The organism is Arthrobacter sp. UYEF21, assembly GCF_040546085.1.
GTDB lineage: Bacteria > Actinomycetota > Actinomycetes > Actinomycetales > Micrococcaceae > Arthrobacter.
Window position 1 is genome coordinate 1 of the sequence record NZ_JBEPNF010000019.1, and the last position, 55,455, is coordinate 55,455.

Annotated in this window: 51 protein-coding genes, 3 tRNA genes and 5 pseudogenes; 34 read left to right on the forward strand and 25 right to left on the reverse strand. The window is 66.2% G+C overall.

Annotated features, from left to right (window positions below):
* Positions 1-290 (reverse strand): annotated as a pseudogene (locus ABIB27_RS16630) (hypothetical protein); the annotation flags it as partial.
* Positions 291-738: 448 nt separating this feature from the next.
* Between ABIB27_RS16630 and ABIB27_RS16635 the strand changes: the two are divergent.
* A complete protein-coding gene (locus ABIB27_RS16635) occupies positions 739-1,023 on the forward strand; it encodes a hypothetical protein (RefSeq protein ID WP_354254301.1) in 285 nt (94 codons plus the stop codon).
* Positions 1,024-1,110: 87 nt separating this feature from the next.
* Here the strand turns inward: ABIB27_RS16635 and ABIB27_RS16640 are convergent, their stop codons facing one another.
* The gene (locus ABIB27_RS16640; RefSeq protein WP_354215789.1) at positions 1,111-1,329 is read right to left on the reverse strand and encodes a hypothetical protein; all 219 of its coding nucleotides are present in this window, start codon (positions 1,327-1,329) and stop codon (positions 1,111-1,113) included.
* 165 nt (positions 1,330-1,494) lie between these two features.
* Positions 1,495-2,130, reverse strand: coding sequence for a TetR/AcrR family transcriptional regulator (locus ABIB27_RS16645; RefSeq protein ID WP_354215788.1), 636 nt, complete (start codon positions 2,128-2,130; stop codon positions 1,495-1,497).
* Between the two features lie 119 nt (positions 2,131-2,249).
* Between ABIB27_RS16645 and ABIB27_RS16650 the strand changes: the two genes are divergently transcribed.
* The 6 genes from ABIB27_RS16650 (at position 2,250) to ABIB27_RS16675 (ending at position 7,247) form a co-directional block, all read left to right on the forward strand.
* Positions 2,250-2,573 carry a thiamine-binding protein gene (locus tag ABIB27_RS16650; RefSeq protein ID WP_354215787.1) on the forward strand — a complete coding sequence of 108 codons (324 nt, stop codon included), beginning with the start codon at positions 2,250-2,252 and terminating at the stop codon, positions 2,571-2,573.
* 32 nt (positions 2,574-2,605) lie between these two features.
* Positions 2,606-3,283, forward strand: coding sequence for an O-methyltransferase (locus tag ABIB27_RS16655; RefSeq protein ID WP_354254303.1), 678 nt, complete (start codon positions 2,606-2,608; stop codon positions 3,281-3,283).
* 121 nt (positions 3,284-3,404) lie between these two features.
* On the forward strand, positions 3,405-3,884 hold the full coding sequence (locus ABIB27_RS16660) for a Dps family protein (RefSeq protein WP_354254305.1): 480 nt from the start codon (positions 3,405-3,407) through the stop codon (positions 3,882-3,884).
* Positions 3,885-4,034: 150 nt separating this feature from the next.
* A complete protein-coding gene (locus tag ABIB27_RS16665; RefSeq protein ID WP_354254364.1) occupies positions 4,035-5,105 on the forward strand; it encodes an acyl-CoA dehydrogenase family protein in 1,071 nt (356 codons plus the stop codon).
* The gene (locus ABIB27_RS16670; RefSeq protein ID WP_354254307.1) at positions 5,099-6,502 is read left to right on the forward strand and encodes a PIG-L family deacetylase; all 1,404 of its coding nucleotides are present in this window, start codon (positions 5,099-5,101) and stop codon (positions 6,500-6,502) included. The genes ABIB27_RS16665 and ABIB27_RS16670 overlap by 7 nt, the downstream gene beginning before the upstream one ends.
* A gap of 1 nt (position 6,503) precedes the next feature.
* On the forward strand, positions 6,504-7,247 hold the full coding sequence (locus ABIB27_RS16675) for a glycosyltransferase family 2 protein (RefSeq protein ID WP_354254309.1): 744 nt from the start codon (positions 6,504-6,506) through the stop codon (positions 7,245-7,247).
* A 264-nt stretch (positions 7,248-7,511) separates the two neighbouring features.
* On the opposite strand, the gene ABIB27_RS16680 is transcribed toward ABIB27_RS16675, so the two are convergent.
* From ABIB27_RS16680 to ABIB27_RS16695, 4 genes are all read right to left on the reverse strand, one after another.
* Complete coding sequence (locus ABIB27_RS16680; protein ID WP_354216707.1) at positions 7,512-8,723, reverse strand: YhjD/YihY/BrkB family envelope integrity protein; 1,212 nt, start codon at positions 8,721-8,723, stop codon at positions 7,512-7,514.
* 93 nt (positions 8,724-8,816) lie between these two features.
* Positions 8,817-9,425, reverse strand: coding sequence for a DUF3618 domain-containing protein (locus ABIB27_RS16685; RefSeq protein ID WP_354254311.1), 609 nt, complete (start codon positions 9,423-9,425; stop codon positions 8,817-8,819).
* Positions 9,422-9,853 carry a phage holin family protein gene (locus ABIB27_RS16690; RefSeq protein ID WP_354216709.1) on the reverse strand — a complete coding sequence of 144 codons (432 nt, stop codon included), beginning with the start codon at positions 9,851-9,853 and terminating at the stop codon, positions 9,422-9,424. The genes ABIB27_RS16685 and ABIB27_RS16690 overlap by 4 nt, the downstream gene beginning before the upstream one ends.
* On the reverse strand, positions 9,853-10,887 hold the full coding sequence (locus ABIB27_RS16695) for a hypothetical protein (RefSeq protein ID WP_354254313.1): 1,035 nt from the start codon (positions 10,885-10,887) through the stop codon (positions 9,853-9,855). The genes ABIB27_RS16690 and ABIB27_RS16695 overlap by 1 nt, the downstream gene beginning before the upstream one ends.
* 201 nt (positions 10,888-11,088) lie before the next feature.
* Here ABIB27_RS16695 and ABIB27_RS16700 point away from each other — a divergent pair, with 201 nt between their 5' ends.
* Positions 11,089-11,769: a hypothetical protein gene (locus ABIB27_RS16700; protein WP_354254315.1), complete on the forward strand. Its 681-nt coding sequence runs from the start codon at positions 11,089-11,091 to the stop codon at positions 11,767-11,769.
* A 130-nt stretch (positions 11,770-11,899) separates the two neighbouring features.
* Positions 11,900-12,853 (forward strand): spermidine synthase, encoded by a 954-nt coding sequence (locus ABIB27_RS16705; RefSeq protein WP_354254317.1) that lies wholly within the window; start codon positions 11,900-11,902, stop codon positions 12,851-12,853.
* 8 nt (positions 12,854-12,861) lie between these two features.
* Here ABIB27_RS16705 and ABIB27_RS16710 read toward each other — a convergent pair whose 3' ends face one another.
* On the reverse strand, positions 12,862-13,773 hold the full coding sequence (locus ABIB27_RS16710) for a LysR family transcriptional regulator (protein WP_354254319.1): 912 nt from the start codon (positions 13,771-13,773) through the stop codon (positions 12,862-12,864).
* Positions 13,774-13,904: 131 nt separating this feature from the next.
* On the opposite strand from ABIB27_RS16710, the gene ABIB27_RS16715 reads away from it, so the two are divergent.
* Both ABIB27_RS16715 and ABIB27_RS16720 read left to right on the forward strand, forming a co-directional pair.
* Positions 13,905-15,287 (forward strand): MFS transporter, encoded by a 1,383-nt coding sequence (locus ABIB27_RS16715; protein ID WP_354254320.1) that lies wholly within the window; start codon positions 13,905-13,907, stop codon positions 15,285-15,287.
* A 70-nt stretch (positions 15,288-15,357) separates the two neighbouring features.
* On the forward strand, positions 15,358-16,107 hold the full coding sequence (locus tag ABIB27_RS16720) for a 3-hydroxybutyrate dehydrogenase (protein ID WP_354216714.1): 750 nt from the start codon (positions 15,358-15,360) through the stop codon (positions 16,105-16,107).
* A gap of 98 nt (positions 16,108-16,205) precedes the next feature.
* On the opposite strand, the gene ABIB27_RS16725 is transcribed toward ABIB27_RS16720, so the two are convergent.
* Positions 16,206-16,469, reverse strand: coding sequence for a hypothetical protein (locus ABIB27_RS16725; protein ID WP_354216715.1), 264 nt, complete (start codon positions 16,467-16,469; stop codon positions 16,206-16,208).
* A 224-nt stretch (positions 16,470-16,693) separates the two neighbouring features.
* A pseudogene (locus tag ABIB27_RS16730) lies at positions 16,694-16,966 on the reverse strand (winged helix-turn-helix transcriptional regulator); the annotation flags it as partial.
* A 2-nt stretch (positions 16,967-16,968) separates the two neighbouring features.
* Between ABIB27_RS16730 and ABIB27_RS16740 the strand changes: the two are divergent.
* A pseudogene (locus ABIB27_RS16740) lies at positions 16,969-17,644 on the forward strand (NAD(P)H-binding protein).
* A 105-nt stretch (positions 17,645-17,749) separates the two neighbouring features.
* Here ABIB27_RS16740 and ABIB27_RS16745 read toward each other — a convergent pair.
* Positions 17,750-19,234: an amino acid permease gene (locus ABIB27_RS16745; protein ID WP_354216717.1), complete on the reverse strand. Its 1,485-nt coding sequence runs from the start codon at positions 19,232-19,234 to the stop codon at positions 17,750-17,752.
* Positions 19,235-19,474: 240 nt separating this feature from the next.
* Between ABIB27_RS16745 and ABIB27_RS16750 the strand changes: the two genes are divergently transcribed.
* The 4 genes and pseudogenes from ABIB27_RS16750 to ABIB27_RS16765 all read left to right on the forward strand — a co-directional run bounded on the left by ABIB27_RS16750 (position 19,475) and on the right by ABIB27_RS16765 (position 22,738).
* Entirely contained in the window at positions 19,475-19,630 is a 156-nt protein-coding gene (locus ABIB27_RS16750) for a hypothetical protein (protein ID WP_354216718.1), read from the forward strand.
* Positions 19,624-19,857: a helix-turn-helix transcriptional regulator gene (locus ABIB27_RS16755; RefSeq protein ID WP_354216719.1), complete on the forward strand. Its 234-nt coding sequence runs from the start codon at positions 19,624-19,626 to the stop codon at positions 19,855-19,857. The genes ABIB27_RS16750 and ABIB27_RS16755 overlap by 7 nt, the downstream gene beginning before the upstream one ends.
* Positions 19,854-20,825: an NAD(P)-dependent alcohol dehydrogenase gene (locus tag ABIB27_RS16760; RefSeq protein ID WP_354254322.1), complete on the forward strand. Its 972-nt coding sequence runs from the start codon at positions 19,854-19,856 to the stop codon at positions 20,823-20,825. The genes ABIB27_RS16755 and ABIB27_RS16760 overlap by 4 nt, the downstream gene beginning before the upstream one ends.
* 359 nt (positions 20,826-21,184) lie before the next feature.
* Positions 21,185-22,738, forward strand: a pseudogene (locus ABIB27_RS16765) (HNH endonuclease signature motif containing protein).
* Positions 22,739-22,759: 21 nt separating this feature from the next.
* Here ABIB27_RS16765 and ABIB27_RS16770 read toward each other — a convergent pair.
* A pseudogene (locus ABIB27_RS16770) lies at positions 22,760-23,205 on the reverse strand (mycothiol transferase).
* 139 nt (positions 23,206-23,344) lie between these two features.
* On the opposite strand from ABIB27_RS16770, the gene ABIB27_RS16775 reads away from it, so the two are divergent.
* The 4 genes from ABIB27_RS16775 (at position 23,345) to ABIB27_RS16790 (ending at position 28,125) form a co-directional block, all read left to right on the forward strand.
* Complete coding sequence (locus tag ABIB27_RS16775) at positions 23,345-24,121, forward strand: IclR family transcriptional regulator (protein WP_354216800.1); 777 nt, start codon at positions 23,345-23,347, stop codon at positions 24,119-24,121.
* A 287-nt stretch (positions 24,122-24,408) separates the two neighbouring features.
* Complete coding sequence (hutU, locus tag ABIB27_RS16780; RefSeq protein ID WP_354216721.1) at positions 24,409-26,127, forward strand: urocanate hydratase; 1,719 nt, start codon at positions 24,409-24,411, stop codon at positions 26,125-26,127.
* 9 nt (positions 26,128-26,136) lie between these two features.
* Positions 26,137-27,729 carry a histidine ammonia-lyase gene (gene hutH, locus ABIB27_RS16785; RefSeq protein ID WP_354254324.1) on the forward strand — a complete coding sequence of 531 codons (1,593 nt, stop codon included), beginning with the start codon at positions 26,137-26,139 and terminating at the stop codon, positions 27,727-27,729.
* Between the two features lie 159 nt (positions 27,730-27,888).
* Positions 27,889-28,125: a hypothetical protein gene (locus tag ABIB27_RS16790; RefSeq protein ID WP_354216722.1), complete on the forward strand. Its 237-nt coding sequence runs from the start codon at positions 27,889-27,891 to the stop codon at positions 28,123-28,125.
* A gap of 74 nt (positions 28,126-28,199) precedes the next feature.
* Here ABIB27_RS16790 and ABIB27_RS16795 read toward each other — a convergent pair whose 3' ends face one another.
* The 5 genes from ABIB27_RS16795 to ABIB27_RS16815 form a co-directional block, all read right to left on the reverse strand.
* A complete protein-coding gene (locus ABIB27_RS16795; protein WP_354216723.1) occupies positions 28,200-28,457 on the reverse strand; it encodes a hypothetical protein in 258 nt (85 codons plus the stop codon).
* Positions 28,458-28,645: 188 nt separating this feature from the next.
* Entirely contained in the window at positions 28,646-29,026 is a 381-nt protein-coding gene (locus ABIB27_RS16800) for a universal stress protein (RefSeq protein WP_354254326.1), read from the reverse strand.
* 69 nt (positions 29,027-29,095) lie between these two features.
* Positions 29,096-30,703, reverse strand: coding sequence for a tripartite tricarboxylate transporter permease (locus tag ABIB27_RS16805; protein ID WP_354216726.1), 1,608 nt, complete (start codon positions 30,701-30,703; stop codon positions 29,096-29,098).
* Positions 30,703-31,215 carry a tripartite tricarboxylate transporter TctB family protein gene (locus tag ABIB27_RS16810; protein ID WP_354216727.1) on the reverse strand — a complete coding sequence of 171 codons (513 nt, stop codon included), beginning with the start codon at positions 31,213-31,215 and terminating at the stop codon, positions 30,703-30,705. The genes ABIB27_RS16805 and ABIB27_RS16810 overlap by 1 nt, the downstream gene beginning before the upstream one ends.
* Positions 31,212-32,222 carry a Bug family tripartite tricarboxylate transporter substrate binding protein gene (locus ABIB27_RS16815; RefSeq protein WP_354254329.1) on the reverse strand — a complete coding sequence of 337 codons (1,011 nt, stop codon included), beginning with the start codon at positions 32,220-32,222 and terminating at the stop codon, positions 31,212-31,214. The genes ABIB27_RS16810 and ABIB27_RS16815 overlap by 4 nt, the downstream gene beginning before the upstream one ends.
* Here ABIB27_RS16815 and ABIB27_RS16820 point away from each other — a divergent pair.
* From ABIB27_RS16820 to ABIB27_RS16830, 3 genes are read left to right on the forward strand one after another with little or no spacing between them, the layout of a single operon-like run.
* A complete protein-coding gene (locus ABIB27_RS16820; RefSeq protein WP_354216729.1) occupies positions 32,221-32,409 on the forward strand; it encodes a hypothetical protein in 189 nt (62 codons plus the stop codon). The genes ABIB27_RS16815 and ABIB27_RS16820 overlap by 2 nt on opposite strands.
* A gap of 58 nt (positions 32,410-32,467) precedes the next feature.
* A complete protein-coding gene (locus ABIB27_RS16825; protein ID WP_354254332.1) occupies positions 32,468-34,045 on the forward strand; it encodes a sensor histidine kinase in 1,578 nt (525 codons plus the stop codon).
* Positions 34,042-34,707: a response regulator gene (locus ABIB27_RS16830; protein ID WP_354254334.1), complete on the forward strand. Its 666-nt coding sequence runs from the start codon at positions 34,042-34,044 to the stop codon at positions 34,705-34,707. The genes ABIB27_RS16825 and ABIB27_RS16830 overlap by 4 nt, the downstream gene beginning before the upstream one ends.
* A 34-nt stretch (positions 34,708-34,741) precedes the next feature.
* Here the strand turns inward: ABIB27_RS16830 and hutG are convergent, their stop codons facing one another.
* Positions 34,742-35,701, reverse strand: coding sequence for a formimidoylglutamase (gene hutG / locus ABIB27_RS16835; RefSeq protein WP_354254336.1), 960 nt, complete (start codon positions 35,699-35,701; stop codon positions 34,742-34,744).
* Between the two features lie 97 nt (positions 35,702-35,798).
* A complete protein-coding gene (locus ABIB27_RS16840; RefSeq protein ID WP_354254338.1) occupies positions 35,799-37,241 on the reverse strand; it encodes an NCS2 family permease in 1,443 nt (480 codons plus the stop codon).
* A 171-nt stretch (positions 37,242-37,412) separates the two neighbouring features.
* Between ABIB27_RS16840 and ABIB27_RS16845 the strand changes: the two genes are divergently transcribed.
* Both ABIB27_RS16845 and ABIB27_RS16850 read left to right on the forward strand, forming a co-directional pair.
* Positions 37,413-39,806 carry an ATP-binding cassette domain-containing protein gene (locus tag ABIB27_RS16845; RefSeq protein ID WP_354216733.1) on the forward strand — a complete coding sequence of 798 codons (2,394 nt, stop codon included), beginning with the start codon at positions 37,413-37,415 and terminating at the stop codon, positions 39,804-39,806.
* Positions 39,807-39,868: 62 nt separating this feature from the next.
* Positions 39,869-40,525, forward strand: coding sequence for a copper resistance CopC family protein (locus ABIB27_RS16850; protein WP_354216734.1), 657 nt, complete (start codon positions 39,869-39,871; stop codon positions 40,523-40,525).
* On the opposite strand, the gene ABIB27_RS16855 is transcribed toward ABIB27_RS16850, so the two are convergent.
* Positions 40,522-41,154 (reverse strand): NAD(P)/FAD-dependent oxidoreductase, encoded by a 633-nt coding sequence (locus ABIB27_RS16855; protein ID WP_354216802.1) that lies wholly within the window; start codon positions 41,152-41,154, stop codon positions 40,522-40,524. The two genes, ABIB27_RS16850 and ABIB27_RS16855, sit on opposite strands and share 4 nt — an antisense overlap.
* A 431-nt stretch (positions 41,155-41,585) precedes the next feature.
* Between ABIB27_RS16855 and ABIB27_RS16860 the strand changes: the two genes are divergently transcribed.
* From ABIB27_RS16860 to ABIB27_RS16880, 5 genes are all read left to right on the forward strand, one after another.
* Positions 41,586-42,623, forward strand: a complete 1,038-nt coding sequence (locus ABIB27_RS16860; RefSeq protein ID WP_354254340.1) for a universal stress protein — start codon at positions 41,586-41,588, stop codon at positions 42,621-42,623.
* A gap of 87 nt (positions 42,624-42,710) precedes the next feature.
* A complete protein-coding gene (locus ABIB27_RS16865; RefSeq protein WP_354254366.1) occupies positions 42,711-45,479 on the forward strand; it encodes a PEP/pyruvate-binding domain-containing protein in 2,769 nt (922 codons plus the stop codon).
* An 87-nt stretch (positions 45,480-45,566) separates the two neighbouring features.
* Positions 45,567-46,865: a hypothetical protein gene (locus ABIB27_RS16870; RefSeq protein WP_354216736.1), complete on the forward strand. Its 1,299-nt coding sequence runs from the start codon at positions 45,567-45,569 to the stop codon at positions 46,863-46,865.
* Positions 46,862-47,926 carry an ABC transporter ATP-binding protein gene (locus ABIB27_RS16875; protein ID WP_354254342.1) on the forward strand — a complete coding sequence of 355 codons (1,065 nt, stop codon included), beginning with the start codon at positions 46,862-46,864 and terminating at the stop codon, positions 47,924-47,926. The genes ABIB27_RS16870 and ABIB27_RS16875 overlap by 4 nt, the downstream gene beginning before the upstream one ends.
* A 106-nt stretch (positions 47,927-48,032) precedes the next feature.
* Complete coding sequence (locus ABIB27_RS16880; RefSeq protein WP_354216804.1) at positions 48,033-48,839, forward strand: ABC transporter permease; 807 nt, start codon at positions 48,033-48,035, stop codon at positions 48,837-48,839.
* 99 nt (positions 48,840-48,938) lie between these two features.
* On the opposite strand, the gene ABIB27_RS16885 is transcribed toward ABIB27_RS16880, so the two are convergent.
* From ABIB27_RS16885 to ABIB27_RS16900, 4 genes are all read right to left on the reverse strand, one after another.
* Positions 48,939-50,378 carry a C40 family peptidase gene (locus ABIB27_RS16885; protein ID WP_354254344.1) on the reverse strand — a complete coding sequence of 480 codons (1,440 nt, stop codon included), beginning with the start codon at positions 50,376-50,378 and terminating at the stop codon, positions 48,939-48,941.
* Positions 50,379-50,599: 221 nt separating this feature from the next.
* Positions 50,600-51,520, reverse strand: coding sequence for a cation diffusion facilitator family transporter (locus tag ABIB27_RS16890; RefSeq protein WP_354216739.1), 921 nt, complete (start codon positions 51,518-51,520; stop codon positions 50,600-50,602).
* Between the two features lie 10 nt (positions 51,521-51,530).
* A complete protein-coding gene (locus tag ABIB27_RS16895; RefSeq protein ID WP_354216740.1) occupies positions 51,531-51,959 on the reverse strand; it encodes a metallopeptidase family protein in 429 nt (142 codons plus the stop codon).
* 40 nt (positions 51,960-51,999) lie between these two features.
* Positions 52,000-52,959: a DMT family transporter gene (locus ABIB27_RS16900; protein ID WP_354254346.1), complete on the reverse strand. Its 960-nt coding sequence runs from the start codon at positions 52,957-52,959 to the stop codon at positions 52,000-52,002.
* A gap of 129 nt (positions 52,960-53,088) precedes the next feature.
* Here ABIB27_RS16900 and ABIB27_RS16905 point away from each other — a divergent pair, with 129 nt between their 5' ends.
* On the forward strand, positions 53,089-53,784 hold the full coding sequence (locus ABIB27_RS16905) for a DsbA family protein (protein ID WP_354216742.1): 696 nt from the start codon (positions 53,089-53,091) through the stop codon (positions 53,782-53,784).
* 9 nt (positions 53,785-53,793) lie between these two features.
* On the opposite strand, the gene ABIB27_RS16910 is transcribed toward ABIB27_RS16905, so the two are convergent.
* A complete protein-coding gene (locus tag ABIB27_RS16910; RefSeq protein ID WP_354254348.1) occupies positions 53,794-54,813 on the reverse strand; it encodes a PHP domain-containing protein in 1,020 nt (339 codons plus the stop codon).
* A 167-nt stretch (positions 54,814-54,980) separates the two neighbouring features.
* On the opposite strand from ABIB27_RS16910, the gene ABIB27_RS16915 reads away from it, so the two are divergent.
* The 3 genes from ABIB27_RS16915 to ABIB27_RS16925 all read left to right on the forward strand — a co-directional run bounded on the left by ABIB27_RS16915 (position 54,981) and on the right by ABIB27_RS16925 (position 55,342).
* Positions 54,981-55,053 (forward strand) — tRNA-Glu (locus tag ABIB27_RS16915).
* A 91-nt stretch (positions 55,054-55,144) separates the two neighbouring features.
* Positions 55,145-55,218, forward strand: a tRNA-Asp gene (locus ABIB27_RS16920).
* Positions 55,219-55,266: 48 nt separating this feature from the next.
* Positions 55,267-55,342 (forward strand) — tRNA-Phe (locus ABIB27_RS16925).
* Positions 55,343-55,455 lie beyond the last annotated feature (113 nt).

The window sequence follows — 55,455 nt, forward strand, 5'->3', positions numbered from 1 at the left end:
AAGGCCTGAAGCTTGGGCAACCAGATGCGCATGGTCGCGGCCAGATACTTCCCCGAGGGCATCCCCGCGAGCCGCCACACACTGATCAGGACCTTCACGGTCTCATAGCCATAGGTCCGCCCCCGCGGCTTAAGTACGACCGATTTCGCCGGGCCTCTACGCTTCCGGGCCATGGACAGGGCCCGGCGGGCGTCGGCCCTGGACGACCCGGTAACCGCCACGAGCTCGTCCAGAATCAGGCCCTTGGCGTTCTGCCCGTAGCGGCCCGTAATTTCGCGAGCGTTTCTCAAATGAGGTATGCACCCCGTTTCGCGAGCACTATAGGTGAGTCTCGTCGGACCCTAGTGGTGCGGGACCCGGGCGCTGTAGCATGAGGCTGGCTATGCAGTTGGCCCTGGACTCCCGTGAGAGTGATGACCATGGAACTAAGACTGCACGCAAGCCGTGCCAGACCCGACAAAACCCGCCGACCCGCACCCCATGGATGGCGCGCCGGCCTGCCAGTCAGGCGCTTCTTCACCCGATTCGGATCCCTCTCCGACGTGCCGCCCGAGGACCTTGACATCCTCTCTGAACGGATAAGACTGGCCTTGGACGTCAGCCAGGAAACGGGCATGGCAGCACTTCACGCGGCGGTTCGGGCTGAGCTCCGTAAGCGCGAACAGGAGCTGGATCAATAGAAGCCGGGCAGCATATCGGCGTGAGCCGGCCAGGGCGGCCGAAGAGGAGCCAGTAGAAATGAACGAACCAGCACAGCACTACGCACAGGATGGCGCCGGCGGTACGGACAACAAGGGGCCGGAACCGAAGTCGCGGCCTACCTACAACGCGAGTGCCTCCGAAGCGACGAGGGAGTTGCGGGACACGTCCCGGCGCCGCCGCGATGCCGAGGAGAAGCTGCAGCAGCATCTAATAAAGGCCAAGGAGCACGTGCCCCATCACCACGAGCCTGAGGTGCCTGCAGTGCCCGATGCCGAGGAAGCCCAAGACACAGACCCAGAGGGTGACGCCGGCCCAACGTGATCCGCTATGTCACCCTTGACTTAGCGAGGCGCGCCCGTCCGGGTCCCCATCAACGCGGTATGCTTCACGGGCCCGCGTTAGATCCCCTTAGGCGGACTGCTCATCAGTGGGAGCGATAGTGCGGCGGGCGCTTTCTTCAACGGCGAATTCGTACCATGCCTGCGCGCCGAGGTCCGGGGCCGGGGTGTCGAGGTTCTGGTACAAAGCGTCCAGCAGATTGGCGAGGTCTTCCGCGGCAAGCGAGGGAAGGACTTCTTCGGGGCCGCGGGGGTCGCTGATTATCCGGGAAAGCGTGGAGTGGTTCATACGGGAAGCACGCGCCTGTCGGTTGAGCTTCGGGGGACGTGGTGCACTGTAACTCCTCTGATAGTTCAGAGGCTGACTGCGTAACCCTACCTGAGTCTATTCCAACGTCTGGACACTAAACAATGCTGCACCATAGGCCCGGTTAGGTGCCTCAGGCGGGTCCCCTCAGGCGAACTGCCGGCCCTGCAGCTCTGAGGCGGGCAGCGGGACGTGTGGGGGGAGGGGCCGGCCGGACCGTTCAGTGCGGATGGCATCCTCGATGAGGGCAACGGGACGGCGCCAGGCGTCGGAACCGGGCTCCATGGTATCCACCACGCCGATCAGCATGGCCAGAAGCCGGAACATGTCAGTCATGGAAATATCGGAACGCAGGGTGCCTTGGCCTTGGCCCCGCACCAGCAGTACGCCGAGGGAGTCCATCAACGAGCCCGTGACCCCGGTGAGGAGTTCGCGGCGCGCCGCTACCGCGCCCAACAGGTTGGCATCGGCGCTGGCGGCGGCCATGATGGCCTCGATGACGCGCAGCAGTCCTACGGCGGCGTCCATGCCCGTCAGCGCGTCGACAATAATCGGGTCCACGGTCTCCCTGAGCTGCCGGTTGAGGGCGGCCAGCACCAGCTCATCTTTGTCGGCGAAGTTCCGGAAGAGAGTGGCCGGGCCTACGCCCGCCGTCGCTGCGATGGTCTGCAGGGAAACCTCGGGACCGTGCTCACGGAAACACTGGCGGGCAGCCAGAATGATCTTGTCCACGTTCCGGGCAGCGTCTGCGCGTAGTGGCTTGCGGACGACAGCAATGCTCATTTGGTCAGGTTAGCAACGCGGCAGGCAATGGACGTGGTTACCGGAGGGTAGCCGGTTATGTGACGTTTCACCTGCCTTCCAGCCCATCCGGTGCCCCGCTCGCGTGGCAGACTTGCCCTATGTTGCTTGCCTTTTCAGTCGCCCCGTCCGGCACGCCCGCCGGGGGTGCCCGCCCCTCCGATGCTTCTGTCCATGACGCCGTTGCAGCCGCCGTGAAGATCGTCCGGGAGTCGGGCCTGCCCAACCAGACGGACTCGATGTTCACCACCATCGAGGGCGAATGGGACGAAGTGTTCGACGTCGTCAAGCGCGCCACCGAGGCCGTGGGCCAGTTCGGAAGCCGCGTCTCGCTGGTCATCAAGGCAGACATCCGGCCCGGTTACGAGGGCGAGCTCAACGCCAAGGTGGACCGCCTGGACAAGGCCCTCGAAGAAGGTTCCTAGACCCCGATGTGGCCGCGTGTCAGACTGTGGCCATGTTTGAGCACAGGACGCAGGCCGGCTGGCTGGAAGTGGAAGAATTCCTGACGGCAACTGTGGTGCATCCCGACGACGCACTGCAGCGGGCGGTGAGCACCGCCGTCGACGCCGGGATGCCGCCCATCGAAGTGACCCCCAACGCCGGCAAGCTGCTTAAGCTCCTGGTCCAGATTTCGGGTGCCCGGCGGGTGCTGGAAATCGGCACGCTGGCCGGGTTCAGCAGCATCTGGATGGCGCAGGGGCTTCCCGACGGCGGCCGGCTGGTGACGTGCGAATACCTCACCAAACATGCGGACATCGCCAGGGCCAACGTGGCGGCAGCCGGGCTGGCTGACAAGGTTGAGGTGCGCGTCGGGGCAGCCCTCGACACCTTGGCCGCGCTGCAGGCGGAAGGTCAGGAGCCCTTCGATTTTGTGTTCATCGATGCGGACAAGGAACACGACGCCGACTACCTTGAGTGGGCTGTCCGCCTGGGCCGGCCGGGAACCGCCATCGTGCTGGACAACGCCGTGTGGGAGGGGGCAGTCCTGGAGCCATCCATCGACGACGTTAACGCGCCGGGGATCATCAGCGCCCTGGAACTGCTGGGAAAACACCCGCAGCTTGATGGCACCGTAATCCAGACCGTCGGGTCCAAAGGCTGGGATGGGTTCGCTCTGGCTCGGGTCCGCTGAGTGGCAGTCTTCGGTTGGTCTGCCGACCGTCCCGTTCATCCGGAATACTGCTAAGTATGCTTAGAATAACGTTCCGGCCGATGCCCCGTCCGGAACGGACCGCCCGCAGTGGAGGAATTCGATGAAAGCGTCACCCACCCTCGCCAGCAACCTACAGATGGTCCTCACGGACCTGATTGAGCTCCACATGCAAGGCAAGCAGGCCCACTGGAACATTGTGGGCACCAACTTCCGTGACCTCCATTTGCAGCTCGACGAGATCACCGCCAGCGCCCGACTGTTCGCGGACCAGGCGGCCGAACGGATGCGCGCGTTGCATGCCCTGCCTGACGGCCGGAGCAAGACCGTAGCTTCGGACACCCGCCTTGAGGAGTTTCCCGGCGGGCTGGTTTCCACCAAGGATGCCGTCAAGCTGGTCACCGCCAGGCTGGAACGCACTGCCAAGACCATGCGGGATGTCCATGACGAGGTGGACGACGAGGACCCCACCAGCGCCGACCTGCTGCATGCCGCGATCGAACGGCTGGAACAGCTGGCCTGGATGGTCAACGCAGAGGCCATGGCAGCCTCGGCACCCGTTACCCAAGCGGCAGAGAAGTAGGCCGGGACTGACAGGTAACAGCGCGTGACTGAAAATAGAACGCAGACAGAACGGGTGCCGGCAGCGCCAGCAGCACTGACTGCCACGACAACGTCGGCAGGCTTGCGGGCCGCTGCCGCCGGCAAGCGCCGGTGTCCCAAGCCTGTCCGCCTGGTGTCAGCTGAAACGGAGCTGGCCGAGTACGGACCCCTGCTCAACGCCATCCAGTCGGCGGTGGGCGATGTCCCCGTGCTGCTGGCCCTGGCCAGGGAGGTCGGAAGTAATTGGCCCAAGCCGGGGGATGGACAGACTGGCCTTCTCTGGGAGCTGCTTGCCTCGGTCGCCAGCGTGGATGTGGCCGCAGGCCGCGTTTTCGAACCCCATCTGGATGCGCAGGCCATCCTGGCCCAGGCGGGCATCCACCCGGCCGAACGTGCCGGCGTGTGGGGAGTGTTCGCCGCCGAGGGTCCGGGGGCGCGCCTCCAGGCTAAATCCGATGGTGACGACGTCCTGCTCAGCGGCGCAAAACCGTGGTGTTCATTGGCGCCTCTTCTGGACCGGGCCGTCATCACCGCCCACGCAGAAACCGGTGGCCGGGCCGCCTATGCCGTGGACCTCCGGCACCCGGGTGTGTCGTGCGAGGAACCCGCTTGGGTGGCGCGTGGCCTCCGGGAGATTCCCAGCGGGACCGTCCACTTCAGCCAGGTACCGGCAGTTCCTTTGGGCGGGGATGGCTGGTACTTCAGCCGGCCCGGTTTCGCGTGGGGCGGGATGGGAGTGGCCGCCTGCTGGCTGGGTGGAGCGGTGGCTGTGGCGAGGGAATACAAGGTATCGCTTAGTGCGGCTGCCGGGACGGGCCGGGAACCTGACCAGATCGCGCTGGCGGCGTTGGGAGAAACGGACCGGATCCTGACCTCCACCGTCCAGTACTTGGCGCGCACGGCGCAGCTGATCGACGGCGGTGCACTGTCTGACGACGGCGGCCAACCCGGCGGGGACGGAACCCCTGGGGCAGGCCCCAGCGCCTGGAGCGAAGCGTTGCGGGCGCGCGGAACGGTCGCCGCCGCCGTCGAGCGTGTCCTGTCCTTGGTCAGCCAGAACCGCGGACCTGCGCCGCTGGCGTTCGACGAACTGTACGCCAAGCGCATGGCGGACCTGGCCCTGTACGTGCGCCAGCACCACGCCATGCGGGACGACGCCCAGTTGGGGAAACTGACTCTCGGGGGGCAGCACCTGTGGTGACGTTCGCGCACACGGACCGGGGCACGGACGAAACGGACTGGGCGGCAAGCGGGCTGGCCACGTTGGCTGAGATGGCCCTTGATCCGCAGGAATTGAGTGCCATGCGGTTTGTGGTGCTGGCCGCCCACCCGGATGACGAATCCCTCGGCGCGGGGGGCTTGCTGGCGCTCCTGCACGCGTTGGGAGCCAACGTCGAAGTGCTGCTTTGTACAGCGGGGGAGGCCTCGCACCCGGCGTCCGCCACGATGACGCCTGGGCAGCTCGCAGCCATCCGTCTTGACGAATTCGCGGCCGCGATGGAGGTCCTGGGGCTGACCGGGTGCTGGCGTTTCCTGGGGCTGCCGGATGGCGGCCTGAACGACCGGACGCTGGAAATTTCCGCCCGGCTCCGGGAAGCCATCACCAGGCACCCCGGAAACCCTGAGCAGTTGGCCATAGTGGCTCCCTACCGTGCGGACGGGCACGCGGACCACGACGTCCTGGGCGCTACGGCGGCCGATGTGGCCCGCGAGGGCGGCCACGCCCTGCTGGAATATCCCATCTGGTACTGGCTATGGGCCTCGCCGGAGGACGCGGCCTGGCAGTCGTGGGCGCGGCTTCCCTTGGGCCTTGAACAACAGGCTGCCAAGAAAGCCGCCATGGCCGTCCATGCCAGCCAGGTACTTCCGTTGTCCGAACTGGCAGGGGATGAGGCGCTGCTCAGCGTGGGGTTCCTGGCCCATTTCCAGCGCGCCTTTGAGACGTTTGCCTGGACCCGGCCGGGCGCGGCTGCCGCCGGATCGGCGGCTCAGTCGGCTCCCCATACCAGCGCGGACGCGCAACGGATTTTCGATGCGGTGCACTCGACGTCCGATGACCCATGGCAGTACACCACCCGCTGGTACGAGCGCCGGAAACGCACCCTGACGCTCGCCGCGCTGCCCCAGGAAAAGTACCAGTCGGGCCTGGAAATCGGCTGCTCAATCGGCACCCTGACTGCCGAGCTGGCCGGCAGGTGCGTCAGCCTCCTGGCAGTTGACGCCAGCAGCACAGCCCTGGAGCTTGCCGCCCAGCGGCTTGCACCCTATCCCGGCGTCTCCATCCGGCAGCTGACCTTGCCGGCTGAGTGGCCCAAGGGCCGCTACGACCTGGTGGTGGTATCCGAGGTGGGCTACTACCTCGCGCCGGTCGAACTTGAGCGCCTGCTTACGCGGGTTGAAGCGGCCATGGCGCCGGGCGGCACGCTGCTGCTGTGCCATTGGCGGCACCCGGTTTCCGGCTGGGAGCTCGACGGCGACTCGGTGCACACTCTGGCCCGGAACCGGCTGCGGTGGCGCACCGCAGCACTGTATCAGGAACGCGACTTCGTGCTGGAAGCGCTGGAAGCGCCTACCGATCCCGGAACTTTGGAGGCCTGACGTGGACCGCATTGGGCAGGTGGCAGTGGTGATTCCGGTCCACAATGAGGAACAGCTCCTCCCAGGAGCGCTTGCGGCGGTGCGGGCTGCCGCCGATGTCCTGCAGGGGCAGCGGCCGGCCATCGCGGTAACGATCCTGGTGGTCCTGGATAGCTGTACAGACAACTCCGGCCAAGTGGCCGCAAAGTTCGCGCGCATGGACAGCCGCAATTCACTTCTACGGGTGGCCTTCCGCAGCGTGGGAGGAAGCCGCCGTGCAGGCATTCGCACGGCGCTCTTGGCAAGCCTCGAAAAGGGTCTTCCGGACGCTTCCCCGCAACTCTGGCTGGCCAATACCGACGCCGATTCCTGCGTTCCGGAAAACTGGCTGCTGCGCCAGGTGGAACTGGCCGACCGGGGGGCCGATGCCGTCTTGGGGACAGTGGAGCCAGACCCGGAAAGCACGGACGGCGAGGTGCTGAGACGCTGGCACGCCCGCCACCCGTTAGGGGAGGACCATCCGCACGTGCATGGAGCGAACCTGGGCGTTCGTGCTTCGGCTTATGTGCTGGCCGGTGGTTTTCCCCGCCTTCGCTCGCATGAGGACCGGGCATTGGTGGAGCGGCTTCACAAATACGGGTGCAGTGTCTGGTCCACGGACACCATTAGGGTCCGCACCTCGGGCCGGACCAATGCCCGCGCACCGCAGGGATTTGGCGCCTATCTGCTGGCGCTCACACTTGAACCGGCGGCGTTGAAGGGCTAACGAGTGCAGCTGGCGCATGTGGGAGCACTTGGGCAAGCGCCACTACCTCCACGGCACATCGCTAAAAGCACAGCGCCCGCAAAATATCCAGGGGGCCGACGACGACTGGGGGGACTGGCCTCGGTCTCAGAAGAGGCCACCTCGCCGCCGGCCCCGTCTGACACCCGGGGCCGCAACTGCCCCGGGAAAGAGACGGTATTTCCTGTTACTGATCTTCCTCCAAGTTACTGGTCCTGCCTAGTCCCGCCGCCGCCTGGTTACGCCCTAGCGGTCCTCCCGCCCAGGGTCCCTCCTGGAGACGCGATCCCGAACCTTATCCCGGACCCTGTCCCGGTGCCGTTCCCGGCCTTCGCCCTCGGACCGGTCCTGGTGGTCGTCCCGGCCTGAGGTGGAATCTTCCGTGTCCCCACCATCCTGTGGATTGTGCTTTTCGCGCAGTTCGCGGCCGTGCTTGATGTCTTCTTCTTCCTGCTTCTGCAGCTTCTCGCTCTTTTTGGTGTCCCGCGGCGGCAACTGGATGGTTTCTTCAGCCTCGATGCCGGCCTGGAGTTGCCGGCCGCGCTCCATCTCGGCGTCGAACTCCGCGCCGAAGAGCAGCGACATGTTCAGGATCCAGAGCCAGAGCAGCATAACGATCACCCCGCCCAAGGCCCCGTAGGTCTTGTTGTAATTGCCGAAGTTAGCAACGTAGAAGCCGAACCCGAGTGAAGCCAGCAGGAAGATGACCAGGGCTATTCCGGATCCGAGGCTCATCCATTTGAACTTTGGTTGCTTGACGTTTGGCGTGGCGTAGTAGAGCACCGCGATGACGGCAATCATGAGCGCCACCATCACCGGCCACTTGGCGATTTCCCAGACTGCGAGGAACGCACCGCCCAGGCCGATGAGTCCGCCGACTGCCTCTGCCACGGGCCCGCTGAGCACCAGCATGCCCGCGAGGAGGGCAATGATGACTACTGCCAGCAACGTGACGGCCAGCATGGTCCCACGCAGCTTCACGAACGGGCGGCCCTCATCGACCTCGTAGATGCGGTTCATTGCCCGGCCGAAAGCGCCCACGTACCCCGAGGCGGACCAGAGCGCTGTTGCCATGCCAATGAACAGAGTCAACCCTGCCGCAGGTGCGTTAGCCAGCTCCGCAACCGGGCCGGTGACAGTATTCACCGTCTCAGCAGGGGCGAATCCCCGCACGATCTCCAGCAGGGCCGTGGTAGTTTTCGCCGGATCCCCGAAAAGACCGATGAGGGAAACGAGCGCGAGCATTGCGGGAAACAAGGACAGCACAGCGTAATACGTCAGGGCAGCAGCGAGGTCCGGGCACTGGTCCTTGCTGAACTCCCGCAGAGTTTTTTTGGTGATGTACTTCCAGGACGGCTTGGTGACATCGGTAGGGCTGTCCGGTTTCCGGGAGTCGTCCGGCGCCGGTGCTTGGCCGGCCTTGGCGGTACTGGTTTCGGACGAGTCTTGAGCGGCCATGGGGTGTCCTCTGGGATTGTCATTTGAAAGGCCGGCCCACCCGGGGAGGCGGACCGGCCTGACTGTGATACTGCGGGCGGTTACTGCCGCCGGTCAGGTGTTTTGGACATTGTCCTTGGCATCGGTGGCGCGGTCTTTTACGTCGGCCGCAGCCGCCTGGCCTTCGGCTTTGACGTTCTCGGCGGCGTCTGTGGCGGTGGCCTTAACGTTTTCCATGGCTTCCCGGGCGGGATCCTTCAGCCCTTCGGCCATGTCCTTGGCAGCTTCGGTCAGTTCCGTAGTGAGAGGTTCGGCGGCGGTTTTGAGGGCGTCCGCCGCTTCGCGTTCCTTCTCGCTGGCCGGGATCAGGGACGACAGGAGCAGTCCGGCGCCGAACGCGATAAAACCTGCGGCCATCGGATTCCCCTGGGTCTTGGCCTTCACCTGATGCGGCGCGTCACTGATTGCCTCGCGGGCATCGGTCAGCGCGTTGCCCGCGCTGTCGGTGCGTGCATGAACGCCGCTGTGGACGCGGGTGGTAGCGTCGTCGGCTGCTCCCATGACTTTCTCCTTCACTCCGAACACGGCCTCGCGTACCTTGTCAGTCTGGCGGTGGACGATGTTGGACGGTGACACCTTGTTCGCCACGGCGTCCACGTTGGTGCCCAGCCGGGCGCGGGTTGCTTCAATGTCAGAACGGATGTCGTCCGGGTTGTCGCTCATCGTTTTACCTCACCGGGTTTTAGGGTTGGGGGAATTTCCTGGAGTGTTTCTGCGGTCTGGGGCAGGCCCTTGACAGCTTTGAGTTCCTTCCGGCCGATGGAGGCCAGGACGGCGGCGATGATGCCCCAGATCACGGCTACTACGACGGCGGACCAGCCCAGTCCCATCAGTTCCCCCAGGGCATACCAGAGGGCGATTGAGAGGAACAGCAGGACGAAGTGGCCAGCGACGCCGGCGCCGGCGAGCATGCCGCCGCCTTTGCCTGCTTTGCTGGCCGACTCCTTAAGTTCGGCCTTGGCGAGCTCCACTTCCTGGCGCATCAAGGTGGAAAGGTCACGCGTCACGTCACCGAGCAGATCACCCAGCGACGTATTGTCCGCCTTCACGTGTGCCGCCGAGGGGGGAGATTCCGGAATTTGACTGCTCATCACAGCCTGCCAGTCTGGCCGTCCGCGGAGCGGTCCCGGGTCAAGGCGTCGTTGGCCATTGGATCGTCGGCCAGTTCACGTTCGCCCAACGGATCGTCAGCCAGGCGGTTGCGCGACCACGTCTCGTCCGCGAGCTGGGGGCTGTCCAAGGAACTGGCGGGGCTGTAAGGGTCACTGTAGCTGCTGCCCGGTGCGCCGCCGTCGAACCCTGCCGTGGTGGTGGCCGTACCGGGCAGATCCACCGGCGGAGGCGGGACAGTGCCCCCGGCCGCCGGTGCGTAGGCGCCGCTGGACGGCGTGTAGCCGCCCGGGCCGGCGCCGTACTGACTGCCGGTGCCGTACTGCCCGGTTGCATCGTATTGGCCGCTTGTCCTGCCCGTGGTGGAGTCCGGCGCGCCTGCGCTGAGGCTGCGGGTGAGCCGCCCGGCGAGGACGCCGGCCCCGGCGGCGAGGAGCAGGAAGGTTCCGGGGCGCTGCCTGGCGAAGCTCTTGACTTCGTTCAGGAGCGATCCGGGATCGCGGCCGTCCAGCCACGCAGCGACGGAGGAAGAACGTTCAGCGACCTGGCGGACCAGGTCGGTAGCCACTCCGGGCTGGTCTGAGGCCTGCGCCATGGCGTGGAGCTCGTCCGAAACTGACCGGAGGCCATTTGCTACCTTCTGCTGCTGCGCGCCAGCCTGATCGGTGAGGTCGCTGCGGGCCTGGTAGAGCAGATCCTTGGCATTGGCCTTCGCTTCGGATGCGACGTTGGCCGCCTCGGACTTGGCGGTCTCAGCCACGTTTTGTGCCGAATCCGCTGCGGTCCGCGCAACGTCTGCCGTTTCATCCTTGGCGGTATCTGTGCGGGACCCGCCGAGGCCGCCGCCGGTCTTCGGTACTGAGGTTGTGGGCGGGGTTACGGCTGCACCCGTTGCTGCAGTTGTGGGAAACGTGCTGGCGCGGCGTTCCCCTGTGAAGCTGGATTCTTCTGTGGAGCCCGGAATGCTTGGAGGAGCCGTGAATGTCGAGTCCTCGGGCCTTTGGTTCTCTGTCATCTTCGCTCTCTCTTTCCAAAGAAGGCCGGTTGCTGATCAAGAACCAGCCATGCTAGCCGTAAAATAGTAAGCATGGTTACTAACAGAACGTAAGTACCCTTAGTGGTTGACTTTTAAACGGTTACCGATATCAGCGGATCCAGGCGCCGGTTTTCCGGCGGATCGGAGTCCGGTCGCAGCAAAAAGAAAGTGGTGGGTAGCTTGGACATTGCACCGTGGCTTTGGGTGATTGTTGGCCTTGTTGTTGTGGTCTTGCTGGTCGTGTTCCTGGTGACGGGCCGTCGCCGCCGCGCACTTGAGCAGAAAAGGGACGAATCGAACCGCGAAAAGGCCGCCGAAATGCGCCGGAAGGCGGAGCAGGTGGAGCTCGATGCACGTGAGAACGAAGCCAGGGCCAGCCGCGCCCGCGCCGACGCGGAGCAGGCACAGGTAGACGCCGCACGGCTGAAGCATGAAGCCGAGCAGAAGGCGGGCGACGCTCGATCCCTCCGTGACGATGCGGCCAGGCAGGCCGAGAAGGCCAACGCGATAGACCCGGATGTCCGCCAGGATGAGGACCAGAATCTGAGTCGGGACCGCGACCGGGGCCGCGGCCATTCGAGCCAGGATGTCGGCCAGGATTCAGTTACTGGTATGCGCCGCGCCGAATCCAGCGTCAATTCCCATGACGTTCACGCCGCCGACGCCCGCGGCGACGACCTTCGCCCCCGGGACGCCCGGTCCGGTGAAATGCCGCCCGTTGATGCGCAGTCCCGCGGCGATATCAGTGGCGACAGCGACCCCTACGAGAATGCCGGTGACGGCGCAGAATCTGCCCAGGCCGAGGATCTCCGGAGGCGCCGCGAGCGTGCCGAACGCGACACGCCGCGCTCCGGAATTTGAGCAGGACTGTGTTTCCCGGGCCGCCGACCGGCTGGTGCGCTGGCGGGCCGGTCGGTCAGCCGGTTGCACCGGCCAGCCGATTTGGGCTGAACAACTAGGCTTGGACCATGACTGAAGCGGCAAACGGGTAATGGCGAAACGCGGCAAGTCAGGCGGCAGGAGCAGCCAGCGTCCGACGGCGGGCGTCGTCGAAGTGCCCAAGGGCACCCGCCCGGACGGCCCCGTGGAAGGCGTCTACTACATCGATACCGGTGACTGCGAGCTGATCGCCGACCAGGACAACTCCAATGGCTGGCTGCTCAAGATCAACGGCGTGATGAGCTCCCACATCGACCTCGCCGATCCGCTGTTCCTCGACTTCGAGTACATGCGCTGGATGGCGGCGCTGATCGAATCCCGCTGGCCTGCCAAGGCCACGTCAGGCGGTTCCAAAGCAGGGGCACCCGAAAAGCTGCGCGGGCTGCACCTGGGCGGCGGTGCCTGTTCCCTGGCCCGTTACTTCCACGCTGCCTACCCGGACGCGCGCCAAGTGGTGGTGGAGCTGGACGGCAAGCTGACCGAGTATGTTCGCGGCTGGTTCGCCCTTCCCAAGGCTCCGCTGCTTCGCCTTCGCGTAGGGGAGGCCCGCGAGGTCACCGAGACGCTCACGCCGGACACCCGCGACTTCATCATCCGCGACGTTTTCGCCGGTTCACTGACCCCGCGGGCGCTCACCACCGCCGAGTTCACCGGGCACATCAGACGCGTCCTCGCGCCCGGCGGCATCTATGTGGTCAACTCCGGCGACGCCCCGGATCTCAAAAACGCCCGCGAAGACGCCGCCACCATCGCGGCCGCCTTCGAGTACGCCGTCATCATCGCCGATCCCGCCATGCTCAAGGGCCGCCGCTACGGAAACATGGTGATGGCAGGCAGCGACACCCCGCTCGACGGCGACCCCCAGCTGGCCCGCCGGCTCCTGGGCGGCGCGGTTCCCGCCCACATCTGGAACGACGCTCAGGTCCGCGCCTTCGCTACCGGGTCCCCGGTGCGCCACGACCCGATCCCGGTGGTTGAGCTTGTCGGAACCCCGCCCGGTGGTTGAGCCGGGGCTCACCCACCGGATTTCCTTCCCCTTCCCAGCAGGTACTCCCGGTGCGCCACCGTCTGCTCCCTGAGCACCTGCACTACGGCGGCCACTGCGGGGCGGCGCATCGAATCCGGCCGCAGCACCATCCAGTAGGCGAGCAGCTCGGCGAATTCGTCGGGGAGAAGACGGACCAGGTCCTCATGCAGGTCGCCCATAAAGCAGGGCAGGAATCCGATGCCAGCGCCCGCACGGGTGGCTTCCACGTGGACGAACACGTTGGTGGAGGTGAGTCCGTCCCGCATGGCCGGCACCAGCCGCCGCGGGGCGTCGAGGTCGTCCACCTGCAGCATTGAATCCACGAAGTACACGAGCGGGTGCTCCGTCAGTTCCGCCACGCTGGCGGGGGTTCCATGCTCGGCAAGGTAGGCACGCGAGGCGTACATCCCCAGCATGTACTCGCCCAGCCGGATGGCTTCGGCCCGGTGGACCTGCGGTTCGCCCACCACCACCTCGATGTCCAGGCCCGAGCGCTGCTGCAGCGCCCGCCGGGTCATGGTCACCACCTCGACGCTAAGCCCGGGGTGGTCCCGGTGCAGCCGCGCCACGGCCGGTGCCGCGATGTAGGCGCTGAAGCCGTCAGTCGCCGTCATGCGTACGACGCCGGCAATCGGGTCGGGTGCCCTGCCTGCCGGTCCCAGCGCACTCACCGCCGCCTCCACCTGTTCCGCCACCCGCACGGCCTGCGTGCCAAGCTCCGTAAGTTCCCAGCCGCCGGCCGCCCGGGCCAGGACCCGTCCGCCCAGCGTCTTCTCCAGCGCCGCTATCCGGCGTGACACGGTGGTGTGGTTCAGGCCCAAAGCTTGGGCCGCCGTCGTAAATCTGGCGGAGCGGGACACCGCGAGGAGGACCAACAGGTCATCTGGATTGGCATACATATCTGCAATTGTGCACATGGAGGGGTGCTGGATTGGTTATTGTACGCCCATGTTTGTGCAGTAATACTCAGTAGACCCATCAGTGCTGTGGACCACAGCGCGTGTCAAAGTGGACACTAAGGAGAAACCTCATGAGCGTAGAGCAGCGCTCGGCAGACAATGCCTCCGGACCCGCAGCCAAGGGATCCGGCCTCAAAAAGATCGTGGCCGCCTCAATGGTGGGCACCGTGGTGGAATGGTACGAATTCTTCCTCTACGCCACCGCCGCAACACTCGTCTTCGGGAAGTACTTCTTCCCCGCCACCGGCAACGAGCTGGACGGCATCATTCAGGCGTTCATCACCTATGCCGTGGGCTTTGTGGCCCGCCCGCTCGGCGGAATCGTGTTCGGCCAGATCGGCGACAAACTGGGCCGCAAGCCCACCCTGCAGCTGACCATCGTGATCGTTGGCGTCGCCACGTTCCTGATGGGCTGCCTCCCGGGTTTCGCTGACATCGGCTACTTGGCCCCGGCGCTGCTCGTAACCCTCCGCTTCATACAGGGCTTTGCGCTCGGCGGTGAGTGGGGCGGAGCGGTTCTGCTGGTGGCTGAGCACAGCCCCAACAATGCCCGCGGCTTCTGGTCCAGCTGGCCCCAGGCCGCGGTGCCGGTGGGCAACCTCCTCGCCACGCTGGTGCTGTTCGTCATGTCCACCACCCTGAGCCCCGAGGCGTTCCTCGGGTGGGGCTGGCGCGTCGCGTTCTGGCTCTCTGCCGTAATCGTCTTCGTTGGCTACTACATCCGCACCCATGTCACCGAGGCGCCCATCTTCCTCGAGGCCAAAGCCCTCGTGGAGAAGGAACAGGCCGTCAGCTACGGCGTCTTCGAAGTAGTCCGCAAATACCCCAAGGGCATCCTGCAAGCCATGGGCCTCCGCTTCGCCGAGAACATCATGTACTACCTGGTGGTCAGCTTCGCGATCGTCTACCTCAAGAGCGTGCACAAGTACGACACGTCCTCACTCCTGCTGGCGCTGCTGATCGCCCACGTCATCCACTTCCTGATCATTCCGCAGATCGGACGCCTGGTGGACAGCTGGGGACGCAAGCCCGTCTACCTCATCGGTGCCATCACCGGTGCGGCATGGCCGTTCTTCGCCTTCCCCATGTTCGATACCCGCAATGCTGTGGTGATCGTCCTGGCCGTGACCATCGGCCTCTGCCTGCACGCGTTTATGTACGCCGGCCAGCCCGCCATCATGGCCGAGCTCTTCCCCACCCGGATGCGCTACTCGGGCGTTTCGCTGGGCTCGCAGGTTACATCCATCTTCGCCGGTTCGCTGGCTCCGCTGCTGGCCACCCAGTGGCTCAAGGACACCGGTTCCTGGGTCCCCACGGCTATCTACCTGGTGGTGGCCTGCGCCATCACCACGGTTGCGGTGCTGAGCCTGAAGGAGACCAAGGGCATCGCCCTGGAGGATGTGGACAAGGCCGACGCCGCCCGCGAGGGTCTGGTCCCGGCCAGCGGCCGCTGAGCGGCTTGAACAGCTAAGGCTTGAGCAGCTAAGCGGTTAGGACAGGTACACGAACGGAATGGGAACTGCAATGGAGAACAGTTTAAACGGCCGCAAGGCGCTGGTCACGGGCGGCGCCAGCGGAATCGGCGCCGCGTGTGTGCGGGAGCTCGCCGCCCGGGGCGCGAAGGTGGTGGTTGCCGACGTCGACGCCGCCGGCGCTGCCGCACTCGCTGACGCGGTGGGTGGCACTTCCTGGGCCGTTGACCTGCTGGACGTGGACAAACTCGGCACCCTGAGACTGGACTGCGACATCCTGGTGAACAACGCCGGAATCCAGCGCATCAGCCCCCTCGAGGAGTTCGATCCCGCGGATTTCCGCCGGATCATCGCACTCATGCTGGAAGCGCCGTTCCTCCTGATCCGGGCCGCCCTGCCGCACATGTACGCCAATGGGTTCGGCCGCATCATCAACCTGTCCTCGGTGCACGGAATCCGTGCTTCCCCGTTCAAGGGCGCGTACGTATCAGCCAAGCACGGCCTGGAAGGGCTGAGCAAGGTGACGGCGCTTGAGGGCGGGGAACACGGTGTCACCTCCAACTGCGTCAACCCCGGCTATGTCCGCACGCCGCTGGTGGAGAAGCAGATCGCCGACCAGGCCATGGTCCACGGGATCCCTGAATCCGAGGTGCTGGCCAAGGTCATGCTCACCGAATCAGCCATCAAACGCCTGGTGGAACCGGCCGAGGTGGCGTCCCTGGTGGCCTGGCTGGCGTCCGATCACGCCGGCATGGTCACCGGGGCCAGCTACACCATGGACGGCGGCTGGTCAGCGCGCTGACCCCGCCCCCGCTGCCCCCGCCCCCGCTGCCCCCCAAAGGTTTTTGTCCAGATATCGCGCGCAAAACACCCTTTAATCCGCGGTATCTGGACAAAAACTCAATCCTGCGGCCTCAGGTGGCGGTGGTCGTAAAAGAAGACTCCCGCCGCAGCGCCGACTTCCACAGACGGACCACGGTGGGACACAACGATCCCCTCGTTCCGGCCGTTGAACGGATCGTCTCCCACCACGGCATCGCCCACCCGGTAGGGGGACCTCGGGCCGAACGCCGCGAGTACCCGGCTCCAGGCACGGGCGACGAGCGTGGAAAGTTTTACCGGCCGGCCCATGCTGGCCAAGTCCTGTACATGTGCTTTCACCATAAGAACCACTCCTTGAAGCAGCGTGAAGCCGCTCACTGGCGGTGCGGTTGCCGGAACGCTCCCAGCAGAGGATGGTCCTCCAATTCCTGGCTGGCACCTTACAGATACGGTAGACGCTATTCCCACCAGTCACACCAGTAACATGTACTCGCTTTTCCGGCCGCCTCTACTTAGTCATTGTGTGGCGTTCTACGGACCGCGGGCCTCCCGCCTTGCGGGCTGAGTCAGCGCTTTCCGCCCAGGATTTCGTGGGCGTTGTTGTAAGTCCAGGCGACCAGCGGCACCAGCAGGGCGGTCAGTTCAGTGCCTCGGGCCGTCAGGCTGTAGTCCACCCGCGGCGGAATGACCGGCTGCGCCTTCCGCAGCACCAGGCCGACACTCTCCACTGTTTTCAGGGTCTGCGCCAGCATTTTCTCGCTGATGCCTTCCGCCCGGCGCCGGAGTTCGCTCCACCGCTGCTCACCCTCCGAGAGAGCCAGCAGGATGAGAACTCCCCACTATCACCGGGGCGACCGGACAGCTTGGCCGCCACGTCGTTGAGGCGCTGCTGCAGCGCAACGTCCCTGCCGCTGAGATCGTCGCCGCGGGCCGCTCCATCGAGAAGCTGGCCAACTTCGCAGCGCGCGGTGTGCAGGTCAGGGCGATGGACTACACGGACGCCGCATGAGCACCAGGCAACCGAAGCCATCCTGGCGGACTCCGGAGTTCCGTTCGCCATCCTCCGCAACGGCTGGTACCTCGAAAACTACACCGAGCAACTGCAGGGAACGCTGGCCCAGGGCGCCCTCGCCGGCAGTGCCGGTGAAGGCAAAGTCAGCGCAGCATCCCGCCAGGACTACGCCGAGGCTGCTGCGGCCGTGCTGATTGCCGAGGACCAGGCCGGCAAGGTCTACGAGCTTGGCGGGGACCATGCCTTTACGCTCACCGAACTGGCCCACGAAATCAGCACCGCGGCGAACAGGCCCGTGGCTTACCAGGATCTGCCGGCCAGCGACCATGCCGGACTGCTGGCCGGATTCGGCGTTCCGCAGCCCTTCGCCGACATCCTGGCTGACTGCGACCTGGGCATCGCCCGTGGCGACCTGCACGTCACCGGCTCCTCCCTCCGCGAGCTGATCGGCCGGCCCACCACGCCAATGTCCGACTCGGTCCGGTCGGCCCTCGCCACCGTCTGACCCTCAACGCTCTATCACTCTCCTCACGAGAGTGATACAGCGTTCGGATTTAACCAGCATCAAGTGATAGAGCGTCGGGAGTCGCTATGACCTGGACGCCGTTTGTTACCGGGCGGACTCAACCACCGGCATCGGTGAGGTCTCGTCCACCAGTTCGGTCCGGCGTCGTCCGTTCCCCTTGACCCACAGCCGGTAGGCGAGCACCAGGAGCCCCAGCCACACGGCGCCCACATAGAGGGCCACTCGGGTGTCCTCGAAGGCGCCCAGGATGGCGATGACCAGTGCCATGAACGCGATGGTCAAGATGGAGGCCGCCGGCCACCACGGCGACGGGAAGTCCGACGCCGGCAGGCCGTTCCGCGCGATCTCTCGCTTCATGGCCACGTGGGACGCCAGGATCATGACCCATACCCAGACCGTGGCGAAGGTGGCGATCGAGGCGATCAGGATAAAGACGTCCTCGGGAATGACCGCGTTCAGGACCACCCCCACCAGCAGGATGCCGGCCATCATCACCACGGTCATCCAGGGGACACCATGGCGGGAAACCCTGCCGAACACTGCCGGCGCGTGACCCTGGCCGGAGAGGCCGAACAGTATGCGGCCGGCGCCGAAGATGTCGCTGTTGATGGCAGAGAGGGCTGCGGTGATCACCACGGCGTTGAGGATGTGCGGTGCCGCCGGGATGCCCAGGCCGCTGAAGATCTGCACGAAGGGGCTGCCGTTGGTGCCGATCTCGTTCCACGGGAAGAGGCTCATCAGGACGCCGAGGGTCAGGACGTAGAACAGCAGGACCCGGACGGGCACCGTGTTGACGGCCTTGGGGATGACCTTTTTGGGATCCGTGGCTTCGCCCGCGGTGATGCCGAGCGTTTCGATCCCGCCAAAGGCGAACATCACCACGGCGAAGGAAGCCAGCAGCCCCTCGAAGCCGTGCGGGAACATCCCGCCGTGCTCTACGAGGTTGCCCAGCCCCGGCGCCACGCTGGAACCGCCGGCCTGGAAGCCAAATGCAATGATGGCCGCGCCGCCGACGATCATGGCGATGATGGCCGCCACCTTGATCAGCGAAAACCAGAACTCCAGCTCGCCAAACACCTTCACGCTCAGCAGGTTCAATGCGGCCAGGAAGAAAATGATGGCCAGGATCCAGATCCAGCGGTCCACCTGGGGAAACCAGAAGCCCATATAGATACTGAAGGCTGTGACGTCGGCGATGGCCACAATTGCCATTTCGAAAACGTAGGTCCAGCCGGTCACGAATCCTGCCAGCGGCCCGAGGTAACGGCTGGCGTACTGGCCGAAGGAGCCGGAAACGGGGTGCCGGACGGCCAGCTCGCCGAGTGCCCGCATCACCATAAATACGGCCGCCCCACCGATGATGTAGGCGAGCAGGACAGCCGGGCCGGCCTTCTGGATGGCGGAGGCCGAGCCGTAGAACAGCCCGGTGCCAATGGCCGAGCCGAGTGCCATAAAGCGGATGTGCCGGACATTCAGTCCCCGGTTCAGGACGCGTCCGACGGCGGCGCCCGGTGTGGTCGTTTCGGCTGGGCTTGCGTCCTGGCTGGCGGCGCTTGGTGCTTGCTGCATACAAATACCTTCTCGTCATTGGGAGGGGGATCGCTAACCAGCAGACCATTTTGGCGCCCGACGTGATGAGCCTCATGGGAGCTTGGTGTCTTCGATCTCAGACTGGCCCGGATGGTGCGTGCTTTTCGTACTGGCATCGTCCAAACCCTTGACACCATGTCAGCTATTCTTTACTTTTGAGATGTTAGCTTTGTTTTACATTTGGTGCTGTTTGCGATGTCAGTTACGACAGGAGCAGAAATGTCCTTCGAAGAGAAGAGTGCGTGGATCATGGGACTAGCCGAATGGCAACACTTTTGGATCGCAAACGTCATCTATCTGGCTTTTGCGCCGTCCGCGATCCTGGGTTCCGCGGCCAAGATCGTCGCCTATCGCCAGGGTTTCCGGCCGTGGTGAAGTCAACGCGCGTCACCAATTCCATCCGCCGGCTGCGGTTCGAACGCGGGGAAATGACCCAGGCCGAACTTGCCGAGCGCGTGGGGGTCACCCGCCAGACCGTCATCGCCATCGAGCAAGGCCGGTATTCCCCATCGCTGGAGAGGGCCTTCCAGATCGCCCAGGTCCTCAGCGTGCCGCTCGAGGACGTCTTCCAGTACCCGCACCATGAAGGAGAAGCATCATGAAAGCTATCGTGCAGGACGTTTACGGGGACGCTGACGTGCTCAAGCTGCGGGACATTCCGCAGCCGGTACCCGGCAACGGCGAGGTGCTCATCAACGTCCGGGCGGCGGGCGTCGACCAGGGCGTATGGCACCTGATGGCCGGGCAACCGTACCTGATCCGGCTCTTCGGTTTCGGGCTGAGGAAGCCCAAGGTGCCGGTCCGGGGCAGGGAGGTGGCAGGCGTCGTCGTCGAAGTTGGCGCCGGCGTAACCCGCTTCCAGCCCGGCGACGAGGTGTTCGGCACCTGCGAGGGGTCCTTTGCCGAATACGTCTGCGCGAAGGAGGCACTGCTGGCCTGTAAGCCCGCCAACCTGACGTTCGAGGAAACCGCGGCCGCCCCTGTCTCCGCTGTCACTGCGCTGCAGGCCGTTCGCGACGCCGGCCAGGTGACGGCAGGCCAGAAGGTGCTGGTCATCGGCGCGGGTGGGGGAGTGGGGTCCTTCGCCGTGCAGGTCGCCAAGTCCTTCCGAGCGAACGTTACGGGCGTCTGCAGCACGGGCAAAGTCGACCTGGTTCGGTCGCTGGGCGCCGATCAGGTCATCGATTACACCAGGGAACATTTCGACGGCGCAGGCGTTCTGTACGACGTCATCATCGATACCGCCGGCAATCGGTCCCTCTCGGTTCTCCGGCGCGCGCTTGGACCAGACGGGACGCTGGTGATCGTCGGGGGCGAAGGCGGCGGGAAAGTGACCGGCGGTTTTGAGCGCTCGATGGCCGCGCCGCTGGCATCCCTGTTTTCCGGCCAGAAATTCAAAGGGCTCGTCTCGAAGGAGAACCACAAGGACCTTGAAACGCTGACAAGGCTCTTTGAAGACGGCGCCGTGAAACCTGCCGTGGACAAGGTGTACCCGCTGTCGGAAGCCCCTGGCGCCGTTGCCTACCTGCGGGAGGGGCTGGCGCGCGGCAAGGTGGTTGTCAGGATCTGAGCGTGGCCAGGTTATCCACATAGGCACGAGTGCACGGTGCTTTGGCCTGAGCCGCGCAGGATGCTGGAGGTATGGAAAGCCGAGCAGTGTGGGAAGCCGAAAAAGCGAAAAGCCATGGAGGCAATCTCCTGGACGCTCTACGCTCTAGGGCGGAGAATCGCCGCCGAGACCTGCCCGGCGACTTCGTATGGGTCCCATGTTGATGCGGTCGCACGGAGAGGCGTGGTCTTGGCGCTTCTTGCCGAAGTCGCCCGGGTGAAAGCAAAGCTCGCTGCCTTGACGGCCAAAGCCGCCGCAGGATATCCAGAGCCGCCATCCTCTGCCCGGTCATTGTCAGTGCCTCGCAGGCTGATATGACCATGGACAACACGGCAGCTGCAGAGGTTCTGGAGGCCATCGCGGCCTCCGCCGCCGGGTTGGCCGGTGTGCTCCGCGGGACTGCCGTTGTCTCGGCGGCCCAGCCGTCCGTGGGGGACGGGGACCTGCTGCGCCAGCAGGCAGAAGCGTGCCTGACCGTCCTGTCCGGAACTGCCGGGATGGAGGCCATGATGGCTGCCGTGAAGGTCCATGCCGCCATCGGTTATGACCATGCCGCGCAGGCGGTTTCAGGCCCTGTGGCGTCCCCGGGAGAGCAGACCGCCCAGGACAGGGGCATCCTGGCCGAAGTCGCCTGCGCCCTGACCGTGAGCGAACGCACGGCGAACGCGCTGCTGGCCGAAGCACATGAATTAACCACCGCGCTGCCGCTGACGCTGGCCGCCCTGGAAGCAGGGTCGATTTCGTGGCAGCACGCCCGGATCGTTGTTGACGAAACGGCCAATCTGGATCCCGCCGGCACGGCGGCGTTGGAAGCACACTTCCTGGATCCGGACGCACCCAACCCGGCGCGGGGCGGCCCGGCCGGAGAGATGGTCCCGTCCAGGTTCCGGGCCAAGGCCCGGACCTGGCGGGAACGGCACCACCCGGACAGCATCGAAAAACGCCACCTCCGCAGCGCCGCGGACCGGCGGCTGGAGTATTCCCCGGACCGGGACGGCATGGCCTGGCTCTCCGCCTAGCTCCCAGCCGGTCAGGCAGCCGGAATCCGGACCCGAACCACCGCCGCGGCCCGCGCCCTGCAGGGCCCAACGGAGTCCAGGACCCTCACCCGGCTCCGGGCGGACATCGCCGCGGCCTGGCTGCTGGGCGGGGAAGCTGATGCCATCCCGTCTCCGAAGGCACAAGTCCTGGTGACCGTTCCGGTGTTCGCGCTCATGAGCCTGACCGACGAGCCCGCCATGCTTGATGGGTACGGGCCCATCCCCCCGTCCATGGCCCGCGCCCTCGTCGCCGGCGGGGCCGATTCATTCCATCGCGTCCTGACCGACCCGCGGGACGGCGCACCTCTGGAAATTGGCCGGGACAGCTACCGGATCCCCACAGCAATGCGCCGGTGGCTCCGGCTCCGGGACGGCAAATGCCCCTTCCCTGGCTGCCACAACCAATCCCTGGACAACGAAGCGGACCACCTCCTCGCCTGGCATCAGGGCGGCACTACCGGCATAGCAAATCTGGGACAGCCATGCCCCCGGCACCACCGGCTCAAACACACCACAACTTGGAGACCCACACCGGCGAGTCCCACCGAACCACCCGGCTGGATATCGCCCGCCGACCGCCACTACGCCAGCGAGCACCCTGACTGGGAACCAACCATCTGGCCGCAGCAACTGGAAGATCCGGGATTCGGGGCGGCCCTGGAATTGGCGGACCAGGAGAGGACAGGCCAGGAACGGACGGACGAAGAACGCTGCGATGCTCAAGCTGGAGGCGCCCGGACCGAACGTCCGGTGGATTCCCAACCTCCGGTGGGTGACAAGTCCCCACTGGACTGGGTGTCGCCTCTGACCACAGGGATGCACTCAGTCACCTAAGCGATGTCCTGGGCCCCACCCCTACCGCGGACGAGCCGCATGTGTCCGCGGTACTCGGCCGCCGCCAAGCCGCCGCCAAGCCGCCGCCAAGCCGCCGCCAAGCCGCGCCAGGTGGTGCGCCCGCTCGGCAACCATATGGACCAGGATCTGATGCAGGGTGACATGCCGCCGGTCCTCGGGCCACCACGGCACCATACCGGCGGCATCAACCGGGAGTGCCCCGATGGTGGCATCGCTGTGTGCCGGGCGAACCGGTGCAGCTCAACGATGTCTTCCCGGCTCTCGTCGGCCGTTACCCAAAGGTTGGCGTCCGGGGCCGCGCCGTCGTCGTACCACGGGAGATGCCGGCCGCTGGGGCGGCCGAAGACCTCGCCGAAGTAGCCCAGCTCCACACTGGTTACGTGCTCCCCAACCAGCCGCCGTAACGTGCAGAATAGTCTCGTATACCGGACACCGGGACAGACCACTTGGTGCCGTGGAGCATAGTTCGGGGCGCAAGCTTAAGTACGGCATCCCGGACTTCCGGGGGCGACGGGACAACCCCCGGCGTAACCCCTGACAACCGGCGACACATCGGAGGACACAGTGGCAGGCCCTGTAGCAAAGATGGCGTCCAAGGTCCCCGCTGCCGAGAACACCCTTCGTATCCTCAAACTGTTGGCCTCGAAGCGCGGGCCGATGGCGGCGTCGAGCATTGCCACGTCCCTGGGTCTGCCCCGTTCCAGCGTCTACCACCTTCTGGGTGTGATGGAGGCAAACGGCTTTGTCCTCCACCTGCACGAGGAACAGCGGTACGGGCTCGGCATCAGCGCCTTCGAACTGAGCTCGGCCTATTCGCGCCAGGAGCCGCTGTCCCGCTTGGGCCGGCCGCTGCTTGCCTCGCTGGTGGACGTGATCGGCGAGAGCGCGCACCTGGCCGTCCTCCACGGCCGGGACGTGCTGTACATCGTCGAGGAGCGGGCCAAGAACCGCCCATCCCTGGTGACCGACGTCGGCGTCCGGCTCCCCAGCCACCTCACCGCCAGCGGCCGGGCCATCCTCGCTGCGCTGCCGAAGTCGCAGGTCAGGGCGCTGTACCCCAACGCCGCAGCCTTCAGTGCCCGGCATGAGGTGGAAGGCGCAATCATGAAGTACTCGGCGCTGTCCTCCCACCTCGACCAGGTCCGGCAGCGCGGCTATGCCACCGAACATGGTGAAGTGACGCCCGGTTTTGGGTCCATCGCGGCGGCCGTCACCGATCACGTCGGATGGCCTACCGCGGCCGTCGCCGTCACGTTCCTGGAGGACAAACTGCCGGCAGACCAGTGGCCCGCGTTCGCCGCCCGGGTGCAAAAGGTGGCCGACGAGCTCTCCGTCCGCATCCACGGCCGTCCTTCGACTTAGAGCCATTCGGCCCGGTGGCAAGCCGGCTGTCGGGTTTTGCCCAATCAATCCGTCGAGCGGCTGCGGTAGGCCCGGCAACTCGGGGCCCGCACGGTGGCCTCGGCGAATGGTGACGCAGAATCCGACACGTCCGCGCAGGGCCGGTCCCATGGTCCGTGAAACGCTCGGCCGACGGGTCTGGAATCCCGGACAGTGCTGTCCCGAAGGCCCTGTCTGCCCGGTCCCGGAGGGGCTTTAGTTGATACAGAACCACTTCCGCTCAGCACGAACACACGAAGGAGCCCCCCATGGCACCCGCCGATTTCACCACCGGTGCCCGCCCGGTCAAAGCTGCCCGCGGCATCGAGCTCACCGCCAAGAGCTGGCAGACGGAAGCCCCGTTGCGCATGCTCATGAACAACCTGGACCCCGAGGTGGCCGAGCGGCCCGATGACCTGGTGGTCTACGGCGGCACCGGCCGCGCGGTCCGGTCCTGGGCCGCGTTCGACGCCATCACCCGCACCCTGGAAACCATGGAAAAGGACGAGACCCTGCTGGTCCAGTCCGGCAAGCCCGTGGGTGTTTTCCGCACCAACGAGTGGGCGCCGCGGGTCCTGCTGGCCAACTCGAACCTCGTGGGCGACTGGGCGAACTGGCCCGAATTCCGCCGGCTCGAGGCCGAGGGCCTGATGATGTACGGCCAGATGACAGCGGGGTCGTGGATCTACATCGGCACCCAGGGCATCCTGCAGGGCACCTTCGAGACCTTCGCCGCGGTCGCCCGCAAACTCACCGGCGACGAGAACGGCACCCTCGCCGGGACCCTGACCCTCACCGGCGGCTGCGGCGGTATGGGCGGCGCCCAGCCGCTCGCCGTCACCCTGAACGATGGCGCCTGCCTGATTGTCGACGTCGACGAAAGTCACCTGCGCCGCCGCGCAGGCAAGCGCTACCTCGACGAGGTGGAAACAGACCTCGACACCGCCATCGCCAAAGTGCAGCAGGCCAAGCAAGAGCGCCGCGGCTGGTCCGTGGGCTACGTGGGCAACGCCGCCGAAGTGGTCCCGGAGCTCCTGCGCCGCCACAAGGCCGGCGCGCTCACCGTGGACATCGTCACGGACCAGACCTCCGCCCACGATCCGCTGAGCTACCTGCCCGAGGGCATCTCCGTGGCCGAATGGCACCGCGAGGCCGCCGCGGACCCGGAAGGCTTCACCAAGAAGTCCCAGGCCTCGATGGCCAGGCACGTCCAGGCCATGGTCGAGTTCCAGGACGCCGGCGCCGAAGTGTTCGACTACGGCAACTCCATCCGCGACGAAGCCCGCAAGGGCGGCTACGACCGCGCCTTCGAGTTCCCCGGCTTCGTCCCGGCCTACATCCGCCCGCTGTTCTGCGAAGGACTAGGCCCCTTCCGCTGGGTTGCCCTCTCCGGCGACCCCGAGGACATCGCCGTCACGGACAAAGCCATCAAGGAACTCTTCCCCGAGAACAAGCACCTGCACAAGTGGATCGACGCCGCGCAGGAACGGGTCGAGTTCGAAGGGCTCCCGGCCCGCATCTGCTGGCTGGGCTACGGCGAACGCGCCAAGGCCGGCCTGCTGTTCAACCAGCTGGTCAAGGAGGGCAAGGTCAAAGCGCCCATCGTGATCGGCCGTGACCACCTGGACTCCGGCTCCGTCGCATCCCCGTACCGCGAAACCGAGGCCATGGCCGACGGGTCCGACGCCATCGCCGACTGGCCGCTGCTCAACGCCCTGCTCAACACCGCCTCCGGTGCCACCTGGGTCTCCATCCACCACGGCGGCGGCGTGGGCATCGGCCGCTCCATCCACGCCGGCCAGGTCTCCGTCGCCGACGGCACCGACCTCGCCGCCCGGAAACTCGAACGCCTCCTCACCAACGACCCCGGCATGGGCGTCATCCGCCACGCCGACGCCGGCTACGACCGCGCCGTCGAGGTCGCTAAAGAGCGCGGCGTCCGCATCCCGATGCAGGAGTCGGCAGACTCCCCAGAAGCAAAGAAGTAGGAACACCCAATGACACTTACAACCCACGAACCGCTCACCGTCACCCTCGGCTCCAGCGGCGTCACGCCCGAGGACGTCGTCGCCGTCGCCCGCCACACCGCCAGGGTGACCATCGCCCCGGACGCGCTGGACAACGTGGCCAAGATCCGCGCGCATATCGACAGACTGGCGCACAGCGAGACGCCGGCCTACGGCATCTCCACGGGCTTCGGCGCGCTGGCCAACCGCCACATACCCAACGAGCTGCGCACCCAGCTGCAGAAGTCCCTCATCCGCAGCCACGCCGCCGGCATGGGACCCGCCGTGGAGCGCGAGGTGGTGCGCGGCATCATGTTCCTGCGCGCCAAGACCCTCGCCTCCGGCCGCACGGGCGTCCGGCCGGTGGTCCTGCAGACCATGGTGGAGGTCCTCAACGCCGGCATCACTCCGGTGGTCCGCGAGTTCGGTTCGCTCGGCTGCTCCGGCGACCTCGCCCCGCTGTCGCACTGCGCCCTGGTGCTCATGGGTGAGGGTGAAGCGGAAGGGCCCGACGGCGTGACTTACGGCGCGCGCGGTGAACAGCCCGTCGCCGTACTGCTCGCCGAACACGGCATCGCGCCGGTCACCCTCGCCGAAAAGGAGGGCCTGGCGCTGGTCAATGGCACCGAGGGCATGCTGGGCATGCTCCTGATGGCCATCGCAGACATCCGCCGGCTGCTCACGACGGCGGACATCACCGCTGCGATGAGCGTCGAGGCGCTGCTCGGTACAGACCAGGTCTTCCTGCCGGAGCTGCACGCGGCCCTGCGTCCGCACCCGGGGCAGGCCGCGTCCGCGGACAACATGCTGCGCGTGCTCTCCGACTCGCCCATCGTGGCCTCGCACCGGGTGGGAGATTCGAAAGTCCAGGACGCCTACTCGCTGCGCTGCGCACCCCAGGTTTCAGGCGCTGTCCGGGACACCGTGGACTACGCCGCGCTGGTGGCTTCCCGCGAACTGGCCGCAGCCATCGACAACCCGGTGGTCCTGCCCGACGGGCGCGTCAGCTCCAACGGCAACTTCCATGGCGCCCCCGTAGCCTACGTGCTCGACTTCCTGGCCATCGCCGTGGCCGACCTGAGTTCCATCGCCGAGCGCCGCACGGACCGGATGCTCGACCCGGCCCGGTCCCACGGCCTGCCTGCCTTCCTCGCCTCAGATCCGGGGGTTGATTCGGGCCTCATGATCGCGCAGTACACGCAGGCGGGCCTGGTCTCGGACAACAAGCGGCTGGCCGTCCCGGCGTCGGTGGACTCGATCCCGAGCTCAGCCATGCAGGAGGACCACGTGTCCATGGGCTGGCACGCCGCACGGAAGCTGTGCAAGGCCGTGGAGAACCTCCGCCGCGTCCTGGCAATCGAACTGGTGACGAGCGCCAGGGCGATTGATATCCGCACCCAACTGTCCGGGGGAAAGCTGCTCCCCGGGCCGGCGGGTACTGCCGTTATCGGTGTACTCCGGGGCGTCGTGGACGGCCCCGGCGCCGACCGGTTCCTGTCGCCCGAACTGGAAGCGGCTGACCGCCTGGTTGCCTCGGGAGAGGTGATCGCGGCCGCCGAATCCGCCGTCGGAATTCTTGCTTGAACAGGAATATTCTTCGGTTCTGCCGGCTTTTCGGGCTAATGGTGAAATATGGTGCAACACGCACATTTCTGGATCCGGAAGTGTAGTAGAACTGAAGGTGTAGTGAAAGTCACATCAAAGAGGCTGTGACGGGACGTATACAAAGGGGTAGAAGTTCAAATGAAAGCACGTGGGGCTGTCCTGTCGAGGCGCAACGCTCATTCCGCCACCGTTTCTGACTGGGGAACATTCCAGGCGGGGGACCAGGTGGAAATCATCAAGCACGCCCATGTCATTGCGGCGGGTGAGGTGGAAGAAGTATCGAAGAGCGGGAATGTGTTGTGGCTTGTACCGGCGGGGCCGTCGGAAGAGCAACTCATCCTGAAATCTGACGGTGTGGAGGTTCGCCGGAGCTGACCTTGACCGCAAAAAAGTCCCTGCCACCCGGACTGACCGGGCCGCGGGGACTTTTTGCGTCTAAGAGGGTTGGATCAGGCGGCGATGGCTTCGTAAGTCTCGCCGAAGGGAACTGACTCGTCCAGGGCAACCGTAAAGCGTCCGGGGTGCAGCCGGGTCACCAGGATGCCGCAGGCTGCATCTTTGGCAGTCTCGATCAGGGTGGCAACAGCGTTGTCCAGCCCTTTGTGCATCTCGTGCGGCGTCGAAAACTGCAGGTCGAGGGACCGGGCATCTGAGGCCTCATGGGCCGCAGCGGCGGCCAGGGGGCGTTCCAATGTAGCTGTAGTCATACCTTCAACTATACCGGCGATGCGCCAATATGTCAGATGACTGCTCTTTTTTGCGATTAGATGCCAAAAGTCGAAGCTTGTTCGCAGGACGCCGCCTTGAGGGCGGGCTTAGCGAACAAGCTTCGGCTTGGCGCAGGTGGCGCAGGAAGCCGCGGCCCCAGCCCCCGGTTAGCTGCCTGTTCCAGCTTTCACGCCAACACTGGACAATCAGCCTCGAGCAGGATCCGCTGCGACGTGCTGCCCATAATCAGTTTGCCCACCGGGGTGCGGCGGCGCAGGCCGATCACAATCAGCTCCGCATTGTGCTTCTCGGCAGCGTCCAGGACCTCAGCGGCGGCGTCGTGGCCGCGGACCGGCTGCTTGATGGCATGGTCAATGCCGTGGGAGGCGAGGCGCTCGTCGATGCTTTGCATCTCGTCTTCCTGCGCGTACCGGTTATCCACCAGGGCGTCGCCCTTGGAGGAGTTGATGACCAGCAGTTTGGTGTTGGCTTTCCGGGCCTCCTCGATGGCCTGGGTCAGCGCCGCTTCGCCCTCGGGGGTAGGGACATATCCCACCACGATCGTCATGGTTGCTCCTTCTTGTCTGTGGGCTCGGTGGTGCCGGAGTGGTGCGTGTCCCGGCGGGACGCGATCGAACTAACCATCGCGGTCACCGGCGCTGTCCCCTGCATGCCGGGGCCCGTGGGGGACGCTGCAACGTGCGGCATCGGCCGGCGCGGCGGCGCCGGAGTTCACCGGCAGACCTGCTGGCACTGCCACCGGCCGGTTGCGGCGGATCAGCTTGAACAGCAGCGGCCACAGCAGGATGAGCGCCACCAGGACGTAGATTCCGACGGCGATCGGCTCGCTCCAGAGTCCGGCGGGGTCGCCGGCGCTCAGCTGCAGCGTCTGGCGAAGCTGCTTTTCGAGGCGCGGTCCGAGGATAACGCCCAGGATCAGCGGAAGGACGGGGAGCCCGAAGCGCCGCATCATGAAGCCCAGTGCGCCCAGCACCATTAGGAGCACCAGGTCGAAGGCCTGCAGGTTCACCGAGTACGCGCCCAATGTAGCGAAGAACAGGATGCCCGCGTAAAGGTAGGGCCGAGGCAGCTGCAGGAGCTTCGCCCACATCGGTGCCAGCGGCAGGTTGATGATCAGGAGCAGGAAGTTGCCGATGAAAAGGCTGGCGATGAGCGCCCACACCAGGGGTCCCTGGCTTTCGAACAACTGCGGCCCGGGCTGTATGCCGTACTGCGTGAAGGCAGCCAGCATGACTGCTGCTGTGGCGTTGGTGGGCAGGCCCAGGGCCAGCATGGGGGTCAGCGTGCCGGCAGCCGCAGCGTTGTTGGCTGCTTCCGGACCGGCCACGCCCTCGATGGCGCCATGGCCGAACTCTTCGGGGTGCTTGCTCAGGCGCTTTTCTGTGACGTAGGAAAGGAACGTGGGGATCTCGGCGCCACCGGCCGGAAGTGCGCCGAAGGGGAAACCGAACGCTGTGCCGCGGAGCCATGGCTTCCAGGACCGCTTCCAGTCGGACTTGCCCATCCACGGCTGTCCCACGGGTATGGCATGCAGGGGAGTGCGGCGCAGGTGCGCGGCAACCCAGAGTGCCTCGCCGACGGCAAAGACGGCCACCGCCACCACCACAATGTCCAGGCCATCGGACAGCAGCGGCACGCCGAACGTGAGCCGCGCCTGGCCCGTGACCACGTCAAGGCCCACCAGGCCGATCGCGAGGCCAAGGCCCAGGGAGGCAAAGCCGCGAAGCCGGGAGGAACCGAGGACGGCGGTGACTGCCAGCAGCGAAAGAACCATGATGGCAAAGTAGCTTGGCGCACCCAGGCTGACGGCGAAGTCCACCACGATAGGTGCGCAGACAGCCAGGAGGGCGGTGCCGATGGTGCCGGCCACGAAGGAGCCAATGGCCGCCGTCGCCAGTGCCTGGGCGGCCCTGCCGGCCTTCGCCATCTTGTTGCCTTCGATGGCGGTGACCACGGACGATGACTCACCGGGCGTATTAAGCAGGATGGAGGTGGTGGAGCCGCCGTACATGCCGCCGTAGTAGATGCCGGCGAACATAATGAAGGCGCTGGTGGGTTCCAGGGCGTAGGTGACCGGAAGCAGCAGTGCCACGGTCATGGCCGGGCCGAGGCCGGGGAGGACGCCGACGGCGGTACCCAGGACTACGCCGATTACGGCGTAGAGGAAATTCATGGGGGTCAGGGCGGTGGCAAAGCCGTCCATCAGGGAGGAAAAGACATCCATCAGAGAATCCCTTCCAGGAGACCGGCGGGCAGTGCAATGCCAAGCCCAAGGTAGAAGCCATAAAAGGTCAGGAGGGACATGGCCACAGAGATGAGGCCGTCACGGACGTAGTGACGGCTGCCGAGCGCCCACACGCTGCCCCAGAACAGGACAGTCCCGGAGATCACCCACCCGGCCCAGTCGATCAACAGGATGTTGGCGACGAAGGCCCCCACAAGCGGAAGCACGGTCTTCCAGTCCGCCGGGTGGCTGAGGTCCACGTCCTCACCGCCCTCAACTTCGCCCTGGCCGCCGCGGAAGACGTTGATGGCCAGCAGCAAAGCGCAGACCAGCAGGAGTCCGCCCACGATGAACGGCAGGGTTTTTGGTCCTACGGGATCAGTCCGGGAGTAAGGGGTGACGATCCGGGCCGCGTCCGCGATGACCACGGCCCCGGCCGCTCCGAGCAAGAGGGCTACCCCCAGCTCGGAGCGGCCTTTGAGCTTTGCAGCCAATGTGGTTGAGGAACTCACGCCAAGCCAAGCTTCGTGAGGACGTCCGCCACCCGCTTGTCCTGCTCGGCCAGGAAGGTTTCAAACTTGGCGCCGGTGATGAAGGCGTCGGTCCAGCTGTTCGTCTTCAGGGCCTGCTTCCAGGCGTCAGTGCCGTGCATCTTTTCAAGTGCGCCGATCAGCTTGGCCTTGTCAGCGTCGCTGATGCCCGGAGGCGCCACGATGCCGCGCCAGTTGGTGAACACGAGGTCGATGTTGGATTCCTTGAGCGTGGGGGCGTCAACGCCGTCGAGCCGCTTCTCGCCGCTGGTGGCCAGGACGCGGACCTCGCCGGATTCGATCTGCTTGAGGTACTCGCCGGCGCCGGAGGCGGCGAAACCCACCTTGTTGCCCAGGATGGCCGGGAGAAGGTCTCCGCCGCCGTCGTAGGATACGAAGTTCACCTTGGTGGCGTCGATGCCCATGGCGCCGGCCAGTTGCATCGGCAGCAGGTGGTCCGGGCCGCCCGGGGAGGAGCCGCCGCCAACGCTGATGGAGCCGGGATCAGCCTTCCACGCGGTAACCAGGTCATCGATGGTCTTGTATGGCGAATCCTTGTTGACCATGATGGCGCCGGGCTCTTCGATGAGCCGGGCCAGCGGGGTGGTGGCCGTCAGCTTGGACTCGGACTTGTTGGTGTAGCTCGCGCCCACCACGCCCAGGCCCATCAGCATGGTGAGGTCGCCGTTGCCCTTTTCGTTCACGATGCGGGCCAGGCCCACGGTACCGCCGGCGCCGGCGAGGTTGAAGACTTCGGTGTTGGTGGCAACCTTCTGGTCGTCGAGGACCTTCGCTGCCACGCGGGCTGTGGTGTCATAACCGCCGCCCGGAGTGTTGGGGACCATGATCTGGAGCCCAGTCACCGGGCCGGCGGCGGCACTGGAGCTGGCTCCGTCGGTTGAGCTCTTTCCGGTGGCACCGCAGCCGGTGGCCATCAGGGCGATGCCGGCGGCGACGGCGGCAATTCGCAATGCGCGGATCTGGCGCATGGTGTTCCTCTTCTCTGAAAAACTTCTGGGAAAACGATCAGCAAAACTGACTGGTGATCCGATGCTAGGTGCAGTGGTGACGGGCATCATTCTTGTGTACGCAGAGAAAGTTAAGTTCATTGCGTTCACGGTTCCGGCAGTCATCCGTTCTCCCTCCGGGGCCCAGGAGGGGACAGAGTTCAGGTAGCCTGACCTCCAGAGGGCCCCATCAGAAGAAAGAACCACAGTGACTCGACGACGAAAGAATGTCCCTTGCGGGGCAGTATCTGGTTCTGCAGTTGCTGATTGTCTTCGCAGTCCTGGTGGCCGTGGTGGCCATCTCCCTGGCCCAGTCTGCCAGCGCATTCGAACGGACCGAGGGCCGCCGCGCCCTGTCAGCCGCCGAGGCGCTCGCCGCCAACCCCACCGTGCGCGAACTCCTCCCGGCCGCCGAGCCGCGGGGAGGATCGGCTCTGCCGGCCGTCGCCGAGTCGGTGCGGACAGTGTCCGGATCCTCGCACGTGGCGCTTGCCAAACTGGACCGCACGGTAATTGCATCCTCGGATCCGAGCCTGCTGGACCGGCCGCTGGAACTGGGCGGCAGCCGGGTGCTGGAAGGCCGGGCGTGGACCGGCGTGGTGGAAGGCTCCGGGACCGAGGAACTTTCTGCCCACGTTCCGGTGCTGGACGATTCCGGAAAACTGATCGGCATTGCAGCCATCAGCCGGAACTACCCCTCAACGCTTGACCGGCTCGGCGACGCCGTGCCCAACCTGCTCACGTATCTCGGCGTGGCCAGCGTGCTGGGCGTGGCCGGCTCCCTGCTGCTCTCCCGCCGGGTGAAGCGGCAGACGCTCGGCATGGAACCTAGCGAAATCACCGGCCTGGTGGAGAACCGCGAGGCCATGCTCCACGGCCTCAAGGAAGGAGTGGTTGCCTTGGATCCGCATGAGCGGATCACCGTTGCCAACGACTCCGCCCGCGCCCTCCTGGGCCTTCCCGCGGACTGCGTGGGCAAGAGGCTGCACAGCCTCTCCGTCGAGCCCGCACTCAAGGATGTCCTCACCCGCGAGCAGCCGGGCCCGGACCGGCTGGTGCTGGTCGGTAATCGCCTGGTGGTGCTTAACCGCGTGCCCATCCAGTCCCGTGGACGCGATATCGGCTCGGTCACCACACTGCGTGACCGGACGGAACTCTCCGCCCTCGAGCGGGAACTTGGCACCACCCGGACGGCCACCGACACCCTCCGCGCCCAGGCCCACGAATTCGCCAACCAGCTCCACGTGATCTCGGGCCTGATCCAGATCGGCGAATATGATTCCGTGGTCCAGTTCGTCAATGGGGCCACGCTGGACAGGACCAGGCTGAACGACGAAGTCACCAGCCGCATCGAGGACCCGGCGCTCGCGGCCCTGCTGATCGCCAAGTCCAGCCTCGCCACCGAACGCGGCGTCGCGCTGAAGCTGGACCCGGAATCCGGCCTGGAGCGTGTTGATGATGAGCTGTCGCGCGATCTCACCACCGTGGTGGGGAACCTGGTGGACAACGCGTTCGACGCCGTCGCCGGGCTTCCGGAGCCTGCGGTGCGGGTGCTGGTAGAGGACTCGGCCGACGGCGTCACGGTCACCGTCCGCGATACGGGCCCGGGCGTCGCCGGCGATACGGCGGAGATCTTCCGGCAGGGTTTCACCACCAAGGACCCGGGCCCCGCCGGCAGCCGGGGCTTCGGCCTGGCGCTCTCCCGGGTGGTCTGCCGGCGCAGCGGCGGCGAACTGACGGTGTCTAACGATAACGGGGCGGTCTTCACGGCGCGGTTTGAAAGAACGAGGAAGCTGGAGCCATGATCAATGTCCTGATTGTTGACGACGACTTTATGGTGGCCAAGGTCCATGCGGGGTTCATCCAGCGCACTCCCGGTTTCGCCGTCGTCGGAGTGGCCCATACGGGCGCGCAGGCTGTGACCGAATCTGCCCGGTTGCTGCCCGACCTGGTGCTGCTCGACATCCACCTGCCGGACGTCAACGGGCTGGACCTGATGCAGAAACTGCGGGAAGTGGCTCCCGAACTGGATGTGCTGGTGATCAGCGCCGCCCGTGAAGTGGACACGGTGCGCAGGGCCCTCCGCGGCGGGATTGTGCACTACCTCATTAAGCCCTTTTCGCAGACTGACCTGCAGGAACGGCTGGAGCACTACCGCAATGCTTACCAGGGCCTGGACTCGACCAAGGACGTGGCGGAGCAGTCGGACGTGAACCGGGTGTTCGGACTGGACCGGACCGAGCGGCCGCTGCCGAAGGGCTGCAGCATCGAGACCCTGAAGCTGGTGGAAGGCGCCCTGAAAGAGGCCGACGGCGACCTGTCCGCCTACGAAGTTGCCGTCCGGTTGGGCACGTCCCGGGTCAGCGCCCGCAGGTATCTGGAGTACCTCAACGATGAGGGGGCGCTGGAGGTCCGGCTCAAGTATGGTGTGGGCCGACCGGAGCGGCGCTACGTGCTGAAGGTTTAGCCGTACGGCAGAACGTGCTGGACGGAAATCTTGGCTAGCGAAGGAGCGTGTTCACCAGCCGGGCGGCCACCCGGGCGGTCCGGCCGTCGATGTCGAATTCGGGGTTCAGTTCTGCCACGTCGAGGTGCAGGAGCCTCCCGCTTTGGGCCACCTGGCGGCAGACCGCACTAATCACCGGCAGGGGCACGCCGTAGGCTGCGGGTGCGCTCACGCCGGGTGCCACGGACGCCGGCAGGACGTCCAGGTCGATGGTCAGGTACAGCACGTCCACATTGTTAAGAAACTGCGCCACGAACTCCTCCACGCGATCCGCCGTGCAGTTCTCGTCGAGCAGGTACTGCACGCCCAGCCGGTCTGCCGTGCTGAAGAGCGCCCGGGTGTTGTTCGGCTCAGAAATGCCGACGACGGCGTACCGGAATTCGCGGCCCGCAGCGGCTTCCGCCTGGGCCATCTGGAAAAACGGCGTGCCCGAACTGGGCACAGGCTCCTCCCTGAGGTCAAAGTGGGCATCAAGGTTGAGGACGCCCAGCAGCCGGCCGGTGCGCACTGCTTCGGAGCCTGCCACTCCCAAATAGCTGGCGTAGGCGGTTTCGTGCCCGCCGCCGAGCACCACTGTGAGGCTGCCGGCGTCGAGCATGGCGGCGATCGACTGACCTGCGCGGACCTGCCCGGCTTCCAAGGCGCCGTCCGCGACCACCACGTCGCCGGCGTCGGACACTGCGCGGTCCAGATGGAAGGCCAAGGGCCCCAGGGCTGCGCGGAGGGCCGCCGGTGCCAGTGCGGCACCGGTCCGGCCCTTGTTGCGGCGCACGCCTTCATCGCTGGCAAAGCCGACGATGACGGCCGGGCGGGCGGCTGGAGGCTCGGCCCCGGCAGTGCCGTGGACGTAGGGTGTGACCGCCTGCCACCAGCGCCGGTGGTCGCCGCCGTCGCCGTCAAACCGCCCGGTCCAGGGCTGCGGCGGGACATCAACGGCGGGTGCAGGGAGGGTCATGCTCCAAGCTCACCGCATGCCCGCCGCGAAAGCGAGCCGGACCGCAGTCGTCCTGTCTGGAATTCCGGACCTTCCCCATTAGCGCAGGGAATAGGTCTTAGATTATGCCCAGGGCGGCCTCGATGGGTCCCACGGCGAAGAAGAGCAGGAACGCGGCGGCCACGGCCCACATCAGCGGATGGACTTCGCGTCCACGGCCCTGGAAGGTGCGGATGATGACGAAAGCGATGAAGCCGGCACCCAGGCCGTTGGCGATCGAATACGTGAACGGCATCAGGGCGAACGTCAGGAAGGCCGGGATGGCAATCCCCCAGTCCTGCCAGTCGATTTTGCCCACCTGGGAGACCATCATGAACCCGACCACCACGAGGGCCGGTGCCACCGCTTCGAACGGGACAAGGTTGATCAGCGGGGTGAAGAACATGGCCACCAGGAACAGCAGGCCGGTGACGATCGAGGCCAGGCCAGTGCGGGCCCCCTCGCCGATGCCGGCACCTGACTCGACGAAAAGCTGGTTGGATGACACGGACGCGCCGCCGCCCACGATCGCACCGAGTGCGTCGACCTGGAGCACCCGGTCCACGTTGGGGATGTTTCCGTCCTTGTCCACGGTGCCGGCCTCGTTGGCCAGGCCCACCATGGTGCCCATGGCATCGAAGAAGATGCTGAGCAGGATCACGAACGCCAGCAGGGAGGCTCCCACGAAGCCCAGGTGCGCGAACGCGCCGAACGGGTTGGCCTTGCCGATCAGCGACAGGTCCGGAGCCGCCCATTCGGTGAACGTGGGGGCCACAAGGGACCAGCCCTGCGGGTTGAACTTCCCGTCACTGACGCTGGGTCCGATGTGCAGGGTAAATTCCAGGATCACGGACAGGATGGTGGAGGCGATGATGCCGATCAGGATGGCGCCCTTGACCTTGCGGACCAGCAGGCCGATGGTCAGGATGAGGCCGAAGACGAACACCAGCGTGGGCCAGCCCAGGAGCTTGCCGTCGAAACCGAGCCCAACGGGGACAGTGGTGCCCGCGGCGTCGGGGATGCGCCGGACAAAGCCGGCATTGACCAGCCCGATCAGGGCGATGAACAGGCCGATGCCCACCACGATTGCCGTCTTGAGTCCGTCCGGAACGGCTCTAAACACGGCGGTCCGGAAACCCGTGAGGACCAGGATCAGCATGGTCACACCGGAGATCACCACCAGTCCCATCACGTCGGGCCAGGTCAGCCCGGGGTTGGTGGCTACCGTGACGGCGATGAAAGCGTTGACACCGAGCCCCGTGGCCAGCGCGAACGGGTGTTTGGCCCAGGCGCCCATCAGGATGGTGAGGATGCCCGCCACGAAAGCCGTCACCGCTGCAACCGCGGGGAACCCCAGGGTGGTGCCGCTGGAGTCCGGCCCGGAGAGGATCAGGGGGTTCAGCACCACGATGTAGCTCATGGCAAAGAACGTGGCAAAGCCGCCGCGGATCTCGCGGGAGAGATTTGAGCCTCGCTCGGAAATCATGAAATACCGGTCCAGGGCAGAGCCTTGCTTAAGCATTAGTCCTCCGGTGAAAGTGTTATGGGGATACCTGAATACTAAAGGGCGGCGGGCCTCCGCCCGGGACAACATAGCCCCGGTCACAGCCGAACTCCGTCGAAGGTACGCTGTCGCAGGCCAAGCCTAGAATGACTGTCAGGAACTTCACAACGCCCAAACGATGGAGACACCATGCCCACTGCCACCTCGACGGACGAGCAACTCCCGTCGGCCCACGTGGCCGACACTCACGATCTGATCAGTGTGCAGGGTGCCCGGGAGAACAACCTCAAGGACATCAGCATTGAGATCCCCAAGCGCCGGCTGACGGTATTCACCGGGGTGTCCGGCTCAGGCAAGAGCTCACTGGTCTTTGCCACCATCGCCGCGGAGTCGCAGCGGATGATCAACGAGACCTACAGCGCCTTTGTGCAGGGCTTTATGCCGAACCTGTCCCGGCCCGAGGTGGACCGCCTCGAGGGACTGACCACGGCGATCATCGTTGACCAGGAGCGCATGGGCGCGAACCCCCGCTCCACGGTGGGCACAGCCACGGATGCCAACGCCATGCTTCGGATCCTCTTCAGCCGGCTGGGCACCCCGCAGGTGGGCCCGCCCACGGCATTCTCCTTCAACGTCCCCACGCGCAAGGCCAGCGGTGTGCTGAGCACCGAAAAGAGCGGCGGCCGGGTGGACAAAAGCGTGGTGCAGAACGCTGTGTACCTGGGCGGTATGTGCCCGCGCTGCGAGGGCATGGGTGCGGTCTCCGACTTCGACCTCACTGCGCTCTATGACGACAGTAAATCGCTCGCCGACGGTGCCCTGACGGTTCCCGGCTACAGCATGGATGGCTGGTACGGCCGCATCTTCAGCGGCGCCGGCTTCATCATGGACAAGCCCATCGCGAAATACACCAAAAAGGAAATGCACGACCTCCTGTACAAGGAGCCCACCAAGATCAAGGTCGAGGGCATCAACCTCACCTACGAGGGCCTGATCCCGAAAATCCAGAAATCGATGCTCTCCAAGGACGTCGACGCGATGCAGCCCCACATCCGGGCGTTCGTGGAGCGTGCCATCACCTTCCAGGCCTGCCCCGAGTGCGAAGGAACGCGGCTCAGCGCGGTAGCGAGGTCCTCGGAGATCCAGGGGAAAAACATCGCAGACCTCTGCAAACTGCAGATCAGCGACCTCGCCGGCTGGGTCCGCGACCTCAAGGAGCCGTCGGTGGCGCCGCTTCTCAAAGGCCTGCAGCACCTGCTCGACTCGTTCGCCGAAATCGGCCTGGGCTATCTCTCCCTGGACCGGGCCGCCGGCACGCTCTCCGGCGGAGAGGCCCAGCGCACCAAGATGATCCGGCACCTGGGCTCCTCCCTGACGGACGTCACCTATGTGTTCGACGAGCCCACCATCGGCCTGCACCCGCACGACATCGAGAGGATGAACCAGCTCCTGCTGCAGTTGCGCGACAAGGGCAACACCGTGCTGGTGGTTGAGCACAAGCCTGAGACGATCGCCATCGCGGACCACATCGTTGACCTTGGTCCGGGTGCCGGGACCCAGGGCGGCAGCGTCTGCTTCGAAGGCACGGTGGACGGGCTGCGGGCCAGCGACACCATCACCGGACGCCACCTCGACGACCGGGCCGCGGTCAAGGAATCGGTGCGTTCCTCGTCCGGTGCGCTGGAGGTCCGCGGGGCCTCGATGCACAACCTCAAGGACGTCGACGTCGACGTCCCGCTCGGGGTGCTGTGTGTGGTCACGGGCGTCGCCGGTTCGGGCAAGAGCTCGCTGATCCACGGTTCCGTGGCCGGCCGCGACGGTGTGGTGGTGATCGACCAGGGCGCCATCAAGGGGTCGCGCCGCAGCAACCCGGCAACATATACGGGACTGCTGGAGCCAATTCGCAAGGCCTTCGCAAAGGTCAACGGCGTGAAACCGGCGTTGTTCAGCTCCAACTCAGAAGGTGCCTGCCCCACCTGCAACGGCGCGGGCGTGATTTTCACCGAACTCGGCGTGATGGCCACTGTCGAGTCCACCTGCGAGGACTGCGAGGGCCGCCGTTTCCAGGCGTCGGTCCTGGAATACCAGCTGGGCGGGCGCAACATCGCCGAGGTGCTGGCGATGTCGATGACCGAGGCAGCAGTGTTCTTCGCTGAAGGCGAAGCCCGGACCCCGGCCGCCCACAAGATCCTGGACCGGCTCGTGGACGTGGGCCTCGGGTACCTCACTCTCGGCCAGCCCCTCACCACACTGTCCGGCGGTGAGCGGCAGCGCGTCAAACTCGCCACCCAAATGGCGGAGAAGGGCGATGTCTATGTCCTCGACGAGCCGACCACCGGCCTTCACTTGGCCGACGTCCAAAACCTGCTGGGCCTCCTGGACCGTCTGGTTGACTCCGGAAAATCGGTGATCGTTATCGAGCACCACCAGGCGGTCATGGCGCACGCTGACTGGATCATCGACCTCGGCCCCGGCGCAGGGCACGAAGGCGGCAAGGTGGTTTTCGAGGGGACGCCGGCGGAGCTTGTGGCGGCCAAGCCGACGCTCACCGGCAAGCACCTCGCCGTATACGTGGGCGCCTAGGGAGGGCAGTCAGCGCAGCGGCTAGGCTTGGAGGACGCCAACTTTGAGGGAGCAGTCCACCGATGCGATCCATCCGCCGCCAAATGCTGAGCCTTTTGCTTGGGACCTTCGTTGTCGCCGTCGCGCTGCTGGGGTTATCCGCCCCTGCCGTGGCGCACGACGCCGCCGAGTCCAGCAGCCCCGCGCAGGGAGCCACGGTGGCGTCGCCACCGGAGAAGGTTTCGGTCACGTTCAGCAAGAATCCATTGGGCATCGGCGCACAGTTTTCCGTCAAGGATGCCAGCGGCGCCGAGTGGGCCAATGGGGCCGTTGAGATCGTGGACAACGTGGCTTCCCAGCCGCTGAAGGGCGGCGCCCCGGCGGGCGCCTTCACGGTGGCCTGGCGCGTAGTCGGCTCGGACTCCCATCCGATCGAGGGGGCGTTCGGCTTTACGGCGACCGCCGCGGCGGAGGGGGCATCGCCGTCGGGCCTTTCAACGCCCGGAACAACGGTCGGCCCGACGGCGTCCGCGGCCATTCCGGGGATGGGAACCGCCCAGCCGGGAACCATCGTGGCACCGGAACCGGCGGCGGATGCGTCCGAACCGTTTCCCTGGAGCCTGGTGATCTTTGCCGCGGTGGCGTTGGGCCTGCTCGTGACCATCGGAATCCTGGCGAAGCGCCGACTCACGTCCGGCAGTGACGACGAATACGCGGAAGAAGGCACAGCCAGGTCCTAGCCGGCGGAACTCCCCGCCAGGATGGCCGGGCCGGCCTCAGGGTAAACCTTGGACGAGATTGCCTGGCCCACGGTTTTTGCCTGCCGCAGCACTTCCTTGGGCGAGGGCGTAATAAGGTCGCCGACGCCCACCAGGTAGATGCCGATCTTCCGCATGGCGGCCACCAAATTGCGGCCAACGGTGATGCCGAAGTCGCTGAGCATGCGCCGCAGCTGGCTGTGCGCGCAGCGGGTCAGCACAATGTGGTCTGCCAGCAGGATTCCGGTGGGGGTATGAACTTCCCACTGCCGGGCCGGGGACTCTATCTGCGACGCAGCGGCTGTTGGGCCCCCCACCATGGTCAACTGAACGGCGCGGGTGGTGGTGCGTACATCCATGTGGTGGCTGGCTGCATAGTTGCGCAGGTGCCGGAGGATCTCGTTGCGTTCCTTGAGGGAGTCGGAGTCTGCTGCGTCGCAGCGCTGCAGCGAAGTGGTGTTTGCCGGTTGCCCGGCGCCCAGGATGTCCAGCCCGTCCACCACGATGGCACCCACGCCACGCCGGCGCAGTTCTGCGCCGACCGCGAGGCCGGAGAGCCCGGTGCCGATGATCACCGTGGTGGTCCGCTCGGTCCCGCCAGTCACAGACATGGTTGACACTACAGTTCTCCTCCTTGAAGGCATTCGGCTGATGCAGGCGTCGTCGCACTGCATGCGTGCCCTAACCCCCAAAGTCCGGCCGCAACAGCGGCCCGCGATGCCCCCTTGGAGAGGCATCACGGACCGGCAGTGCCTCGAAGACTACAGAAGATTGGTGACGGGGGATAGCCCACCACGAAACATTCGTGTTAACGATGGATACGGTTGCCGTTCCGTTTGCCATGGGCTGTGGATAACTGCCCATCGCTGGCTCTGGCGGCCTTGCTAAGTGTCCGCGGACCGAGAATAGTGATAAGCGGAAGCAGAGTATTCCTGACCAGCCCCGATGTCCATGCGGCGGGTGCAGGCAAGCCCTTAGCTTCTGGCAGAATGGCCCGAAGCTAAGGCCGGAAAACTAGGCAGTACCGCGAGGAGGCGGCCCGATGGGCGCACATGAGATGCAACCGGACCCGGAACGGGAGAACATGGCCAATTCCACCGCTCCCCAGGGAATCGTTGTGGGTGTAGACGGATCCGACCACGGCCAGTGCGCACTGGTTTGGGCAGCCCGGGAAGCCGAACGCCGCCGTCGGCCGTTGCACATTGTCACCGCCTATTCAGTGCCCATCTTTGCTGCGTCGGGGCTGGACGGCGGCTACGCCACAGTGGATGATTCCGTGATCCGCGAGGGTGCCGAAGCGATCATCCAGCAGGCGATGGACAAGGTTTCGGGCTACAACATCGACGTCGATGCCTCCGTGGAGAACGGTGACGCCTCGGGTGTCCTGCTGGAAATGTCGGAAACGGCTGAGCTGCTGGTGTTCGGCACCCGCGGCCGCGGCGGATTTGTGGGCCGCCTGCTGGGCTCGGTGAGCAGTGCGCTTCCGGCCCATGCCAAATGCCCGACGGTAACTGTGCCCCTGATCTGTTCGGACCGGCTGGGCGAAACAACGGACGACAAGCGCATCCGGGCCGAACAGGCCAAAGAGGGACACAAGCAGGTTGAAAACGTGGTAGTGGTAGGCGTGGACGGGTCCGAGCAGGCGCGGGTCGCCGTGCTGGAGGCCGCAGACCAGGCTGAACGGCTGGGGGCAACCCTGCGCGTGATCTGCGCCGTGCCCCAGTTCAGCGGATCCGTGGCCTGGGTCCCCGCCCCGATGGACCGGCAGGGCCTGTTTGAAGACATTCAGAACCAGTTGGATGCCGGGAAGGCCTGGCTGAAGAGCCACTACCCGAACCTCCGTGTGGAGTCGGAAGTGAAGGATGGCTCGGCCGTGGATGTCATGGTGGACGCCAGCAGGCACGCGGAACTCGTGGTGGTGGGCACCAGGGGCCGTGGCGGTTTCACCGGCATGCTGCTGGGTTCCACATCCGGGGGGGTCCTGCACCACACCAAGGGGCCTGTCCTGGTGGTCCCGGATCGCGACGACCCCCGGCTCGCGGACCGGGCGAAGTTCGGACCCATCCTCGGCGCGGCCTGACCGAACGCCTTCGCACCAGGAGCTATCAAAGTGCCAGGCGACGGCGACGGATCTCCCATCCTGGGGTTGGAGACCCTCCGCGCGGCCATGGTGCCCCTCGTCGGTGGAAAAGCCGCCAACCTCGGGGAACTGCTTTCCGCCGGGCTGCCTGTGCCGGACGGCTTTTGCCTCACGACGGCGGCCTACCGCCTGGCCACCGGCGGTGACGCGAACGGCGCCGCCGGCCCGCTCGCCGGGATCCATCAGGCCCTGCAAACGACTGCCGACGGCGACCTGCCCGCCATGGCAGCGCTGGCCGGCCAGGCACGGGACATCATCAGAAGTGCACCGGTCCCGCCCGTGATAGCAGAAGCCCTGCAGGCGGCGTACGCGGCGCTGGGCAACGACGTGCCGGTGGCGGTGCGGTCCTCGGCCACTGCCGAAGACCTTCCTTCCGCGAGCTTCGCCGGGCAGCAGGACACCTACCTCAACGTGGTGGGTGCGGCCGCCGTTGTGGAGGCGGTACGCAGCTGCTGGGCTTCGCTGTGGACCGACCGGGCTGTCAGTTACCGGGCCACGCGGGGGATCGACCCTGCCTCGGTGGCACTCGCCGTAGTAGTCCAGCGGATGGTGGATGCCACGGCCGCCGGTGTGTTATTTACAGCAAACGCGCTGACCGGCCGCAGGCAGCAGGCGGTTATCGATGCCAGCCCGGGGCTGGGGGAGGCCGTGGTGTCCGGAGCGGTAAATCCGGACCGTTTTGTGGTTGATCCGGTGGCCGGGAGGGTCCTGGAACGGCACCTTGGCGATAAACGCATCGCCGTCCGGCCGATCTCCGGCGGCGGAACCCGCACAGTGGCCGTCAGCAACGGCGGGGCCGCGGCCTGCCTGACGGACCAGCAGGCTGGAGACCTTGCGGCCCTTGGACTCCGCGTGGAGCAGCATTGCGGCGCGCCGCAGGACATCGAATGGGCCATCGACGGCGGCGGGCAGCTGTGGCTGACGCAGTCGCGGCCCATCACCACCCTGTTCCCGGTTCCCCAGCGGACCGGCCGCGGCGCGGGGACGCCCGCACCCGGGACAACGGGCGGAGCCGGTAGCGCTGCCAAAAGGGCTGTCGGGGAAGGCGCCCGCGTGTACCTCTGCTTCAGCCTGGCGCAGGGCCTGGTCCGCCCCATCACGCCCATGGGCCTCGCAGCCTTCCGGCTGATCGCCTCGTCGGTGGCCCGCGCGGCCCAAATTGACGTGCCCGAGCCACGCAACGGCCCGCCGCCCTATGCCGAGGCGGCGCAGCGGATCTACTTCGACATGACGGCTGTTGCGCGCAGCACTACAGGCCGGCGGATCGTGCCCAGGGTCTTTGACGTGATGGAGGCGCGCTCGGCTACGGTGCTGCGGAAGGTCTTCGAGGACCCACGGTTTTCCGTGACCCGGCGGACGCCGCTGGCCCTGTTGCGCCACGTGCTGCCCGCGGCAGCGCATGCCCGGATGCCGGAGACGCTGCTCCGGGCCGTATTCCGCCCGAACGTTGCCCTCCGCCGGGCCAACCGGCTGCCACGGGAGTTCGGCGACTCCATCCAGTTGCCTGCCGGCGCCACACCGCTGCGGCGCCTCGACCATGCCGAACATGTCCTGAGCACCCGCATCTTTTCGGTGGTCCCGTCCATCCTGCCGCTTCCGGCGCTCGGGTTCGCCGCACTGGCGCTGGCCGGGAAACTGCTGGGCGGTGGCCGCCGGGATGACCTGGAGGTAGTGCTCCGCGGGCTTCCCAACAACGTCACCACTGAAATGGACCTGGAACTGTGGCGCCTCGCCCGGGTGATTAGAAACGACGGCGGTTCCCGCGCCGCCGTGACCGGCCGGAAACCCGCTGCGCTCGCCGAAGACTATAAGGGGGGCCAGTTGCCCGCGGAGCTGCAGGCCGGGCTGGCGCGCTTCATGGGCCAGTACGGGCACAGGGCTATCGCCGAGATCGACGTCGGCATGCCGCGATGGTCCGACGATCCCACCCACATTCTTGGCGTCCTGGCCAACTATCTGCGGCTGGACGCGGGCGCGACGGCGCCGGACGCCAAGTTCAGCAACGCCGGCGAGGAAGCGGAAGCCCAGGTGCTGCGCCTGGTGGCGGAGGCGCGTGCCCGCGGCCGGCTGAGGGGTGCTGTAGTCCGGGCAGCACTGCGGCGTGCGCGGTTGTTTGCCGGGCTGCGCGAACTCCCCAAGTTCCAGCTGGTGGTGGGTCTTGCCGAAGTACGGAAGCAACTGGCCATGGTGGGCGAGGCGCTCGCCGCGGCCGGTGCCGTGGACGCACCGGATGACGTCTTCTTCCTGAACCTGGACGAAGCCAGGGCCGGCCTCCTGAAGGGCAAAGCAGCGGGAGCAGCAGAGGGCGCGGACGGTGAACCGGGAGCAGGACCCGCTGACATGCGCGGCCTGGTGGCCGGCCGGCGCGAGGCGTATGCCCTGGAACTGAAGCGGCGCCACGTGCCGCGGGTGCTGCTCTCGGACGGCACCGAACCGGAGGCCCTGCAGCCTGCGGGCACCTCCAAAGAGCCCGCGGTGCCCGGCACCCTGACCGGGAGCCCGGCGTCGGCCGGAACGGTCACCGCCGCCGCCCGCGTCATCCTGGACCCCGTGGGCGCGCACCTGGAGCCGGGGGAAATCCTGGTGGCCCCGTCCACCGACCCCGGATGGACCCCGCTCTTCCTTACCGCGGGCGGATTGGTGATGGAGATGGGCGGCCCCAACTCCCACGGCGCCGTCGTCGCCCGGGAGTACGGTATCCCGGCGGTGGTGGGCGTCCCCGATGCCACCCTGCTGCTTACCAGTGGCCAGCAGATAACCGTCGACGGCGGCGCTGGCACCGTAGTGCCTTCGTAGCGGGTCAGGCCATACCCAGGAGGGGTGTGCACAACCGTCCGCAGGCGTAACCTGAAGTATGGGCTCCAACGATGAACGGGGGCTGGCATGAACCGCGCATGGAAGCGCTGGGTGCCCGCCGCTACTGTACCGGCCGTGATCGCCGCTGGTGTGCTGGTGGGATCCATCCCGGCGCGGGCAGGTGATCCGTTGCCGGAGAAGTCTCCGGCCGAGGTCCTCACTCTCCTGGGCCAGCACAGCACCAGCACGTTCTCCGGCACCATTGAGCAGGTCTCTGACCTTGGACTGCCGGAACTGCCCGCCGCCGGCCCCACCTCGGGGCCCGCCTCGGCAGGCGGGCCGGCGTCGATCGCGGAGCTCCTGACCGGCGAGCACACCGCGCGGATTTTTGTGGACGGCCCGGCCAAAATGAGAGTCCAGGTCATGGACCGGCTGGCTGAACGCGATGTCATCCGGCGCGACCACGACGTCTGGTTCTACAACTCCAAGGACAACTCGGCTGCCCACCTGACCCTGCCGGCCTTCGCCAGCGACCTGCCCCTGCAGGTTCCTGAGGCTTCCGGCCCGCACAATCCCCGCCCGCTGCTGCCCGCCCCCTCGGATCCCGCCGTCCTGCCGGACCCGGGCGTGCCTGCCAAAGACCTGTCTGCCCCCGACCTGCCCGGCCGCGACATGCAGATGCCGGACATGCCCGCACACACTTTCCCCACCCCTGCGGACCTCGCTACGAAGTTCCTCGCCATGGCTGACAGTTCCACCGCAGTAACCGTCGGGCCCGAGGTCCGGGTGGCCGGGCGGTCGGCCTACAGTCTGGTGCTGGCGCCGCGCACAGAAAGGACCTTGCTGGAGAAAGTGGTTATCGCCGTCGACGGGCAGACCGGCCTGCCGCTTCGGGTGACAGTGGCGGCGCGGGGCCAGGCGCAACCCGCTTTTGAGGCCGGCTTCACAAGCCTGTCCCTTGAAACGCCTGATGATGCCGCCTTCAACTTCGTTGCTCCGCCGGGTGCCACGGTCAAAGAGCTGCCTGTGCCTCCAGTGCCGTCCGCGCCCATGATGCCCGCCCTGCCGGGGGAGCCCGGCATGATCACTCCGGACCACAACCCCGGCGATGGGCCCAAGCAGCAGCACGGTGACCAGCCCAAGCCGACAGTGACGGGCAAGGGCTGGGAAACCGTGGTGGGGTTCCCGGCGTCACCTGACGGGCAGGGGGCTCAGTCGGCCGAAGCGTTGCTGAACGTTCCGCTCCTGTCCCAGGCTGCCGTCGTCGTTCCCGGTGGACGCCTCCTGTCCACTGCGTTGGTCAACATCCTGCTGACCGACGACGGCAGGATCTTTGTGGGGATGGTTCCGGCGGACCGGCTGCAGGCCGCCGCCGGCGCAGCGTGACCGCGGCCGGCAGCGCGGCTGCCGGACTGACCATCGAAACCCAGGGTCTCACCAAGCGGTTCGGCCACCAGTTGGCCGTGGACAACGTGGACCTCGCCGTCCCGCACGGCGCCGTATTTGGCTTTTTGGGGCCCAACGGATCCGGCAAGACCACCACCATCCGGATGCTGCTGGGCCTGGCCGCGGCGTCGGCCGGAACCGTCAGCGTCCTGGGTTTGCCGATGCCGCAGCGGCTGCATGAGGTGCTTCCGCGGGTTGGCGCGTTGGTGGAGGGTCCGGCGTTTTATCCCTTCCTGTCCGGCACCGCCAACCTGCACCGGCTGGACGCCGCCAGCCGGCACGGAACGCCCGGTACCCGGAAGGCGCGGGTGGCTGCGGCGCTGGAGCGGGTGGGGCTCTCGCACGCTGCCGGCAAGCGCGTGCACGCCTACTCGCTTGGCATGAAGCAGCGGCTTGGCATCGCCAACGCGTTGGTCTCCCCACGGGACCTGCTGGTGCTGGATGAGCCCACCAACGGCCTCGATCCGCAGGGTACGCGCGAGGTGCGCAGCCTGGTCCGCTCGCTGGCCGCGGACGGTACCACCGTCTTCGTCTCCAGCCACCTGCTCGCCGAGGTGGAGCAGATCTGCACGCACGCGGCGATTATGAGCGCGGGCCGGCTGGTGGCGCAGGGGCCGCTGGCAGAGCTCCGGCAGGACGGCGGCGTGCGGGTGCGCCTGTTAACGCCCGACGCCGGCACCGCCTGTGAGGTACTGCTTCGGTTGGGCATGACTCCGGGGAGGGGGAACGCCGATGCGGGAAGTCCCGGCGTGGACGGGGAAGTGGTGACGGCAGGCGCCGCTGTGCCGGGTGGTGCGGTCAGCCGGGAAGGTGCGGTGGCTGGGGCTCAACCGGGCAACCCCCCGCCCGCCATGACACCTGCCGCCATGCCACCTGCGGAAGACATCGTGTCGGCGCTCGTGGCGGCAGGGGTGCGGGTCCGAGGCTTTTCCGTGGAGCAGGAAAGCCTCGAGGAACGATTCGTTGCCTTGACGGGGGAGGGGTTCGACGTTGCCCAGTGATGCCTCGCCCAATCGAGCTTCGCCCGCGGATGCTTCGCGGGCCGGAAGCCGTTCACCGGCCGTCGCCATCCCCCGTGACCGCGATATCCCGGCGGCCGCGTCCAGCATGTCGCTCCTGGCGTCCGAACTGAAGACTCTTTTCCGGCGTCGCCGGACCGTGGCAATGCTGGTGGCCCTGGCCGCGATACCGGTGCTGATCGCCGTCGCGGTCCGGCTGTCCTCGGCTGTTCCTCCCGGCCGCGGGCCGGCATTTCTGGACCGGATTACCCAGAACGGGTTGTTCGTGGCCGTCACGGCGATGCTGGTGGCCGTGCCGCTGTTCCTGCCGCTCACCATCGGTGTGGTGGCAGGGGACACCATTGCCGGTGAGGCAAGCCTGGGCACCCTGAAGTATTTGCTGGTGGCACCCGCCGGGCGAGTCCGGCTGCTGTTGGTGAAGTATGCCGGGGCGCTGGCCTTTTGCCTGGCCGCGCCCGTGACGGTGGCCCTTGCCGGAGCAGCGATCGGAGCGTCCCTGTTCCCGATCGGGCCAGTGACGCTCCTGTCCGGCGATGTGGTGCAGCCGGCCGAGGCGGCGTGGCGGCTTGTCCTGATTGCGGCTTATCTGGCGGTGTCCCTTGCCGGGTTGTCGGCAATTGGCTTGTTCCTGTCAACGCTGACCGTGGTGCCGGTCGGGGCGATGGCTGCCACGGTGGTGGTCTCCGTGGCGTCGCAGATCGCGGACCAACTGCCTCAGCTGGAGTGGCTGCACCCTTGGTTGTTTACGCATTACTGGTTCGGGTTCGCGGACGTCCTTCGCCAGCCGGTGCTGTGGGATTCCTTCACCAGCAACGCCCTGCTGCAGGGCGGGTACGTGGCCGTCTTCGGGGCGCTGGCGTATGGCCGGTTTGTCACAAAGGACATCCTGTCCTGAGGAGGTCAGGTCTGAGCTGGGAGCCCTGTTTCGACGCGGGCCGCACTTGAGCTGGAGTGCTGTCCCGCGGCTGGGGTACTTGCTGGGTCGCGGGCCGGGTCAGTAGCGGGCAGCGTAGGGGTGTAGCTGCATCCCGGACATCCTGCTCAACTGGGTGACCCCGATTCCTTCATCCGGGTTCAACGCCTGCACCACCTGGCCATTGCCGAGGTAAATGGCTACGTGATAAAAACCCGGGGCCGAACCCCACACCAGCAGGTCGCCGGGGCGGGCCTGTGAGATGGGCACATGCGTGGGAGCTGCCGCGTACTGCTGGGCTGCGGTGCGGGGCAGGTATTTGCCGGCCGCGGCGAAGGCAGTCTGGACCAGCCCGGAGCAGTCGAAACCGTTGGGACCGGTGCCGCCGTATTGGTAGAAATACGGCGCTCCCACTTTGGACAGTGCCACCGAAATGGCTATCTCATTGGAACCGCCCGGTGCCGGCGCGGGCGGGGGTGTGGGTGTAGGGGCCGGTGCTGGCGCTGGGGCAGGCCCGGGAGCCGGTGCGGGACCAGCCTGCGCGGGCGCGGGAGCCGGAACTGGAGCCGGAACAGGCGCCGGAACCGGAACCGGAGCCGGAGCCGGAGCCGGAACAGGTGCCGGTGCCGGTGCCGGGGCGGCCGCCTGCGGTGCAGGCCCGGCCGGTGCAGCGGGGGCCGAGGCAGCCTGACCGGACGCAGGCCGGTCGGCGGCCGCAGAGATGGCCACAAGCCTGGCCTCTTCGCGTTGCCGGTCGAGTTCATCCACCCGCGCCGATTCCAGCGCAACAGTGGTGTTCCTCAACTGCGCCAGCTGGTCCACCAGAATGGTCCGTTGTGCCTTCGCTTCGGCCACGGCCCGGACCTGTGCTGCGTTGGCCGCTTCGGCCTGTGCCTTGCTGGCTTCGGCTGTCTTGGCTGCGTCGTCGGCGGCCGTGTTGGCGTCCTGCGCCGCGGCCGTCAGCGACCGCGCCGCGGCGGCCGCCGTCTCCGCGGATTCAAAGGCCCGGCTGCGGCTGGCCGAAATGGCCTGCAGTGTTGCGGCCTGCTGCAGTGCTTCCCCGTTACCGCTGACGAACGTGGTCAGAGTCGGGTTCAGGCCGCCGTTCCTGTACAGGTCGCCGGCAAGCTGGCCCACCTGCTTTCGGGTCTTCTCTTGTGCCTGCACTGCCAGTTCTGCGCGGGCGCTGGCCACGTCCGCTGAGCTCCGGCGGTCCTGAAGCTCCACCAGGGCTTCGCTGTAGTTGTTGTTTCCCTGCAGCGTCAGGGCAAAGGTGGCCTGCTGGGCGCTGGCCGCGTCCGCCAGGAGGCGTTCGATTGCGGTGACCTGGTCCGCCGTCGCCCGTTCAGTGGACTTCGCGGCCGCGATGTCCTCCGCGGACGGAATCTCCGGCGAAGCCGGACGCTGAATGGTCGGAGCCAGGAGAATGGGCGATGCCTGCGCAGGGAGGGCGAGGCTTCCGGAAAGGACGACGGCGGTACACAGCACGGCGGCCTTCAGGCCGGATCCGGACAAACCCATTCGCAGAACCTCGCAGGACAGTCAGGCTGGGGAGCGAGGTCTGATGGCGGCACAAAGGGCCCCTCTGCTGATCGCCCAGCAGTCCGAGGCTACGTGACGTCCTGCACTTTGGCAACACTGGTCACATGGATAACATAAACAACAAGAGTCTAATTGCGTCACACCCGGCTCGGTGTGTCGGAACGGGTGCTCCGGAGGACGTCAGCCTCACCGCCCGGGCGTCAGGCGTGCTGGTGCGACTCGTGCTCGGAATGGCTGGCAGGCTCCAGCTGGAAAGTGCAGTGCTCGGTGTCGAAGTGGGAGCCGAGGCAGGCGGTGAGCTTGTCGAGGACCTGGTCAGCGCCCCGGGCGTTCAGGACGCCGTCCTCCACCACCACATGTGCGGAAAACACCGGCACGCCGGAAGTGATGGTCCAGATGTGGATGTCATGGACGTCCACCACCCCGTCCACGCTGAGGATGTGTTGGCGGATCATCTGAACCTCCACACCCTTGGGGGTTGCCTCCAGGAGCACGTCCACCACATCGCGCAGCAGGTTCCAGGCCCGCGGCAGGATCATCAGGGCAATGAGGACCGACGCGATGGTATCCGCGGCCTGGTAGCCGGTGAACATGATGACCACGGCGGCAATGATCACGGCGAAGGAACCCAGCAGGTCGCCGAGCACTTCAAGGTAGGCGCCGCGGACATTCAGGCTGTCCTGGTGTGCCCCGTGCAGGATCAGCAGCGACACCAGGTTGGCCACCGCGCCCAGGATGGCGGCGAAGAGCATGATGTCGGTCTGGACTTCGGGCGTGGAACCGATGCGCCGGATAGCCTCCGTGAAGATGACCACGGAGATGACAATCAGGATCAGCGCGTTGGCCAGCGCGGCCAGGACTTCCGCCCGCTGGTAGCCGTAGGTCCGCTGGTCACTCGCCGGCCGCCCCGCGATCCAGGCGGCCAGCAGCGCGATGGTTACGCCGGCCGCATCGGACAGCATATGGCCGGCGTCCGCCAGCAGGGCCAGGGAGCCGGACAGCGCCGCGCCCACTACCTGGACCAGGACCACCGTCAGCGTGATGGCCAGAACGGCGATGAGGCGCTTGCGGTGCCGGCCTGTTGCCGTGATGCCGTGTGTGTGGCTGTGGTCGTGTCCCATGCCTACAAGGCTAGTCCCAGCCGAGTTCGTGCAGCCGGTGGTCATCGATGCCGAAGTGGTGGGCGACTTCGTGCACCACCGTCACGGCCACCTCCTGGATCACCTCGTCGCGGGACGCACAGATGTCCAGGATGGGCTGGCGGAAGATGGTGATCCGGTCCGGCAGCGAGCCGGCGCCCCACCAGGAATCGCGCTCGGTCAGCGGGACGCCCTCGTAGAGGCCCAGCAGGACGGTGTCCGGGTCTTCGCCTGGCTGCGGGACGTAGTCGTCCTCGATGAACACCGCCACGTTGTCCATGGCGGCCGCAAGTTTCGGCGGGATCAGGCCCAGTGCGTCGGCGACAGCGGCTTCGAAGTCGTCAGCGGACATCTCGAAGGGAAGCGGCTCGTGCGGGCCGTCCGGGATGATGGGCAGTCCGGGCGGCAGATTGGCGGGCATGTCCACGACTGTAGCGCGAAACCAACACCACCGGCCGCGGTCAGGAACGGATGACGGCCCGCGACCTGCGCCGGGTCAGGCCAACGCCCACCAGGCAGACCACGCCGCCCACCAGGCCCCAGACGGAGGGGACTTCGCTGAGGAGTAACCAAGAGATCAGGATGGTGGTGCCGGGGACCAGATATGTGGTCGCCGCCAGCTTCCCGGCGTCGATCAGCGACAACGCGTAAGCCCAGGTGGTGAAGGCGATGGCCGTGGGGAAGACCCCGAGGTACACCAGTCCCAGTGTTGCGGACATCGGGGCTGCCTGCAGTTCGGACACCAGCTGGCCGGTGAAAGGCAGGCAGCAGACCGCGCCCACCACGATGCCGAACCACGTGGCCTGGCCGGCAGGGATCTTCCGCAGCACCGGTTTCTGGATGATCACGCTGACAGCGGCGAGCACGGCGGCAAGGAGGCAAAGCAGCACCCCCGCAACATCCGCCGTCGAACGTTCACCGGCCGCCGGAGTGGAGCCGAGCGCGATCAGCGCCACCCCGCCAAAAGCCACCAGGCTCCCGATAATGAGCCAGCTCGGGAAACCTTCCTTGAGGATGAAGCCCGCCATGACGGCCACGAGGATCGGGTTCACGTTGATCAGCAGGGCCGCGGTGCCTGCGTCCAGAAGGTGTTCCGCGGCATTGAGGGCCACGTTGTACCCGCCAAACCACATCACGCCGTATCCGAGGATGGGCCACCACTCACGGCCGCGCGGCACTACTTTGCTTTTGCGCAGTTGTGGCAGTACCAGGGCGCCGAGCACGACGGCGGCAACCGCCAACCTGCCCAGCGCCAGGGAGCCGGGGGAGAAGCTTGGTCCGATCGCCCGGATGCCAACAAACGCCGACGCCCAGAGCACCACGGTGACCAGTACGGCTGCGATGCCCGGGGCGCTGATGCCACCGGGGCGTGTGGGAAGCGCGGCCGATGGTGCGGAGTTGGTGGGGGAAGATGAAGCCATGCTGCCAATCTAGCCCTGCCCCGGCGCCGGCGGCTGGCGGAAATCGGTCACGTCTCATCAACTACTTCCTGCCATCCTGTGGCCCCGGAATGGCCGGTCGATACCGACGCCTCGGTTAGGATACGTTTTATGGCCTCAGCTTCAACTTCGTCCCGAGGGTCCGCCCCTGACCCAGCTAAACGGATCCGCCTGGTCGTTTGGATCCTGCTCGGAGTCATCGTGGCCGCCGGGGGTGCCTGGTACGCGGTGCTGACATTGAACAAACCCGCGGCAGCGCCCGCCCCGGCGGCACCTACGGAACAGTTGGTGCGGGCGGACAGCCACCGGCTCTCCACACCTGCGGTTGAAAAGGCGCAGCTGGTGGAGTTTCTGGACTTTGAATGCGAAGCCTGCCGCTCCATCCATCCTTTTGTGGAGGAGCTGAGGCAGGAGTTTGGCGACAGGATCACCTTTGTCAACCGCTACTTCCCGCTGTCCTCGCACCCGAACTCCGGCACCGCCGCGCTCGCTGTGGAAGCCGCCGCGCAGCAGGGAAAATTTGACGCCATGTCCGCAAAAATGTTTGAAACCCAGGACCAGTGGCATGGAAAGCCTGAATCTCAGTCTGCGCTGTTCCGGGGCTTCGCCGAAAAACTTGGGCTGGACCTCGCCGCGTTCGACGCGGCGGTTGCGGACGACAAAACGAAGGACCGCATCCGCGCTGATATTTCGGACGGCACCGCCCTTGGCGTGACCAGCACGCCGACGTTTTTCCTGAACGGCGAGAAGCTGACCCTGACCACCAGGCAGGATTTCCGGCAGAAGCTCACAAACGCCGTGAAATAGCCCGCTGCGTCAGGCTTTCCCGGCCCACGCCAGAAGCCGGTCCAGAGGCCAGGTTGTAACGATGCGCTCGGCCGGTACGTTGTTCAGGGCCGCACGGGCCGCGCCGTACTGGAGAAAGTCCAGTTGCCCGGGAGCGTGGGCATCGCTGTCGATGGAGAACAGGCACCCGGCGTCCAGGGCCAGTTGGATCAGGTTGTCCGGCGGGTCCTGCCGCTCCGGCCGCGAGTTGATCTCCACAGCCACGTTGTGTTCCGCGCAGGCGGCAAACACTTCCTTGGCATCAAACTCGGACGGGGGCCGGGTGCCCCTCGATCCTTCCACCAGTCGGCCCGTGCAGTGGCCAAACACGTTGGTGTGCGGATCCCGGATGCCCGCGAGCATTCGCTGTGTCATGGTGGTCCCGTCCGCGCGCAGTTTGGAGTGGACGCTGGCCACCACAATGTCCAGCCGGCCCAGCATCTCCGGCGACTGGTCCAGGTCACCGGATTCCAGGATGTCCACTTCGATGCCGGCCAGGAGCCGGAAACCGTTGGTGTTGCCGGCGTTGAGCTCTGCCACGACGTCGAGTTGTTCGGCGAGGCGTTCCACGCTGAGCCCGTTGGCGATGGTCAGGTTGGGAGAGTGGTCCGTCAAAGCCAGGTATTCGCGGCCCAGGAGGCGCGCGGCATCAGCCATCAGGGGGATGGGGGACCCGCCGTCGGACCAATCGCTGTGGCTGTGGAGGTCGCCGCGGAGGGATCCGTGAAGCCCTGCGCCGCCGTCGGCCAGTGGCTCCTGCCCGCGCTCGCGCAGGTCCGCAAGGTAGTCAGGTACCTCGCCGTCCACCGCCTGGCGGACCACCTGGTAGGTCCTGTCGCCGATTCCCTTCATGCTTTTGAGCCGGCCGTCCCGGGCGCGGGTTTCCAGCTCGGCGGGGTCCAGTCCGGCGATGACCCCGGCTGCCTTCCGGAATGCCTGGACTTTGAATGTGGCAGCGCGTCCGCGCTCCAGCCAAAAGGCGATCTCGTTGAGTGCAGCGACGGCATCCATCTGTCCATCTTCGCCTGTTTCGGCGGCTTTTTTGCGGCCTTGCGGGTCGATTTTGGATTATTCCCGCCCAGGCCCTATAGTTTTAGAGTCCAGTTCGGAGAAACACGAAACGGCAAAGACTGACAGCCTTGGCTCGAAGCCTTTTCTTTTGTTCCGAACGGGTTCTGGCCCCCATCGTCTAGCGGCCTAGGACACCGCCCTTTCACGGCGGCGGCACGGGTTCGAATCCCGTTGGGGGTACGCAAGGAACTGGTCAGGCAGGCTGAAAATGTCTGGTAAGCTTGAAGCCTTGAAAAAAAGCGGTAGCGATACTGCGAAGCAAGAAAAGCAAGGCCCTGTAGCGCAGTTGGTTAGCGCGCCGCCCTGTCACGGCGGAGGTCGCGGGTTCAAGTCCCGTCAGGGTCGCTCTGGTTGTCGGAAGAGATTTCGACGGCCATGGTGACATGTCACCTAGGCTCTGTAGCTCAGTTGGTAGAGCGTTCGACTGAAAATCGAAAGGTCACCGGATCGACGCCGGTCGGAGCCACCAGCTAGAACCCCGCAGTTCCCCTCGTTTGCATGGGAACCGCGGGGTTTCTTTTTTGTCCCGTGAAGCGGATGCTTCACCTGGATCACCCGCAATCAGCCGAGTTCTGGGACGGT

Coding starts and splice junctions, on each gene's coding strand:
- ABIB27_RS16855 (WP_354216802.1), bottom strand. CDS start 41,154: ATGTCTGTGACTGGCGGGACCGAGCGGACCACCACGGTGATCATCGGC.
- ABIB27_RS16895 (WP_354216740.1), bottom strand. CDS start 51,959: ATGCCCGCCAATCTGCCGCCCGGACTGCCCATCATCCCGGACGGCCCG.
- ABIB27_RS16815 (WP_354254329.1), bottom strand. CDS start 32,222: ATGCGCCAGATCCGCGCATTGCGAATTGCCGCCGTCGCCGCCGGCATC.
- ABIB27_RS16690 (WP_354216709.1), bottom strand. CDS start 9,853: ATGAGCAGTCAAATTCCGGAATCTCCCCCCTCGGCGGCACACGTGAAG.
- ABIB27_RS16905 (WP_354216742.1), top strand. CDS start 53,089: ATGGCCTCAGCTTCAACTTCGTCCCGAGGGTCCGCCCCTGACCCAGCT.
- ABIB27_RS16650 (WP_354215787.1), top strand. CDS start 2,250: ATGTTGCTTGCCTTTTCAGTCGCCCCGTCCGGCACGCCCGCCGGGGGT.
- ABIB27_RS16680 (WP_354216707.1), bottom strand. CDS start 8,723: ATGGCCGCTCAAGACTCGTCCGAAACCAGTACCGCCAAGGCCGGCCAA.
- hutH (WP_354254324.1), top strand. CDS start 26,137: ATGACACTTACAACCCACGAACCGCTCACCGTCACCCTCGGCTCCAGC.
- ABIB27_RS16660 (WP_354254305.1), top strand. CDS start 3,405: ATGAAAGCGTCACCCACCCTCGCCAGCAACCTACAGATGGTCCTCACG.
- ABIB27_RS16655 (WP_354254303.1), top strand. CDS start 2,606: ATGTTTGAGCACAGGACGCAGGCCGGCTGGCTGGAAGTGGAAGAATTC.
- hutG (WP_354254336.1), bottom strand. CDS start 35,701: ATGACCCTCCCTGCACCCGCCGTTGATGTCCCGCCGCAGCCCTGGACC.
- ABIB27_RS16865 (WP_354254366.1), top strand. CDS start 42,711: ATGGTGCCCCTCGTCGGTGGAAAAGCCGCCAACCTCGGGGAACTGCTT.
- ABIB27_RS16880 (WP_354216804.1), top strand. CDS start 48,033: ATGTCGCTCCTGGCGTCCGAACTGAAGACTCTTTTCCGGCGTCGCCGG.
- ABIB27_RS16910 (WP_354254348.1), bottom strand. CDS start 54,813: ATGGATGCCGTCGCTGCACTCAACGAGATCGCCTTTTGGCTGGAGCGC.
- ABIB27_RS16900 (WP_354254346.1), bottom strand. CDS start 52,959: ATGGCTTCATCTTCCCCCACCAACTCCGCACCATCGGCCGCGCTTCCC.
- ABIB27_RS16710 (WP_354254319.1), bottom strand. CDS start 13,773: ATGTATGCCAATCCAGATGACCTGTTGGTCCTCCTCGCGGTGTCCCGC.
- ABIB27_RS16840 (WP_354254338.1), bottom strand. CDS start 37,241: ATGCTTAAGCAAGGCTCTGCCCTGGACCGGTATTTCATGATTTCCGAG.
- ABIB27_RS16825 (WP_354254332.1), top strand. CDS start 32,468: ATGTCCCTTGCGGGGCAGTATCTGGTTCTGCAGTTGCTGATTGTCTTC.
- ABIB27_RS16795 (WP_354216723.1), bottom strand. CDS start 28,457: ATGACTACAGCTACATTGGAACGCCCCCTGGCCGCCGCTGCGGCCCAT.
- ABIB27_RS16685 (WP_354254311.1), bottom strand. CDS start 9,425: ATGAGCGACAACCCGGACGACATCCGTTCTGACATTGAAGCAACCCGC.
- ABIB27_RS16695 (WP_354254313.1), bottom strand. CDS start 10,887: ATGACAGAGAACCAAAGGCCCGAGGACTCGACATTCACGGCTCCTCCA.
- ABIB27_RS16745 (WP_354216717.1), bottom strand. CDS start 19,234: ATGCAGCAAGCACCAAGCGCCGCCAGCCAGGACGCAAGCCCAGCCGAA.
- ABIB27_RS16870 (WP_354216736.1), top strand. CDS start 45,567: ATGAACCGCGCATGGAAGCGCTGGGTGCCCGCCGCTACTGTACCGGCC.
- ABIB27_RS16800 (WP_354254326.1), bottom strand. CDS start 29,026: ATGACGATCGTGGTGGGATATGTCCCTACCCCCGAGGGCGAAGCGGCG.
- ABIB27_RS16715 (WP_354254320.1), top strand. CDS start 13,905: ATGAGCGTAGAGCAGCGCTCGGCAGACAATGCCTCCGGACCCGCAGCC.
- ABIB27_RS16790 (WP_354216722.1), top strand. CDS start 27,889: ATGAAAGCACGTGGGGCTGTCCTGTCGAGGCGCAACGCTCATTCCGCC.
- ABIB27_RS16850 (WP_354216734.1), top strand. CDS start 39,869: ATGCGATCCATCCGCCGCCAAATGCTGAGCCTTTTGCTTGGGACCTTC.
- ABIB27_RS16760 (WP_354254322.1), top strand. CDS start 19,854: ATGAAAGCTATCGTGCAGGACGTTTACGGGGACGCTGACGTGCTCAAG.
- ABIB27_RS16725 (WP_354216715.1), bottom strand. CDS start 16,469: ATGGTGAAAGCACATGTACAGGACTTGGCCAGCATGGGCCGGCCGGTA.
- ABIB27_RS16645 (WP_354215788.1), bottom strand. CDS start 2,130: ATGAGCATTGCTGTCGTCCGCAAGCCACTACGCGCAGACGCTGCCCGG.
- ABIB27_RS16635 (WP_354254301.1), top strand. CDS start 739: ATGAACGAACCAGCACAGCACTACGCACAGGATGGCGCCGGCGGTACG.
- ABIB27_RS16705 (WP_354254317.1), top strand. CDS start 11,900: ATGGCGAAACGCGGCAAGTCAGGCGGCAGGAGCAGCCAGCGTCCGACG.
- ABIB27_RS16885 (WP_354254344.1), bottom strand. CDS start 50,378: ATGGGTTTGTCCGGATCCGGCCTGAAGGCCGCCGTGCTGTGTACCGCC.
- ABIB27_RS16720 (WP_354216714.1), top strand. CDS start 15,358: ATGGAGAACAGTTTAAACGGCCGCAAGGCGCTGGTCACGGGCGGCGCC.
- ABIB27_RS16845 (WP_354216733.1), top strand. CDS start 37,413: ATGCCCACTGCCACCTCGACGGACGAGCAACTCCCGTCGGCCCACGTG.
- ABIB27_RS16860 (WP_354254340.1), top strand. CDS start 41,586: ATGGGCGCACATGAGATGCAACCGGACCCGGAACGGGAGAACATGGCC.
- ABIB27_RS16830 (WP_354254334.1), top strand. CDS start 34,042: ATGATCAATGTCCTGATTGTTGACGACGACTTTATGGTGGCCAAGGTC.
- ABIB27_RS16890 (WP_354216739.1), bottom strand. CDS start 51,520: ATGGGACACGACCACAGCCACACACACGGCATCACGGCAACAGGCCGG.
- ABIB27_RS16750 (WP_354216718.1), top strand. CDS start 19,475: ATGTCCTTCGAAGAGAAGAGTGCGTGGATCATGGGACTAGCCGAATGG.
- hutU (WP_354216721.1), top strand. CDS start 24,409: ATGGCACCCGCCGATTTCACCACCGGTGCCCGCCCGGTCAAAGCTGCC.
- ABIB27_RS16805 (WP_354216726.1), bottom strand. CDS start 30,703: ATGGATGTCTTTTCCTCCCTGATGGACGGCTTTGCCACCGCCCTGACC.
- ABIB27_RS16775 (WP_354216800.1), top strand. CDS start 23,345: ATGGCGTCCAAGGTCCCCGCTGCCGAGAACACCCTTCGTATCCTCAAA.
- ABIB27_RS16640 (WP_354215789.1), bottom strand. CDS start 1,329: ATGAACCACTCCACGCTTTCCCGGATAATCAGCGACCCCCGCGGCCCC.
- ABIB27_RS16820 (WP_354216729.1), top strand. CDS start 32,221: ATGGTGTTCCTCTTCTCTGAAAAACTTCTGGGAAAACGATCAGCAAAA.